Source organism: Burkholderia sp. 22088 (assembly GCF_052045915.1).
Taxonomy (GTDB): domain Bacteria; phylum Pseudomonadota; class Gammaproteobacteria; order Burkholderiales; family Burkholderiaceae; genus Burkholderia; species Burkholderia cepacia.
The window spans coordinates 336,080-393,750 of sequence record NZ_JBQEPY010000001.1 but is presented as its reverse complement, the minus strand read 5'-3'; the positions used below and the strand labels follow the sequence as shown (position 1 = coordinate 393,750).

Annotated in this window: 43 protein-coding genes and 2 riboswitches (2 of these 45 running past the window's edge); of the genes, 11 read left to right on the top strand and 32 right to left on the bottom strand. The window is 70.1% G+C overall.

The window, feature by feature from the left end:
- The 3 genes from ACTJLD_RS01925 to ACTJLD_RS01915 all read right to left on the bottom strand — a co-directional run.
- Positions 1–17, bottom strand: the 5' end (the start) of a protein-coding gene (locus tag ACTJLD_RS01925; RefSeq protein ID WP_021160073.1) for an acyl-CoA dehydrogenase family protein. Its footprint begins 1,150 nt before the window's first position; 17 of the gene's 1,167 nt are visible here — the first part of the coding sequence; its start codon is at positions 15–17; its stop codon lies off the left edge, out of view.
- 142 nt (positions 18–159) lie between these two features.
- Positions 160–1,461: a CitMHS family transporter gene (locus tag ACTJLD_RS01920; protein ID WP_060084866.1), complete on the bottom strand. Its 1,302-nt coding sequence runs from the start codon at positions 1,459–1,461 to the stop codon at positions 160–162.
- A 113-nt stretch (positions 1,462–1,574) separates the two neighbouring features.
- Positions 1,575–2,771 carry a CaiB/BaiF CoA transferase family protein gene (locus tag ACTJLD_RS01915; protein ID WP_440657830.1) on the bottom strand — a complete coding sequence of 399 codons (1,197 nt, stop codon included), beginning with the start codon at positions 2,769–2,771 and terminating at the stop codon, positions 1,575–1,577.
- A gap of 277 nt (positions 2,772–3,048) precedes the next feature.
- Between ACTJLD_RS01915 and ACTJLD_RS01910 the strand changes: the two genes are divergently transcribed.
- Together ACTJLD_RS01910 and ACTJLD_RS01905 are read left to right on the top strand one after the other, a co-directional pair.
- Positions 3,049–3,288 (top strand): hypothetical protein, encoded by a 240-nt coding sequence (locus ACTJLD_RS01910; protein WP_301827246.1) that lies wholly within the window; start codon positions 3,049–3,051, stop codon positions 3,286–3,288.
- Positions 3,289–3,438: 150 nt separating this feature from the next.
- Positions 3,439–3,861 carry an NUDIX hydrolase gene (locus tag ACTJLD_RS01905; RefSeq protein WP_059710208.1) on the top strand — a complete coding sequence of 141 codons (423 nt, stop codon included), beginning with the start codon at positions 3,439–3,441 and terminating at the stop codon, positions 3,859–3,861.
- Between the two features lie 21 nt (positions 3,862–3,882).
- Here the strand turns inward: ACTJLD_RS01905 and ACTJLD_RS01900 are convergent, their stop codons facing one another.
- The 7 genes from ACTJLD_RS01900 to cobW all read right to left on the bottom strand — a co-directional run bounded on the left by ACTJLD_RS01900 (position 3,883) and on the right by cobW (position 12,148).
- The gene (locus ACTJLD_RS01900; protein WP_027787422.1) at positions 3,883–4,209 is read right to left on the bottom strand and encodes a low molecular weight protein tyrosine phosphatase family protein; all 327 of its coding nucleotides are present in this window, start codon (positions 4,207–4,209) and stop codon (positions 3,883–3,885) included.
- 13 nt (positions 4,210–4,222) lie between these two features.
- Positions 4,223–4,795, bottom strand: a complete 573-nt coding sequence (locus ACTJLD_RS01895) for a DUF1993 domain-containing protein (RefSeq protein WP_027787423.1) — start codon at positions 4,793–4,795, stop codon at positions 4,223–4,225.
- A 182-nt stretch (positions 4,796–4,977) separates the two neighbouring features.
- A complete protein-coding gene (locus ACTJLD_RS01890; protein ID WP_091921313.1) occupies positions 4,978–5,430 on the bottom strand; it encodes a YaiI/YqxD family protein in 453 nt (150 codons plus the stop codon).
- A gap of 60 nt (positions 5,431–5,490) precedes the next feature.
- Complete coding sequence (locus ACTJLD_RS01885) at positions 5,491–6,099, bottom strand: vWA domain-containing protein (protein ID WP_440657826.1); 609 nt, start codon at positions 6,097–6,099, stop codon at positions 5,491–5,493.
- 68 nt (positions 6,100–6,167) lie between these two features.
- Positions 6,168–7,244: an ATP-binding protein gene (locus ACTJLD_RS01880; RefSeq protein WP_440657824.1), complete on the bottom strand. Its 1,077-nt coding sequence runs from the start codon at positions 7,242–7,244 to the stop codon at positions 6,168–6,170.
- Positions 7,241–11,053 carry a cobaltochelatase subunit CobN gene (gene cobN, locus ACTJLD_RS01875; RefSeq protein ID WP_440657823.1) on the bottom strand — a complete coding sequence of 1,271 codons (3,813 nt, stop codon included), beginning with the start codon at positions 11,051–11,053 and terminating at the stop codon, positions 7,241–7,243. Before cobN ends, ACTJLD_RS01880 begins: the two co-directional genes overlap by 4 nt.
- A gap of 6 nt (positions 11,054–11,059) precedes the next feature.
- Positions 11,060–12,148 (bottom strand): cobalamin biosynthesis protein CobW, encoded by a 1,089-nt coding sequence (gene cobW, locus ACTJLD_RS01870; protein ID WP_059700214.1) that lies wholly within the window; start codon positions 12,146–12,148, stop codon positions 11,060–11,062.
- Between the two features lie 330 nt (positions 12,149–12,478).
- A riboswitch (cobalamin riboswitch) is annotated at positions 12,479–12,743 on the bottom strand.
- 112 nt (positions 12,744–12,855) lie between these two features.
- Positions 12,856–13,093: riboswitch (cobalamin riboswitch) on the top strand.
- Between the two features lie 167 nt (positions 13,094–13,260).
- Here cobW and cobA point away from each other — a divergent pair.
- Genes cobA through ACTJLD_RS01850 form a run of 4 tightly spaced genes read left to right on the top strand, consistent with a single transcriptional unit; the run spans position 13,261 to position 16,331 of the window.
- Entirely contained in the window at positions 13,261–14,010 is a 750-nt protein-coding gene (gene cobA, locus ACTJLD_RS01865; RefSeq protein ID WP_060172338.1) for a uroporphyrinogen-III C-methyltransferase, read from the top strand.
- Positions 14,007–14,384: a cobalamin biosynthesis protein gene (locus tag ACTJLD_RS01860; RefSeq protein ID WP_027787430.1), complete on the top strand. Its 378-nt coding sequence runs from the start codon at positions 14,007–14,009 to the stop codon at positions 14,382–14,384. Before cobA ends, ACTJLD_RS01860 begins: the two co-directional genes overlap by 4 nt.
- A 37-nt stretch (positions 14,385–14,421) precedes the next feature.
- A complete protein-coding gene (gene cobO / locus ACTJLD_RS01855) occupies positions 14,422–15,024 on the top strand; it encodes a cob(I)yrinic acid a,c-diamide adenosyltransferase (RefSeq protein WP_021160089.1) in 603 nt (200 codons plus the stop codon).
- Positions 15,025–15,026: 2 nt separating this feature from the next.
- A complete protein-coding gene (locus ACTJLD_RS01850) occupies positions 15,027–16,331 on the top strand; it encodes a cobyrinate a,c-diamide synthase (RefSeq protein ID WP_027787431.1) in 1,305 nt (434 codons plus the stop codon).
- A gap of 27 nt (positions 16,332–16,358) precedes the next feature.
- On the opposite strand, the gene bamE is transcribed toward ACTJLD_RS01850, so the two are convergent.
- Complete coding sequence (gene bamE / locus ACTJLD_RS01845) at positions 16,359–16,898, bottom strand: outer membrane protein assembly factor BamE domain-containing protein (protein ID WP_060084855.1); 540 nt, start codon at positions 16,896–16,898, stop codon at positions 16,359–16,361.
- 153 nt (positions 16,899–17,051) lie between these two features.
- Positions 17,052–18,215: a M20 aminoacylase family protein gene (locus tag ACTJLD_RS01840; RefSeq protein ID WP_440657820.1), complete on the bottom strand. Its 1,164-nt coding sequence runs from the start codon at positions 18,213–18,215 to the stop codon at positions 17,052–17,054.
- A 341-nt stretch (positions 18,216–18,556) separates the two neighbouring features.
- On the opposite strand from ACTJLD_RS01840, the gene ACTJLD_RS01835 reads away from it, so the two are divergent.
- Both ACTJLD_RS01835 and ACTJLD_RS01830 read left to right on the top strand, forming a co-directional pair.
- Entirely contained in the window at positions 18,557–19,630 is a 1,074-nt protein-coding gene (locus ACTJLD_RS01835; RefSeq protein ID WP_440657952.1) for a type IV toxin-antitoxin system AbiEi family antitoxin, read from the top strand.
- Complete coding sequence (locus ACTJLD_RS01830; protein ID WP_272545365.1) at positions 19,599–20,504, top strand: nucleotidyl transferase AbiEii/AbiGii toxin family protein; 906 nt, start codon at positions 19,599–19,601, stop codon at positions 20,502–20,504. The genes ACTJLD_RS01835 and ACTJLD_RS01830 overlap by 32 nt, the downstream gene beginning before the upstream one ends.
- Before the next feature lie 54 nt (positions 20,505–20,558).
- On the opposite strand, the gene ACTJLD_RS01825 is transcribed toward ACTJLD_RS01830, so the two are convergent.
- The 9 genes from ACTJLD_RS01825 to ACTJLD_RS01785 all read right to left on the bottom strand — a co-directional run bounded on the left by ACTJLD_RS01825 (position 20,559) and on the right by ACTJLD_RS01785 (position 42,832).
- A complete protein-coding gene (locus tag ACTJLD_RS01825) occupies positions 20,559–20,975 on the bottom strand; it encodes a PIN domain-containing protein (protein ID WP_027787436.1) in 417 nt (138 codons plus the stop codon).
- Positions 20,972–21,232, bottom strand: a complete 261-nt coding sequence (gene vapB / locus ACTJLD_RS01820; protein ID WP_060196597.1) for a type II toxin-antitoxin system VapB family antitoxin — start codon at positions 21,230–21,232, stop codon at positions 20,972–20,974. Before vapB ends, ACTJLD_RS01825 begins: the two co-directional genes overlap by 4 nt.
- A gap of 250 nt (positions 21,233–21,482) precedes the next feature.
- Positions 21,483–22,499 carry a GNAT family N-acetyltransferase gene (locus ACTJLD_RS01815; RefSeq protein WP_440657817.1) on the bottom strand — a complete coding sequence of 339 codons (1,017 nt, stop codon included), beginning with the start codon at positions 22,497–22,499 and terminating at the stop codon, positions 21,483–21,485.
- The gene (locus tag ACTJLD_RS01810) at positions 22,499–23,338 is read right to left on the bottom strand and encodes a formyltransferase family protein (protein WP_042975471.1); all 840 of its coding nucleotides are present in this window, start codon (positions 23,336–23,338) and stop codon (positions 22,499–22,501) included. The genes ACTJLD_RS01815 and ACTJLD_RS01810 overlap by 1 nt, the downstream gene beginning before the upstream one ends.
- 86 nt (positions 23,339–23,424) lie before the next feature.
- Complete coding sequence (locus ACTJLD_RS01805) at positions 23,425–25,677, bottom strand: TonB-dependent siderophore receptor (protein ID WP_440657814.1); 2,253 nt, start codon at positions 25,675–25,677, stop codon at positions 23,425–23,427.
- 22 nt (positions 25,678–25,699) lie between these two features.
- Positions 25,700–27,064, bottom strand: coding sequence for a lysine N(6)-hydroxylase/L-ornithine N(5)-oxygenase family protein (locus ACTJLD_RS01800; RefSeq protein WP_440657812.1), 1,365 nt, complete (start codon positions 27,062–27,064; stop codon positions 25,700–25,702).
- Between the two features lie 32 nt (positions 27,065–27,096).
- A complete protein-coding gene (locus ACTJLD_RS01795) occupies positions 27,097–28,131 on the bottom strand; it encodes a GNAT family N-acetyltransferase (protein ID WP_440657810.1) in 1,035 nt (344 codons plus the stop codon).
- On the bottom strand, positions 28,121–33,115 hold the full coding sequence (locus tag ACTJLD_RS01790; RefSeq protein WP_440657808.1) for an amino acid adenylation domain-containing protein: 4,995 nt from the start codon (positions 33,113–33,115) through the stop codon (positions 28,121–28,123). The genes ACTJLD_RS01795 and ACTJLD_RS01790 overlap by 11 nt, the downstream gene beginning before the upstream one ends.
- Positions 33,116–33,124: 9 nt before the next feature.
- Positions 33,125–42,832 (bottom strand): amino acid adenylation domain-containing protein, encoded by a 9,708-nt coding sequence (locus tag ACTJLD_RS01785; RefSeq protein ID WP_440657807.1) that lies wholly within the window; start codon positions 42,830–42,832, stop codon positions 33,125–33,127.
- 272 nt (positions 42,833–43,104) lie between these two features.
- Between ACTJLD_RS01785 and ACTJLD_RS01780 the strand changes: the two genes are divergently transcribed.
- The gene (locus ACTJLD_RS01780) at positions 43,105–44,850 is read left to right on the top strand and encodes a cyclic peptide export ABC transporter (protein WP_440657805.1); all 1,746 of its coding nucleotides are present in this window, start codon (positions 43,105–43,107) and stop codon (positions 44,848–44,850) included.
- 176 nt (positions 44,851–45,026) lie between these two features.
- On the opposite strand, the gene ACTJLD_RS01775 is transcribed toward ACTJLD_RS01780, so the two are convergent.
- The 7 genes from ACTJLD_RS01775 to ACTJLD_RS01745 all read right to left on the bottom strand — a co-directional run bounded on the left by ACTJLD_RS01775 (position 45,027) and on the right by ACTJLD_RS01745 (position 51,856).
- Positions 45,027–46,067: an ABC transporter substrate-binding protein gene (locus tag ACTJLD_RS01775; RefSeq protein WP_060084847.1), complete on the bottom strand. Its 1,041-nt coding sequence runs from the start codon at positions 46,065–46,067 to the stop codon at positions 45,027–45,029.
- Entirely contained in the window at positions 46,064–46,864 is an 801-nt protein-coding gene (gene fhuF, locus ACTJLD_RS01770; protein ID WP_440657802.1) for a siderophore-iron reductase FhuF, read from the bottom strand. The genes ACTJLD_RS01775 and fhuF overlap by 4 nt, the downstream gene beginning before the upstream one ends.
- Positions 46,861–48,951, bottom strand: coding sequence for a Fe(3+)-hydroxamate ABC transporter permease FhuB (gene fhuB, locus ACTJLD_RS01765; RefSeq protein WP_440657800.1), 2,091 nt, complete (start codon positions 48,949–48,951; stop codon positions 46,861–46,863). Before fhuB ends, fhuF begins: the two co-directional genes overlap by 4 nt.
- Positions 48,948–49,796, bottom strand: coding sequence for an ABC transporter ATP-binding protein (locus tag ACTJLD_RS01760; RefSeq protein ID WP_027787448.1), 849 nt, complete (start codon positions 49,794–49,796; stop codon positions 48,948–48,950). The genes fhuB and ACTJLD_RS01760 overlap by 4 nt, the downstream gene beginning before the upstream one ends.
- Entirely contained in the window at positions 49,796–50,803 is a 1,008-nt protein-coding gene (locus tag ACTJLD_RS01755; protein ID WP_136470525.1) for a TauD/TfdA family dioxygenase, read from the bottom strand. The genes ACTJLD_RS01760 and ACTJLD_RS01755 overlap by 1 nt, the downstream gene beginning before the upstream one ends.
- A 45-nt stretch (positions 50,804–50,848) precedes the next feature.
- Positions 50,849–51,091, bottom strand: coding sequence for an MbtH family protein (locus ACTJLD_RS01750; RefSeq protein ID WP_021163602.1), 243 nt, complete (start codon positions 51,089–51,091; stop codon positions 50,849–50,851).
- A 108-nt stretch (positions 51,092–51,199) separates the two neighbouring features.
- Complete coding sequence (locus ACTJLD_RS01745) at positions 51,200–51,856, bottom strand: RNA polymerase factor sigma-70 (RefSeq protein WP_060172172.1); 657 nt, start codon at positions 51,854–51,856, stop codon at positions 51,200–51,202.
- Positions 51,857–52,181: 325 nt separating this feature from the next.
- Here ACTJLD_RS01745 and ACTJLD_RS01740 point away from each other — a divergent pair, with 325 nt between their 5' ends.
- Both ACTJLD_RS01740 and ACTJLD_RS01735 read left to right on the top strand, forming a co-directional pair.
- Positions 52,182–52,436: a hypothetical protein gene (locus tag ACTJLD_RS01740; protein ID WP_059700185.1), complete on the top strand. Its 255-nt coding sequence runs from the start codon at positions 52,182–52,184 to the stop codon at positions 52,434–52,436.
- A 48-nt stretch (positions 52,437–52,484) separates the two neighbouring features.
- Positions 52,485–52,622: an HHHH-motif protein gene (locus ACTJLD_RS01735; protein ID WP_162923151.1), complete on the top strand. Its 138-nt coding sequence runs from the start codon at positions 52,485–52,487 to the stop codon at positions 52,620–52,622.
- A gap of 65 nt (positions 52,623–52,687) precedes the next feature.
- Here ACTJLD_RS01735 and ACTJLD_RS01730 read toward each other — a convergent pair whose 3' ends face one another.
- The 4 genes from ACTJLD_RS01730 to ACTJLD_RS01715 all read right to left on the bottom strand — a co-directional run.
- Positions 52,688–54,013, bottom strand: coding sequence for a calcium-binding protein (locus ACTJLD_RS01730; RefSeq protein WP_440657799.1), 1,326 nt, complete (start codon positions 54,011–54,013; stop codon positions 52,688–52,690).
- Positions 54,014–54,085: 72 nt separating this feature from the next.
- Positions 54,086–55,117, bottom strand: a complete 1,032-nt coding sequence (locus tag ACTJLD_RS01725; protein WP_027787452.1) for a fimbrial protein — start codon at positions 55,115–55,117, stop codon at positions 54,086–54,088.
- Positions 55,114–55,860, bottom strand: coding sequence for a fimbrial biogenesis chaperone (locus tag ACTJLD_RS01720; RefSeq protein ID WP_440657797.1), 747 nt, complete (start codon positions 55,858–55,860; stop codon positions 55,114–55,116). The genes ACTJLD_RS01725 and ACTJLD_RS01720 overlap by 4 nt, the downstream gene beginning before the upstream one ends.
- Before the next feature lie 16 nt (positions 55,861–55,876).
- Positions 55,877–57,671 carry the 3' portion of a fimbria/pilus outer membrane usher protein gene (locus ACTJLD_RS01715; RefSeq protein ID WP_134257840.1) on the bottom strand. The gene runs 659 nt beyond the window's last position, so the window shows 1,795 of its 2,454 coding nt (coding positions 660–2,454); its start codon lies beyond the right edge, outside the window — the gene reads right to left on this strand; its stop codon occupies positions 55,877–55,879.

Here is a 57,671-nt window from a genome sequence, read left to right as displayed (position 1 = left end):
GTCAGGTCGAACTGCATGGATGGCTCTCCGGGAAAAGGCCGAGCGGCCGCGCCGCTCTGAAGAAAATGCCAGGCGGCGCCAGGGGGTGCGCCCAGCGGAACGTTCCCTCGCGGGATCGCCCCGTCGGAGCGCCGGCACGACGCGGCAGGCCTGGGGCGCTCACAACGGAAACACGCCGACGATCACCGCGGCAAACACCATCAGCACCGTGGCGGCGAACAGGAACGGAATCGTGAATTTCTGATGCTCGGCGAGCTCGACGCCGGTCAGGCCGACGATCAGGAACGTCGCGGGCGTGAGCGGGCTCACCGGGAACCCCGTCGTCATCTGGCCGAGCAGCGCGGCCTGCGCCATCTGGATCGGCGGCACACCGAGCAGCTTCGCGCTTTCCGCGAGCACCGGCAGCACGCCGAAGTAGAACGAATCGGGGTCGAACAGCAGGCTGAGCGGCATCGACAGCAGCCCGAGCACGAACGGCATGTGGCGCGCATGCTCGACCGGCACGTGCGCGACCACCACGTCCGCCATCGCCTTCAGCATCCCGGTGCCGGACATGATGCCGGTGAACGCGCCGGCCGCGAGCAGCACGCTCGCCATCATCAGCGCGGCCTTCGCATGCGCGTCGATCCGCTCGCGCTGGGCCTGCACGTCCGGGTAGTTGATCACGAGCGCGGCGACCGTGCCGAGCATGAACATCACCATCGGGTCGACGATGCCCGACACGAGCGTGACGAGCACCACGAGCGTCAGCGCGAGATTGATCCGGAAGCGTTCCGGCCGGCGTAACGCGCGCTCGGCATCGGTCAGCGCACGCGGTGCGATCTCGAGCGGCGCCGCGCCGGCACGATCGAGCCCGAGGCGTTTCGCCTCGCGCACGCCGAGCACGTACGCGGTGCCGAATACGAACACGAGCCCGACGATCTGCACCGGAATCATCGGCATGAAGATCGCGGAACCGGGAATGTGCAGCGCCGCCGACGCCCGCAGCATCGGCCCGACCCACGGCAGGAAATTGACGCCGGCCGCCATCGACGCGACGCACGCGAGGATGCGCCGATCCATTCCGAGCCGCGTATAGAGCGGCATCATCGCGGGCAGCGTGACGAGAAACGTGACGGCGCCGGAGCCGTCGAGGTGAATCAGCAGCGCGAGCAGCGCCGAGCCCATCACGATGCGCGGCGGATGGCAGCCGATCACGCGCAGCACGCCCGCGATGATCGGGTCGAGCATCCCGGCGTCGGTGAGGATACCGAAAAAAAGAATCGCAAAAACGAACATCCCGGCGATCGGGCCGATGTTCTGTACGCCGTGCACGATGAACTTGCCGGTCGCGAGCCCGAAACCGGCCGCGAGGGACGCGGCCACCGGCACGACGATCAGCGCGACGAGCGGCGACAGCCGCTTCGTGATGATCAGGCCGAACAGCGCGACGATGGCGATCGCGCCGATCCATGCAAGCATGATGCGTCTCCTCTTCAGCCGGTGCGCCCGTGGGTGGCCCGGCGTGGGGTTCGAATGGTCGTGCGGGACAGCGCCGCCGGTCGCGCGGTACGCGCCGGCGGCCGCGATGCCGGTCAGTTCCGGCGCGGGGCGTTATCGCGGTCGTTATCGCGTTCGGTACTGCAGCCGGTCGTGCCGGCGTCGGCGAATACCTGCGCCGCGTGTTCGTTCAGCGCGGGTGGCGGCCGCCGGTACGTGGCCGGCGTACGGCCGAGCTTGATCGGCGACGCGATGCCGCGATGCCGGCCCAGCTCGACCTTCATCTCCCGATGCGCGACATGCGGATGATCGAGCGCCGCATCGAGCCCGAGCACCGGCGCGCACGGCACGCCGCGGCGCATCAGCTGCTCGGCGAGCGCCGCGCCGTCGTGCGCGGCCAGCGCCGTTTCGAGCAGCGTGCGCAGCACGGCGCGGTTCGCGCTGCGCGCGCGGTTGTCCGCGAAACGCGGATCGCCGGGCCAGTCGCGCGTGCCGAGCACGTCGCACAGTGCCGCGAACTGCCCGTTGTTGCCGACCGCGAGAAAGATGTCGACGCTCGCCGTCGGAAAGCTGTCGTACGGCGTGATGTTCGGATGCGCGTTGCCGGTGCGCACGGGCGCGTTGCCCGAATGGAAGAAGTTCGGCGTGTGCGGATGCAGGATCGACAGCGCGCAGTCGAACAGCGTCGCTTCGACGAACTGGCCGCGGCCGCTCGCGTCGCGCTCGCGCAGCGCCATCAGCACGCCGAGCGCCGCGTTCAGCCCGGTGACGAGATCGACGATCGGCACGCCGACCCGCAGCGGCGCGCCGCCCGCTTCGCCGTTGACGCTCATCAGCCCCGCGAGCGCCTGCACGGCCGCGTCGTAGCCAGGCAACCCGCCGAGCGGGCCGTCCGCACCGAAGCCCGACACGCGGCAATGGACGAGGCGCGGAAACCGCGCATGCAGTGCGTCGAAACCGAGCCCCCAGCGCTCCATCGTGCCGATCTTGAAGTTCTCGACGATGGCGTCCGCGTCGTCGAGCAGGTCGAGCAGCCGCTCGCGGTCGGCCGGTTGCGTCAGGTCGAGCGCGATGCCGAGCTTGTTGCGGTTCACGCCGAGGAAGTACGACGCGGTATCGCCGTCGAACGGCGGCCCCCACGTGCGCGTTTCGTCGCCGGACGGCGGTTCGACCTTGATCACCTCCGCGCCGTGGTCGGCAAGGATCTGCGTGGCGTACGGGCCGCCCAGCACCCGCGACAGATCGATGATGCGCAATCCCGCCAGCGCGCCCTGCTGCTCGTGTTCCGCCATGCGTCCCACTCCTGGTTCCGGTTGATCGGACTGCCGGTTCCGGTAGGCCAGGCGCCTGCGGCGCGACCGTCCGGATTCGACGAATAATTCTTGTATGTGAATTTATATTCACACTGGGGAATTATGTTGTCAACCCCGGCGGCACCCTGAGACCGTGCGGAAGACGTCGCCGTGTGCAAGTGGGGACGACACCGACCACGGGCCGGTTGCGATGGCGCCCCGCCTTTCGCTAAGCTGGCGGGAAACCTCTATCTCGAAAAATTCAGGCGGACTATTCATGAAACGGATGCTGCTCGCGGCCTTCGTGCTGGCGTCGACGCTGGGTGTCGGACATGCGCAGACCCAGACGTACCACTTCGGCGAGGGGCAAACGCAGATGCCGGGGGGAGCGCCGCACGCCGCCGCGCCGGCCGCACGGCACGCGAGCCCGCCGCCTCACCATCGGCGTGCCGTTCACAAGCGCCGCCATCCGCGCCACGTGAAGCCGACGCGCAACGGGATCTATACGCACACATGACCCGGCGCCCGTTGCGCGACGCCGTGCACGGAACTGTCATGAACGACCGGTAGGATCGCTGCGGCTGCCTGCAAGCCGTCGCGGCCCGCGGCCGGGCAACGCGCCGCCGACGCGCACTTTCTCCACGATTCAGCACCTGTTTTGCCGAACATGAGTACCGGGCCGGACACCCTCGCCGTCATCAAGGAACGCGCCACGATCGTGTGTCGCCAGCACGGCAGCGTGCTGCTGGTCGCTCGCACTGCGTCGCGCTGGTCGCTGCCGGGCGGCACGATCCGGCGCGGCGAGACGCCGCTCGACGCCGCACTGCGGGAGCTTGCCGAGGAAACACGGCTGGAGGGGCTCGCACTCGACTACGCGGTGCAGTTCGGCGGGCTGACGAAGCTCCACCACGTGTTCGTGGCCGACGTGCCGGCGCACCTGACGCCGCGCGCGAGCAACGAGATCGCCCGCTGCAAGTGGTTCACCGTCGACCGGCTCGACACGCTCCGGGCGAGCGTGCCGACGCGCAAGATCATCGAGTTGCTGCGGCTCGACTGTTTTTCGGCGATCGCGAACGGCCGGCTGCGCTGACGTCGATCCCGCCCGCGCCCGTCACGTGCGCAGGAACGGGCCGGCCTTGCGTTCGAGCAGCATGACGAGTTCGGGCTGCATGTACGTGTAGCGATCGGGAATGTCGAGGCAGACGACCTTCTTGTGCCGCAGATGCGTACCGAATTGCGCGGCCAGCCTGGTCTTGTGCGCGCGCTCCATCACGAACACGACGTCGGCCCAGTCGAGCTGCTCGGCGCACACGTGCGTGTCCGCATCGGGCGCGAGGCCCGCCGAATCGGTTTCGACACCCGGCCACGCGGCGAATACCGCTTCGGCCGTCGGGCTGCGCAGCCGGTTGCGGCTGCAGATGAAGAGTGCCCGTGTCATGTCGCTGCGAGGTTCAACCTTGCGGAATCGTGCCCGGCCGGACGTACGCGAGCATGTGCGACACGTAGTCGGCCTTGCCGAGTTCGACGCCATGGTGGCGCAGGATCGCGTAAGCGGTGATCGCGTGGAAATTGAACTGCGGCAGTGCCCAGTCGCGCGCGTACTGTTCGCCCGTCATGTCGAATGCGACTCCGTTCGGCAGCTCGAGCGCGATCGGCAGCGCGCCGCCGCCGTCGAGCGCGTCCGGCGCGAGTTCGCCGAGAAATGCGAGCGTGCCGGCGATGATCGCCTGCGCATCGGCGAGCGAGCCGGGCTGCGCATCCGCATTCCATCCCGCCTCGCGCAAGGCCAGCAGTGCAGCCGGCAACGGTTCGCCACGCAGCCGGTGGATGGGCTCCATGGCCTGGAAGCACGAGAAGCGCACCTGCGCCGCGAGCGGATACATGTCGGGCGCCAGCTTCAACGTCATCGCCGCGTCGGGCGCGTCGCCCGCAGCCTGCCGGTGCGCAGCGGCCTTGTCGAGCCACGCGGTCTGTGCGCGCAGCATGTGGGTGAAGGTCGGAACGAGAAGTTGGGTCGGTGTCACGCGTGCGCTCCTGGGTTGGGTTGTCGTTTGCGCCACGATAGCAGCGTCGGTGCAAACGTGCATCCCGGCCCGGGTGATGAACGCGATTCGATGCGGATTCAACGGTGCGGCATGGCGACGCATGGCGTGCGGGTGTTCCCCCGCCGCGGGACGATCACGACGCGCGGCCGTTGTCCCCGACCTCAAGGCTTGCCGTGCCGGGCCAGGAACCGGTCGAGCTGCGATGCAAACGTCTTGCCGTCGCGCGCGCTGAACGGCGACGGCCCGCCCGTGTCGATCCCGGCGCTGCGCAACTGGTCCATCATCGCGCGCGTCGACAGGCGTTCCTCGATGTTCTCGCGGCTGAACCAGTTGCCGCGCGGATCGAGTGCATGCGCGCCCTTGTCGAGGACGGCGGCGGCCAGCGGGATGTCGGCGGTGATCACGAGGTCGCCGGCTTCCGCCAGCTCGACGATCCGCGCATCGGCCACGTCGAAGCCGGCCGGCACCTGCACCGCCTTGATGAACGGCGATGGCGGCGTGCGCAGGAACTGGTTCGCGACCAGCGTCACGCGGATTTCGGCACGACGCGCGGCGCGAAACAGCATGTCCTTGATGACGGCGGGACACGCGTCGGCATCGACCAGTACTTGCATGGCGGTTTTTTCCAGTGGGCAGAAGCAGAAGCGGCGATCATAGCGCACCGCGGCCGGCGATCAGCCGGTGCGGCCGGTGCACAGCGCGTCGGCCGTCACCCACTGCGCGCCCCACGCGGCGGCCAGCCGCTCGCCCTGCCCGATCCGCACGGCCGCATCGTCGAAGTCGACGAACACGACGTGATCGGCCGCCGCGGGTTTGGCCGGCATCTCGCGCGTGCGTCCGTCGGACAGCACCCACAGCCAGCGCTGCTTGTCCGGATCGCGCCGCGCCGCGTGCGCGAGCAACTGCGCGGCGGCCGCGATGCCGTCCGCGAGCGGCGTACCGCCGCCACCGTCGACCGGTTCGAGCCAGCGCGCATTCCACCAGCGCGGCACGGCCGGGCCGAAGCGCCGCGCGGCGCCGTCACCGCCGAAACAGATCAGCGCGGTTTCGACCCGATCGCGCGCGGCCTGGTCGAAATACGCGACGATCAGCCCCTTCGCCAGTGCGAGCCGCTCGTGCGACAGCATCGACGCCGAACAGTCGAGCACGAAGCAATGCAGTGCATCCGGTGCGCCCGCCCGCTTCCGGAAGCGCAGATGGCCGCGATGCAATGGATCGCCGCGCTTCGCGGCGAACGTCGCCGGCCATGCGACGGCCGTGCCGGTGCGCGCCGTGCCCGGCACGCGCGCGGCTGCGCCTGGCTGCCATCGAGGACCGCGAACGGCGTTCGCGGCGGCGCCGGCTCGATGGCTCAGTGTTTTTTTAGCGGCAGCGGCACCACGCTTTTCACGTCGCGCAGCCCCGCCGGCTCGGGCCGCAGGTAACCCCAGTCGCCCTGCGCGACGGCGGCGCCGTTTCCGCTTGTGGCCGGTTGATCGTCCGGCTGCTGGCGCGCATCCGGCGGCGAACGGTCGTCGCGTGCATGATCCGGCTGCGACGCGCCGGACGACGGCGGCGTACCGGCATGGCGCCGGTGCCGCAGCACGGCTTCGGCCACGCGCGCCACATGCGACACCGTCACCGCATCGGCCTGCTCCAGTGCGGCGAGCGCGCGCGCCGCGCGCAACATCACGAGATCGGCACGCAGCCCGTCGACGGCCGCGTCGATGCACAGCGCGCTGACGTGCGCATGCACTTCATCGCCGAAATCGAGCGTCGCCAGCCGTGCGCGCGCCGCGTGAATCCGTTCGCCGAGTGCGCGCTGCGCGGATGCGTGGCGCGCGCGGAACGCCTCCGGATCGAGATCGAAGGCAAGCCGCGCCTTCACGATCCGCTCGCGCTGCGCGGCGTCGAAGCAGTTCTCCAGTTCGACCATCAGGCCGAAGCGGTCGAGCAGTTGCGGACGCAGCTCGCCCTCCTCGGGATTCATCGTGCCGACCAGCACGAAGCGCGCGTCGTGCGCATGCGACACGCCATCGCGTTCGACGATGTTCACGCCGCTCGCGGCGACGTCGAGCAGCGTATCGACGAGCCCGTCGGCGAGCAGGTTCACCTCGTCGACATACAGCACGCCGAGATGCGCCCGCGCGAGCAGGCCCGGCCGGAAGCGCACGCCGTTTTCGGCGAGTGCATGCGCGAGGTCGAGCGTCCCCGTCACCTGCTCGTCGCTCGCCGACAGCGGCAGCGTGACGAACTGCCCTTCGGGCAACAGCTCGGCGAGGCCGCGCGCGGCGGTCGATTTCGCGGTGCCGCGCGGGCCGCTCACGAGCACGCCGCCGAGCGACGGGTCGATCGCGGCGAGCAGCAGCGCCTGCTGCAGTGCGTCCTGTGCGACGAGCGCCGCAAACGGAAAAACCGCGCGCGCGCGGTGCGTCGTCGGATCGGTCATCGCCGTCCCCCTTCCTGGAGTTGTTCGCTGTCGAGCCAGACCGTTTCGATTCGCTCGCGATAGTCGCCCGGCTGCTGCCACAGGCCGCGCTGCATCGCCTCGACGAAGCGTTCGCAGATGCCGTGCAGCGCCTTCGGATTGTGCCGTTCGAGGAACGCGCGGGTGGCGTCGTCGAACAGGTACGCGTCGGCGACGAGCGCGTACTGGTGGTCGGACAGCACGCGCGCGGTCGCGTCATAGCCGTACAGGTAGTCGACGGTCGCCGCCAGCTCGGCCGCACCCTTGTAACCATGGCGCTTCACGCCGTCGAGCCATTTCGGGTTGACGACACGCGAACGGATCACGCGCGCGATTTCCTCGCGCAGCGTGCGCATCTTCGGCGCGACCGGGTTCGCGTGGTCGCCATGGTAGATGCTCGGTTGCTGCCCGGACAGGTGCCGCACCGCCGCGGTCATCCCGCCCTGGAACTGGTAGTAGTCGTTCGAATCGAGGATGTCGTGCTCGCGGCTGTCCTGGTTCTGCACGACCACGTCGATCGTCGCGAGCCGCTCGCCGAACACGTCGGCCGCGGCGTCGCCCGCGCTGTTCTGCGCATACGCATGGCCGCCCCACTGGCGGTACGCCTCCGCGAGATCGGCGTCGGTCTGCCAGCGGCGCTGGTCGATCAGGTCCTGCAGGCCCGCGCCGTAGCTGCCCGGCCGCGCGCCGAACACGCGCCAGCCGGCGCGGCGCCGCGCTTCGTCCGGCGCCACGCCCTGTGCGACCCACTTCGCGCGTTCGCGCTCGATGCGCGCGCGGATCGGGTTCAGTTCCTCCGGCTCGTCGAGCGCGGCCACCGCCTGCACCGCTGCGTCGAACAGATGCATCAGGTTCGGGAACGCGTCGCGGAAGAAACCCGATACGCGCAGCGTCACGTCGATGCGCGGCCGGTCGAAGATCTCGATCGGCAGGATCTCGAAGTCGGTCACGCGGTGGCTGCCGTGCGCCCATTTCGGCCGCACGCCAAGCAGCGCGAACGCCTGCGCGATGTCGTCGCCGCCCGTGCGCATCGTCGCCGTGCCCCACACCGACAGCCCGATCGCGCGCGGATAGTCGCCGTGATCCTGCAGATGGCGCTCGATCAGCTGCTGCGCGGATTTCAGGCCGAGCGTCCACGCAGCCTGCGTCGGCACCGCGCGCGTGTCGACCGAGTAGAAATTGCGGCCGGTCGGCAGCACGTCGGGGCGGCCGCGCGACGGCGAGCCGCTCGGCCCCGGCGGCACGAAGCGGCCGTCGAGTCCGCGCAGCAGCTGCCGCATTTCCTCGCCGCCGCACGCGTCGAGCGCCGGCAGCAGCGTCGCGCGGACGCGCTCGATCACGGCGAGCGTGTGCGGCCAGTCGCCGGGGGGCGTCGCGTCTTCCGCACCCGTATGGCTGCCGTCGGCTGCACACAGCCTGTCCAGCCATTGCTGCGCGAGCCGTTCGAGCCGCTCGCGCGTATCGCCCGCGTGGCGCCACGGCGATGCATCGAGCGCCTGCAGGATCGCCGGTCGCGGGCCGACCCACGGCGCGGCCCAGTCGGCCGCGAGCGGATCGAAATCGTCGCCGAGCGCGAGATCGCGCGCGAGCGCGCCGATCAGTCCTGCGCGTGCGCCCTTGCCGTCGCCGACCGGAAAGCGCGCGAGCGCCAGCAGCGTGTCGCGCCGCTGGCGCCCGGCCGGCGACACGCCGAACACGTGCAGCCCGTCGCGAATCTGCGCTTCCTTCAGTTCGCACAGCCACGCGTCGACGCGCGTCAGCAGCGCGTCCTCGTCGCCCGCATCGCGCGGCGGCGACACGCTCAGTTCGTCGTGCAGCCGGTGTTCGGCGATCGTCGCGAGGATCGTCTTGCGCAGCAGCTTCGCACGCCGCGCATCGACCATCAGCGCTTCGTAGTATTCGTCGACCTGCCGCTCGAGATCCTGCAGCGGGCCGTAGTTTTCCGCGCGCGTGAGCGGCGGCATCAGGTGATCGACGATCACGGCCTGCGCGCGGCGCTTCGCCTGGCTGCCCTCGCCCGGATCGTTGACGATGAACGGATAAAGATGCGGCAGCGGCCCGAGGGTCAGGTCGGGCCAGCACGCGTCGGACAGCGCGACGCTCTTGCCCGGCAGCCATTCGAGGTTGCCGTGCTTGCCGAGGTGGATGACCGCGTCGATGCGATACGCATCGCGCAGCCAGAAATAGAACGCGAGATACGCATGCGGCGGCACGAGATCCGCATCGTGGTAGCTCGCGTAGTCGTTCTCGCCGCGCGAGCGCGACGGCTGGATGCCGACGAACACGTTGCCCGCGCGCCAGCCGGCGATCGTGAAGCGCCCTTGCCGCAGCGTCGGATCGGCTTCGGGCGGGCCCCAGCGTGCGTTCAGCGCGTCGCGCACGGCCGCCGGCAGCCGTGCGAAGTGCGCGACGTAGTCGGCCAGCGGGAAGCTCTGGAAGGCCGGGCGCAGCGCATGCACGGCCGCGTCGTTGGTCACGCCTTCGGTGAGCCGCGCGATCAGCGCGTCGCCGTCGGGCGGCAGGTCGGCCACCGCATAGCCCGCGTCGCGCAGCGCCGCGAGCACGCGCAGCGCGGACGCCGGCGTATCGAGCCCGACACCGTTGCCGATCCGCCCTTCGCTTTGCGGATAGTTCGCGAGAATCAGCGCGACGCGCTTGGTCGCGTTGTCGAGCGTGCGCAGCCGGCACCAGCCGCGCGCGAGCGCCGCGACGAACGCGATCCGCTCGGCGTCCGGCTGGTAGCGCACGACGTCGACCTCGGTGTGCGGGCAGCGGTACGCGAGCCCCTTGAAGCTCACCGCGCGCGTGACGATCCGGCCGTCGACCTCGGGCAGCGCGATGTGCATCGCGATGTCGCGCGCATGCAGGCCCTGGTTGTCGGCCACCCACGCGTCGCGATTGCCGCCGGACAGGATCACCTGCAATACCGGCGCGTCGCCGGCGAGCACGTCGTGTTCCGGGCTGTCGATCGCGCCGGCCGCGAACGCGGTCGTGTTCAGCACGAGTGCGACGTCGTGCGTGTCGCAGAGCTGCGTGATGACTTCGCGGCTCACCGCATCCTTCAGCGACGTGACCGCGACCGGCAGCGGATTCAGCCCCTCCTGAACGAGCGCATCGGCCAGCGCATCGAACACGGCCGTGTTCGCGGCCTGCCAGTGCGCGCGATAGAACAGGATCGCGACGACGGGCGCGCCCGGCGTCCAGCGCGGCCGCCAGTCGTCGACGCTCGCGCGGTCGCGCGCCGGGTGATACAGCGCGGCGGCCGGCAACGGGCGCGGCGGTTCGGGTTCGTCGCCGAACCCGAGTGTGTGGAATGCGATGCTGCGCAGCAGCGCCTCGGCGTTGTGCACGCCGCCTTCTCGCAGGTAGCGCCACCACAGCCGGCACAGGCCGGGCGCGACGGTGCTCTTCGCGACGAGGTTCGGGTCTTCCTGCAGGTCGCCCGAGAACATCGCGAGCTGCTGCGCGCGCTTCGACGCGAGCGACACGGCCTGCTCGATCCCGTACGGCCAGTACGCCTCGCCGCCGAGATGGTCGATCACGACCGCCTTCGCGTGCTGCAACACGTCGTCGACGTAGAAATCGACCGACGCCGGCTGCCGCAGGAACGTGACGTTCGCGAGCCGCACGCTCGGGAAGCCGGCCGGCAGGTGCGGCACGACGCTGGCAAGCAGCGACAGCGTCGTGTCGGCCGAACTCAGGATCACGATGTCGGCCGGCTGCTGGTCGATCCGGACGACACCCTGCGTATCGTCGACGAAGCCGCCCGGCGTGGTGCGCAGCAGATGCATCGTGCGTTACGCCTGTTGCGGCTCGGCCGCGCACGCGGCGTCGAACGCGCGTTGCAGCGCCGCCGCGTCGAGATCCTCGCCGATCAGCACGAAACGGCTCGCGCGGGTTTCGCCGTCCTGCCAGCGACGGTCGAAATAGCTGTCGAAACGGCGGCCGACACCCTGGATCACGAGCCGCATCGGCGCGCCGGGCAGCGCGGCGAAGCCTTTCGCGCGGTAGATCGTATGCGCTTCGACGACGCGCTGCAGCGCGGCGATCGTCGCCTCGCGCGTGCCGGCATCGCCGGACACGACCACCGAATCGAAATCGTCGTGATGGTGATCGTGATCGCCGTCGTCGGCCGAGCCGTGATGGTCGTGGCGCAGGTGGATCGTTTCTTCCGATGCCGATTCGAGGCCGAGCAGCATCGCGAGATCGAGCTCGCCGCGCGTCGCGCGCACGATCTTCACCTGCGGCGGGATCTCGTCGCGGATCGCGGTTTCGATCTGCGCAAATTCCGCGTCGCCGACGAGATCGGCCTTGTTCACGATCACGAGATCGGCGGACGACAGTTGATCGGCGAACAGCTCGTGCAGCGGCGATTCGTGGTCGAGGTTCGGATCGGCGCGGCGCTGCGCGTCGACGGCCTGCGGGTTCTCCGCGAACTGGCCACTTGCGGCGGCCGGCCCGTCGACGACGGTCACGACCGCGTCGACCGTGAAGCTGTTGCGGATCGTCGGCCAGTTGAACGCCTGCACGAGCGGCTTCGGCAGCGCGAGCCCGGACGTCTCGATCAGCACGTGGTCGATGTCCGCGCGACGCTCGACGAGCGCTTCCATCACCGGATAGAACTCCTCCTGCACGGTGCAGCACAGGCAGCCGTTCGCGAGTTCGTACAACTGGCCCGATGCTTCGCCCTGCGCACCGTCGGCCTCCTCGCAGCCGATGCCGCAGCCCTTGAGGATTTCGCCGTCGATGCCGAGTTCGCCGAATTCGTTGACGATCACCGCGATGCGGCGGCCTTCGGCGTGCTGCAGGATGTGGCGCATCAGCGTCGTCTTGCCGCTGCCGAGAAAGCCCGTGACGATCGTGACGGGAAGCTTGCGTAGGGTCATGGTAGGTCCTGTGTCGAAAAAGGAATCAGCCCGGGATCGTCGCGTCGATGGCGGCGTGGCAGTTCATCTGGCGGATCGCGGGCATGCCGCCGCGCGATCCGGACGGACAGTCGCGGGACGGGCGGAACGACGAATCGGACATGGTGCTTCCTTGCGAACGGTCGACATCGTGAATGCCAACACGGCTGCCGCCGGCCCGGCTCGCGCCGCCTGCCGTTCACCGCGCCGGCCGGCGCGGGTTCGCGCAGCGGCAGATCGGCGGTGGAAACGAGCAACACGCGGGCGTCGGGCCTGCTGCGGCCGTGGACGATGCGCCGCCTCCCCGCGGCGCTGAACCCCAACGTTTGGGCCGGTATCCGGGCTGGCGAACACGCCGCTTCGCCTTCCCGGATGCACAGCAATCCAGTGGCGGTCGTCCGCATGCGCGGGGCATGCGGCGAAGCGGCGCTGCGTGGCGCTTGCGCGCGACGCGTTCGCTTACCGTTGCGGGGGCAGCACAGGTTGGCTCGACTGCGGCGCAGGCAGGCTCCCTGTTTCCCGTTTAACTGCGCGCACCGGAGCGGCGCGCGCGAGCACCAAAACGCGTGCGAGTGTAGGCGGCGGTGCGGGGAGCGTCAAGGCAAAACGGGCCGCCGGGCCCGGTTCCGGAGGGCCGCCGCGCGCGGCCGGACGCCGCGCACGGCGGTTCGCGCGGGTGGACCGCTGTGCTATCGTAGCGCCGCGTTCGGTGCTCGCATGCGCATTCCGTGCATGCAGTTAAACGGGAAACAGGAGGCGGATCGCCGCCCTGCCTGTGCTGTCCCCGCAACGGTACGCCGCCCGCGCGACGCGCTTCCCCGCGCACGCGCCCAGGCCGCCCACGATGCCACTGCCCGTCCACCGGGCGGGAAGGCTGCGGCCTGGCAAGCGGCCAGCCCGGATACCGGCCGACGCAAGGGGCGAGCCCGATGCTCGCCGAACGCCCGATCCGCGGGGGACGGATCGAGTGCGCATTCCGCCCGCGTCCGCGCGGGCTTCGTCCGATCCGTCATGCTTCACCTGTCTGCTGGCCGCCGCCCCGCCCGCCTTCCCGTTTCCACTGTTTCGACACGGTGCGCGCCGTGCCGCGCCCGATGAGCCGCGCCTGGCTCATCGGCGCCGGCCCCGGCGACGCCGACCTGCTGACGCTCAAGGCCGTCCACGCGATCGGCTCGGCCGACGTGCTGCTCGTCGACGATCTCGTGAACCCCGACGTGCTGCGCCATGCGCGCGCCGATGCGCACATCGAGCACGTCGGCAAGCGCGGCGGTCATGCATCGACGCCGCAGGAGGCGATCGTCGCGGCGATGCTTGCGCATCTGCGCGCGGGCCGCAGCGTCGCACGGCTCAAGGGCGGCGACCCGTTCGTGTTCGGCCGCGGCGGCGAGGAGCTGGCCGCGCTCGGCGCCGCGGGATTTCAAGTCGAGGTCGTGAGCGGCGTCACGGCGGGCATCGCCGCGCCGGCCGCGCTCGGCATTCCGGTCACGCAGCGCGGCGACGCGCAGGGCGTGATCTTCGTCACGGGCCACGGCGCGGGCGCCGACGAACCCGACTGGCGCGCGCTCGCGGCCACACGCATGACGATCGTCGTCTACATGGGCATCCGCCGGCTCGACACGATTGCAGCCGCGCTGCGCGAAGGCGGCCTGCCCGGCGACACGCCGTGCGCGGCGATCGAGAACGCGACGCGCCCCGAACAGCGGCACGTGCTCGCGACGCTCGACACGCTCGTCGAGCGTGTCGGCGCGACCGGCATCGGTTCGCCGGCGATCGTCGTGATCGGCCGCGTCGCGGCGTTCGCCAACGATCCCGCGGTACGCGCCGCACTCGGCGGCCGCGCATGATGCGCGTCGCGATCGGTGTCGGTTTCCGCGCGGGCGTGACGGCCGCGCAACTCGATGCCGCGATCCGCATCGCGCTGATGCGGTACCCGGCTGCCGAACCGGCGCTCGTCGCCACGCTCGCCGACAAGGCGCGCGCACGCGCGCTGCGCACGCTGTGCGCGAGACGCGGCTGGCCGCTCGTCGCGTTCGACGCGGCACAGCTCGCGAGCCGCCCCGAACTGGCCGTGAGCGGCCCGTCGGATGCCGCGCTCGCCCGCTTCGGCGTCGCGGGCGTGGCCGAGCCGTGCGCGCAGCTCGCGGCGCCGCACGGCCGGCTGCTGGGCCCCAAATCCATCCGGGACGGCGTGACGGTCGCACTCGCCGGCCCGCTCTGAACACTTTGTTTCGCTTTCTTTCGACAGGACGAATCCGATGAAAACCGACGCCGAATCCCATCAACGGATGACCGAACGCCGCCGCGCGGGCCACGAGAAGAAGCAGGCCGCCGCCGTCAACGAAAAGGGCCTGCTGATCGTCAACACCGGCAACGGCAAGGGCAAGAGCACGGCCGCGTTCGGCATGGCCGTGCGCGTGCTCGGCCACGGCATGCGGCTCGGTGTCGTGCAGTTCATCAAGGGCGCGCTGCACACGTCCGAGCGCGACTTCCTCGGCGCGGTTGCCGAGTGCGATTTCGTGACGATGGGCGACGGCTACACGTGGAACACGCAGAACCGCGACGCCGACATCGCGACCGCGCGCAAGGGCTGGGACGAGGCGCGCCGGATGATCGAAAGCGGTGATTACCGGATGGTGATCCTCGACGAGTTGAACACGGTGCTGAAGTACGAATACCTGCCGCTCGACGAAGTGCTCGCGACGCTTGCCGCGCGTCCCGATTCGGTCCACGTCGTCGTGACCGGGCGGCATGCGCCCGATGCGCTGATCGACGCGGCCGACCTCGTCACCGAGATGCGGCTCGTCAAGCATCCGTACAAGGAGCAAGGCGTGAAGGCGCAGCGCGGCGTGGAGTTCTGAGCATGCCCGCCTGCCCCGCGCTGTTCGTCAGTGCGCCCGCGTCGGGCCAGGGCAAGACGTCGGTGACGGCCGGCCTCGCGCGGCTGCACCGCCGGCTCGGCCGCCGCGTGCGCGTGTTCAAGACCGGGCCCGACTTTCTCGATCCGATGCTGCTCGAACGTGCGAGCGGCGCCCCCGTGCATGCGCTCGATCTCGGAATGGTCGGCGAGGCCGGCTGCCGCGCGTTGCTTGCCGATGCCGCACGCGATGCCGACCTGATCCTGATCGAAGGCGTGATGGGGCTGTTCGACGGTACGCCGAGCAGTGCCGACCTCGCGGCTGCGTTCGGCGTGCCGGTCGTCGCGGTGATTTCAGCGAAGGCGATGGCGCAGACGTTCGCGGCGATCGCGTTCGGGCTCGCCCGGTTCCGGCCGGGGCTGCCGTTTCACGGCGTGCTCGCGAACCGCGTCGGCTCGGCCCGGCACGCGGAACTGCTGCAGCAGGCGCTGCCCGACGACCTGCACTGGCTCGGGCACGTGCCGGCCGATGCGGGCATCGCGCTGCCGGAGCGGCATCTCGGCCTGCACCAGCCGGCCGACATCGACGATCTCGACGCACGGCTCGACCGCGCGGCCGACGTGCTCGCGCAGACGGCGCTCGCCGAATTGCCGCCCGCCGTCGCGTTCGCCGAACCGGACGCCGCGGCGCCGCTGCCGCGTGCGCTCGCCGGCAAGCGGATCGCGATTGCGCGCGACGCGGCGTTTTCGTTCATCTATCCGGCGAATCTCGCGCTGCTCGAGGCGCTCGGCGCGCGGTTGCGGTTCTTCTCGCCGCTCGCCGACGAACCCGTGCCGGACGATTGCGACGCGCTGTTCCTGCCGGGCGGCTATCCGGAGCTGCATGCGGCGACGCTCGCGGCGAATGACGCCACCGCACGGACCCTTCGCGCGCATGCGGCGGCTCGCCGGCCAATCGTCGCGGAATGCGGGGGGATGGTGTATCTGTGTGAATCGCTGACCGACGTCGACGGTGTCACGACGTCGATGCTCGGGCTGTTGCCGGGTCGGGCGACGATGCAGCGCCGGTTCGCGGCGCTCGGCATGCAGCAGCTCGATACGCGTACCGGGCCGATGCGCGGCCATACGTTTCATTATTCGACGCTCGCGACGCCGCTGGAACCGGTCGCGAACGCGGCGCGCCCCGACGGCAAGCCGGGCAGCGGCGAAGCCGTCTATCGCCACGGCGCGATCGTCGCGACGTACATGCACCTGTACTGGCCGTCGAATCCGGAGGCGGTCGTGGCGCTGTTCGGCGGCACGGCGTTCTGACCGAAAAAACGGCGAGGCGCCGCGCTGTCAGGGTTTTTCGCGGCCCGGCGCTTCCGAGCGCGAAGTGCGGATCACGGTGCCGTCGGGCGAGAAATGCGCGTTGAACATCGCGTCGCCCGATACGCCGCCCTCGGCCCAGTGCCAGCTCCACACCTCTTCGTGGCTCAGCGCGTATTGCGCGATCTCGGTCGGCTTGCCGAGCAGTTGGCGCACGTCGTCCTTCGACATCCCGGGCACGACCTTCGCGATGTTCGCCGCCGTCAGCGCCTGCGTGATCGACACGAGCCGGCCGTCGGGCCCGAAATCGAGCATGTAGGTGCTCGTGCCGTACGGGCCGCGCGGATATTCGAACCGCTGCGAGCCGTCGTCGCCCTGCCTGACCATTTCCGGCTTGCCCGCCTGGCGGAGCACGTCCTCGGTCGTCGACACGCCCGGCTGCAGATTGCCGAACGCCATCGGATCGGGCTTGATCGCATTCACCGCGTCAGCCACTTTCTGGTCGTCGCACCCGGCTGCCAGCATGGCGACCGCACAGGCGGTCAGCACGGTCAGAAGCTGTTTTCGCATTTCATCCACACCTGTATTCATCGCGCCGGTCCGGCGTCGCGCGCAGCGTAGCACGCGACCTGTTCCGTCGATGTCAAGGAGCGTCAAATGCGGTCACGGCCGCCGCGACCGGTTTTGCAGGCGCGGCAGCTCGCACGCCGCCGCGCCGCCGCATCACACCAGGAACGCCTCGGCCAGCTTGACCCAGTACGACGCGCCGGTAGGCAGTGCCGCGTCGTTGAAGTCGTAGCCGGGGTTGTGCACCATGCAGCCGCCCTCTCCGTCGCCGTTGCCGATGATCAGGTAGCAGCCCGGCCGCTTCTCGAGCAGGAACGCGAAATCCTCGCTGCCGGTGAGCGGCACCATCCCGTCGATCAGGTTCGCTTCGCCCACCCACTCGCGCGCGACGCCGCGCGCGAACGCGGTCATATCCGTGTCGTTGACGAGCACCGGGTAGCGGCGCTGGTAGTCGATCGTCGCGGTCGCGCCGAACACGGCGGCCTGCGCATGCACGACTTCCTTGATGCGCGTCTCGAGCAGGTCGCGCACCTCCGGCTTCAGCGCGCGCACCGACAGGCGCATCTGCGCGCGATCGGGAATCACGTTCGGCGCCTCGCCCGCGTGGATCGCGCCGACCGTGACGATCGCCATGTCGAGCGGCGACACGTTGCGCGACACGATCGTCTGCAGCGCAATCACGATCTGCGCGCACACGACCACCGAATCGACCGCCTTGTGCGGCACCGCGCCGTGGCCGCCGCGGCCCTGCACGTCGATGACGACGGTATCGGACGACGCCATGAACGGCCCCGGCAGGAAGCCGAATTTGCCCGTGGGGAACCCCGGCATGTTGTGCATCGCGAAGATCGCGTCGCACGGGAACAGCTCGAACAGCCCTTCGTCGAGCATCTTCTTTGCGCCGCCGAGCCCTTCTTCCGCCGGCTGGAAAATCAGGTTCAGCGTGCCCGAGAAGCGGCGCTCGCGCGCAAGATGCTTCGCGGCGGCGAGCAGCATCGCCGTGTGGCCGTCGTGACCGCATGCGTGCATCTTGCCGGCGATCTTGCTCTCGTACGGCAGGCCCGTGGCCTCGTGGATCGGCAACGCATCCATGTCGGCGCGCAGGCCGAGGCGCTGCGTGCCGTTGCCGACCTTCAGCTGCGCGACGACGCCCGTGCCGCCCAGCCCGCGATGCACCGTGTAGCCCCACGACTGCAGTTGCTCGGCGACGAGGTCGCTCGTCGCGAATTCCTCGAAGCCGAGCTCGGGGTGGGCATGGATGCGGTGCCGGATCTCGATCATTTCATCGACGAGGCCTGCGGGAATCACGCTGTGCGTCACGGTGTCGTCTCCTGTTTCTGCGGGGAATGTGCAGGCAAGGATAGTCGGTTCGCCGGCAACCGGGCAGACGAAAAGTCGTCGCGGTAGCAACCAACGGTTGCCGTTTCTGGTACCGCGCACGATATGAGTTAACCGGCCATCCGGGTGACTGCCGCACACGGTTCGGGTGCGTGAGACTGTGGGCTTGACAGCGATTTGACGAGCGCCAGGATTCGACGATGACCGTTCAAGCATCCGGAATAATGCCGACACATCAATGTGTTACAGGCAATTGTTCATTTTTTGACGCCTGTACATTTTTTGTGTACGCTGATGAGCAAGTGAACAAGCAATCGCCTCCGATGCCCGAGAACGCCCCCCTTCCGATGTCGGAACAGCACGTGCTCGACGAAGCCTGCGCCGCGTTCGAACGCGCGACCCGGCGCTTCGGCGCGCGGCCCATGCGCGTGCCGGCCGCGTATGCCGGGCAAGCCGACGCGATGATCCGCTTCGACGTTGCCGGGCACGTATTCGAGATGCCGGCCGCCGTGAGCCTGCGCGTCGAATCGCTGCCGGGCGCACTCGCGGCACTGCGCCGCCGCGGCATTGCGACTGCGACACCCGGCGAGCGGCCGCTGATGCTGATCGCCCCCTATCTTTCGGCCGAACTGGCCGCCGGCCTGACCGACCAGGGCATCCCGTTTCTCGACACCGCGGGCAACGCATGCCTGATTCAGCCGGAAGCGACCGTGATGATCGCGGGCCGGCCGAAACCCGCACGCACGCCGCGCCGGCAGGCATCGCGCGCGACGACGCCGAAGGGGCTGGCCGTGATGTTCGCGGTCGCGACACAGCCGGGCCTCGTCGCGCAGCCGTATCGGGCGATTGCGGCCGCATCGGGTGTCGCGCTCGGCACGGTCAACCTCGCGATGGACGACCTGATCGCGCGCGGCCTCGTCGGGCAGCGCCGCAATGGCGAGCGCCTGATACCCGACTGGCCGCGCTTCGTGCACGAATGGGTTGCGCTGTACCCGAGCCGCCTGCGCGCGAAACTGCCGAGCCGTCGTTATGCCAGCCTCGCGCCCGACTGGTGGCGCGATTTCGATTTCGCGTCGTTCGATGCGCGGCTCGGCGGCGAACCGGCGGCCGACCTGCTGACGCACGATCTGAAGCCGGCCGAGATCACCGTCTATACGCACGGCGCGGCATCGAACCGCCTGCTGCTCCAGGCCCGCCTGCGCCCGGACGACCACGGCGACGTCGAAATCGTCGAAGCATTCTGGCCGCACTCGCCCGCGCTCGATTGGCACGAGCCGCGCATGCCGCTCGTACCGCCGCTCCTGATCTATGCGGATCTCGTCTCGTCCGGGGACAGCCGCAACCTTGCCGCCGCCGAACGGATCCATGACCGATACCTCGCCCATCCGCCCGCTTGAAGTCGACGCGCGCCGGCCGCTCGACCCGGCGGCGGTCGCGCTCTTGCAAGCGGTGAGCCGTGCCTGCGCGCGCGTCGATGCGGCCTTCGTCGTCGCCGGCGCAACCGCGCGCGACATCCTGATGTGGCACGTCCATGGCATCCGGCCGGTGCGTGCGACACGGGACGTCGACGTTGCGGTGTGCGCGGTGAGCTGGCCGTTTCACGCGCAGCTCGTCGATACGCTCGTTGCGACCGGGCAATTCACGCGCGCACCGAAACAACATCAAAAACTGCTGTTCGACAGCGGCACGCATGGTTTTCGCACCGAACTCGATCTCGTGCCGTTCGGGCCGCTCGAAACGCCGCCGGGTGCGATCGCGTGGCCACCGGGCGGCGAATTCGTGCTGAACGTGCTCGGTTTCCAGGAAGCGGTGGACACCGCGCAGCCGGTGTCGATCGACGCGCGCACCGTCGTGCCGGTGGCCAGCCTGCCGGCGCTCGCGCTGCTGAAGCTGCTCGCCTGGAAAGACCGGCGGGCACGCCAGAACAGCGATGCGTACGACTTGCTGTTCCTGCTGCGGAATTTTCACGATGCAGGCAATCGCGAGCGCATCTGGGACGCCGCCCCCGACCTGCTGGAGCTGCATGCGTTCCAGCCCGGCCTTGCCGCCGCCGCGCTGCTCGCGCGAGACGCGAAACGGATTGCCTCGCCGCACACGCGCGACGCGATCCGCGTGCTGTTGTCCGACGAAGCGACCTATGCCACGCTCGGCCAGGATCTGCTGGCACGTGCGTTCGCGCTGTTGCCGGGTGAATTCAGCGATGACGCCAACCGGTATCTCGACGCATTCCGCGACGCCTTTCTCGCGGATTCACCCGCACCGCACGCATGACACGACGCTGTGGATGTGAAGCCGCGACGTCATCCCGCTTTCGCACTGCCGCGCTCAGGCCGCCCAGTCTTCGAGCGACAACCCGGCCACCCGGCCGAATTCCCGGCCGTTGTTCGTGACGAGCACCGCACCGGCCGCGATCGCATGCCCGGCGATCGACGCATCGTTCGCACCGATCGGCGTGCCGCGCGCGGCGAGATCGGCACGAATCGCGGCCGTCGCATCGACGGCCGCCGTATCCCACGACAGCACGCCATCGAGCCGCGAGACAAAGGCCGTCACGAGTTCCGCATGCTTCGGCGACGCCTTCCTGCCGACTGCGCCGAACCGCATTTCGGCATAAGTGATGGCCGACACGACGATCCGGTGCTGCGCATTGACGCACGATTGCAGCCGCGACAGCACTACCGGCGGCCGCTCGCGCATGATGAACGAACAGATGTTCGTATCGAGCATGTAGAGCGTGGTCACTGGCCGGACTCCGTCGGCGCGGCGCCGCCGGAAAGGTCGAAGCGGCCGGACTCGATCACGGCCGGGCGTTCGACGAGGAAATCGGCGTCGGCCAGCGGTTCGCTCGCGAACGAGAGCCACGTGGGCCGCACCGGTCGCAGCATCAGTGTGTCGCCCTCGCGGCGGATCTCGAGTTCCGTCACCCCCTCGAACTCCATGTCCTTCGGGATGCGGATTGCCTGGTTACGGGCGTTCTTGAAAATGGAAACGGTGCGCATGAGCCACTCCATGGGAGTACGATGCGCCCATTCTAGACATATGCCAGCATATGTCAAATTGAGAGGACGCAAATCGGACGTCGCGCCCCACGCTGCCACGGGTGTTTTTGTCATGTTGCCGGCCTGTCGTCGATGAGGAGAGCGATCCATTCTTCACGACGCAGGCCACGCAGTCCATATCCCGAACGGCCGATGCCGGTGCGGCACCGCACCGCGCGCAACGCCGCACCGACGCTGCGCACCCGCGCCGTCACGGCAACCGGAAAGTGTCGAAGAATGTGTCTCGCTCGATCACGGTGAGCGCCGCGCGCTTGTGCGGGAAATCGAACTCCTTCAGCGTGTAGAACCCGAGCCGGTGCATGTACGCGATGTGCCGCACGTGATCGACGCGCGGCTCGCCAACGAGCCGCTGCGTGCGCGGTTCGTCGACGAACATGTAGTGCAGCACCCCGCTCCACCATGCATGCAGCTTGCCGGCGCTCTGGAACCGCGAGTCGCCGATCAGCAGGTGCAGCCCGCGATCGTAGTCGTGCGCATCGTAGAACGGCGCGAGACGATCCTCCTTCGCCCAGTAGAACTCGAAATAGCCGAACGGCGTGTCGTCGAAATAGCCGATCATCGGGTGCATGTGCGGATCGGCGAGCCGCTCGGCAAGATACGCCGCGTGCTCGTCGCGCGTGCCGCGCTGATCCCAGAAATGCGCGACGCGATCGAGGTTCATCCAGCCGCTGAACAGGTCCGCATGCGCGTCGATGTCGACGGTGCGCAGGCTGAACGTCATCCCGACCTGCGGCATATGGCGTGCATAGATCTCGCCGGCCGGCGACGGCGGCCGCACCGGGTGCCGGTGGCCGTTCGTGATCGCATGGCGCAGCGGCATCCCGCCCGACGCGGGCGCCTTCAGCCACGGTCGCGGGTTCTGCCAGAAGGTCGTGCGCGATACGGTGAACCGCAGCGTGTCGCCCTCGGCCTGCGCACCGTCGATCACGCCCTCGCGCACCGCGCGCGCCACGTACGACGCAACGGCCGCCGCATCGGCGCCGCCGAGCGGCACCGTGATCGTCGCCGCGTCGTATCGCGTGTCGGTGTTGAAGAGCGCGACGAACGCCGGGAGCAGTGCCTCCGGCGAATCGTCGGGCCGCCACGCGTCGAGCGAGCGCTCGGCGACCGTCAGCGCCGGCCCGTGCGCGGCGCCGTCGAGCGCCGCGGCCACTTCACCTTCGACGGCGTCGGCGGCGCCGGCCGGTTTCGTCAACGTGTCTTGCATCACAGTGCTCCCGCGTCGTGGCGATCGGCGAGAACGTGCAGCCCCCGCTCGAGCGCCGGAAACAGGCTGCGCTGGAAGTTGTTCCAGCGCAGTTCGAGAATCGTGTCGTCCGGTGCGATCGGCGTGTCGAGCACGTCGCAGATCACCTCGCCGGAATCGATGCCGTTGTCGACGTAGTGGAACGACGCGCCCGTCATCATCACGGGCTCGACGGACGACGTCGCGCCGCTCGCCCAGTCGACCCGTTCGCCGCGCGCGCCGTGCAGCGCGTCGAGCGTCGCCCATGCGCCGCGCCGCTGGTACGGCGAACCGTCGGCAGTGATGCCCGGGTGGATGTTGGCGATGCGCCGGTGAAAGCGCGCGCCGGGCCGCACGAGCTCGTCGAGGATCACGAGCAGCCCGTCGAGCACGACGACATCGGCTTCGAGTTCGAGCAGACGCTCGAGCAGGCGGCGCTCGAACGCCTGTTTGCCGGCTGCACGCTCGCGTGCGTCGCGCGGCAGCCGCCGGTATGTCGACGCAATCGTGCAGAACAGTTCGTCGACCGGCCGGCCCTGCACCGTCAACCCTTCCGGCAGGATCCACGGGCGGCCCGGCGTACGGGCGAAGCCGTAGTCGGCCACCTTCGCGCGGTCGGCCGGCGAACCGTCGTCGTCGTCGACGATCACGCCCTTGAGCGTGTAGCGCTCGCCGAGCGGCGAGTCGTTCAGGCGCTCGACGAGGAATTCGAGCGGCGCCTTCATGTAGCGCGTGCCGCCCTGATAAGCGACCGGCTGGCCGGCGCGATCGGCTGCGCCGTTGCGCAGCGACTGGATGTAGACGAGATTTTTCTTCGGCATGGATGCGTCGTGGAAAAGCGGACGAAGGCGCCGCGGCCGGCCCGCGCCGGCCACGAAGGCCGGCCGGCGGGCCGCGGCGCGCATCGTCACCAGTTGTATTTCGCGGTCGCGATCACCGTGCGGTCGGTGCCGAACACGCAGACGTTCACCGACTGGCAGCCGCTGATGTAGTGGCGGTTGGCCAGGTTCGTCGCATTCACGGCGAAGCGCCAGTTGCGCGTGTCGTAGTGCACGCCCGCGTCGAACAGCGTGACGCTCGACACCGTCAGCGCGTTGTCGGACCCACCGGCCGACGCGCTCTGGTAGCGAACGCCGCCGCCGAAGCCCAGCCCCGCGAGCGCCCCCGTATGCCACGTCCAGTCGGCCCACAGCGACGCCATCTGGCGCGGACGCGGAATGTCGACCGGCCAGTTGTTCAGCGAGTTGTCGTTCGCCTTGATGACCTTCACGTCCTGGTAGACGTACGAGGCGATCAGCGACAGGTTCGGCGTGACCTTGCCGGTCGCACTCAGCTCGATCCCGCGCGAACGCACCTCGCCGGACTGTACCGACTTGGTGCCGCTGTCGTCCTGGCTCGGCAGCGCCGGCGTGATGCCGTTGGTCTGGTTGATCTGGTAGATCGCCGCGTTCAGCATCAGGTTCTTGCCGGGCGGCTGCCAGCGCAGGCCGGCCTCGATCTGCTTGCCGCGCGTCGGCTGGGGCAGCCCGCCGCCGAGCAGGTTCACGCCGATCAGCGGGTTGAACGACGTCGCGTAGCTGACGTACGGCGACAGCCCGTAGTCGCCCTGGTACGTGAGGCCGACACGGCCGGTGAACGCCGTCACGTCCGCCTTCGTCGACGTGCCGCCCGCGCGGTCGTCCATCCGCATGTTGACCCAGTCCTCGCGGCCGCCGAGCGTCAGCGTCCAGCGGTTCGACTTGATCTGATCCTGCGCGTACAGGCCGAACGTGTTCATCGTCGTGTACGTGTTCGTACGGATCGTGGTGTCCGGATTCGAGAACACCGACAGCGTGACCGGCGTGTAGACCGGGTTGTAGATGTTCAGCGGCGACGCTGCGGCGAGCCATTCGCTGTCGGTCGCGGTCTGGCGGTTGTACTGGAAGCCGAGCAGCAGCGTGTGCTGGAGCGGGCCCGTTGCAAACCGGCCTTCCAGGTTGTTGTCGATGTCGAAGCGGCTGTAGTTCATCTGGAACACACCGGCCCAGCGCGACACGTCGGTCGTGCTGCCGTCGACGAAGCCGTTGCCGAACACCGAGCCGTTGTCGAGCGACAGGTGCATCAGGCGGACGTTCTGCCGGAACTTCCACGCCGAAGTCAGGTTCTGCTCGAACTGGTAGCCGACCGACCACTGCTTCTTGCGGTAGTAGTTGAAGTTCGGGTCGCCTTCGTAGACGTCCTTGTTGATTTGCCCGCTCGGGTTCGGCAGCACCGTGCCCACCGCCGGGACGAAGTTCGACGAGATGTCGCCCCAGTCCTGCAGGTACGTCGCGGACAGCGTCAGCGACGTATCCGCGTTCGGGCGCCAGCGGAACGACGGCGCGAGCGCGACGCGCTGGTCGTTGTTCGGGCCGGTCAGCGCATTGCCGTCGCGCGCGACGCCGACGAACCGGTACGCGTACTTGCCGTCCGGGTCGAGCTTGTCGCCCACGTCGATCATGAACTGCTTGCGCGCGTAGTTGCCGATCTGCACGCCGGCCTCGCGCACGCGCTCGCCGTCGGCGAGCTTGGTCTGCACGTCGACGATCGCGCCGGGGTCGCCCGCGCCGTACAGCACCGAGGTCGGCCCGCGCAGCACGGTGATGCTGTCGATCATGTACGGATCGACGCGCCAGCTCGCGAGGTTGATCGTGTTCGGCACCTGCAGCCCGTTCACGTAGGCGGTCGGCGTGAAGCCGCGCAGTGCCGCGTACCAGTCGGAACGGTTGTCCGAACCGTACGACGAGAAACCCGGCACGTAGCGCAGCGCCGCGTTCACGTCGGTCGCGCCGGTCATCTCGATCTGCTGCGCGGTGACGACGTTGATCGTCTGCGGGATCTCGTTGATCGGTGTATCGGTCTTCGTGCCGGTCCGGCTGCGCTTCGCGACGAGCCCGACCGTGCCGTCCCCTTCCGAGGCCGCGTTGACGTTGATCGTCGGCAGCGTACCGGTCGACGCACTGGCCGCCGCACCGCCCTGCGCACTGCTGGCCGACGCCGCGGCGCCTGCGTTCACGGCCGGCGCCGTCTGGGCATATGCCTGCCCCGCCGCCGCACCGAACGCCACGCTTGCCGCGGCTGCGATCGCACGCAAACGCGTGCCTGTTGCCCACTCCATCTTTCTCTGCTCCACTTTTTTCATGCGGTCTCCGACCGCGCCTTTGTCAAAGAGCGAAAGCCATCCGGCCCGCGCTCACCCCGTTTTCTTGTCTTGCCTTGGCCGCGCCTTCGTCATGGGCGGGCGCGATCCCGTCTTCGAGCGACGCGCAGATTTCGTCCGCGCGGCGTGCCAGCACCGACAGCAGCGTGTCGGACAAACCATGGCTGTCTTCGCAGCAGCCTTGCAGGTAGATGCGCGGCGCGAAGTGCGCGGGCGTCGCGAGCTGGTAGTCGCGCGTCACGTCGCCACGCTCGAGCGCATCGCCCAGGTGCGGCGCGAGCCCTTCGAGCAGCGCCGAATGGGTGTCGCGGCGGTAGCCGGTCGCGAGCACGAGCGCGTCGAAGCGCTCGACGCGCGTCGCACCGCTCATCCGGTCGCGCAACGTCAGCTCGATGCGGCCGTCGGCGGTGCGCGCCGCGCCCTCGATCGCGCTGTTCGCGAGCAGCGCATGACGCGGCGTGCCGTCGATGCGCTGCAGGTACAGCATTTCGTAGATTTGTTCGATCAGCGGCCGGTCGACCACCGCGTAGTTCGTGTCGCGATAGCGCTCGAGCAGCGCGCGGCGCGCGTCATGCGGCTGCGCATAGACGACATCGGTGAATTCGGGGCTGAAGATCTCGTTGACGAACGGGCTGTCGTCGGCCGGCTTCAGCGCGCCCGCGCGCATCACGAGGCTCGCGTCGACATGCGGGAAGCGGCGCGCGAGATCGATGAACACCTCGGCCGCGCTCTGCCCCGCGCCGATCACCGCGACGCGGCGGCGCTCGCCGTCCGGCGACGCGACGAGCCGGTCGATGTCGGTCAGGTAGGACGACGAGTGGATCACGCGGTCGCGGCCGAGCGCGGCAAACGCGTCCGGGATCGCCGGCGTACCGCCGACGCCGACCGACAGCGCGCGCGTGACGCGCTGGCGCTCGTGGCCGGCGGTGTCGCGCGACAGCACGCGCAGCGCGTCGATCCGCGCGCCGTCGCCGCGCACGGGCTCGATGCCCAGCACGGTCTCGCTGTAATGGACGCGATCATCGAACGCGTCGGCCACCCAGCTCAGGTAGTCGTGGAACTCGACGCGGGTCGGGTAGAAGTTCTTCAGGTTGACGAATTCGTTCAGCCGGCCGCGTTCGAACAGGTAGTTGATGAACGTGTAGCGGCTTTTCGGATCGCGCATCGTGACGAGATCCTTCAGAAACGAGATCTGCATCCGGCAGTCGTCGAGCAGCATCCCGCGATGCCAGCCGAATTCAGGCTGGCGCTCGACGAAGCAATGGGCGAGCGTACGTGCGCCACCGCGCTCCGCGAGGCGCACGGCCAGCGCCAGATTCGACGGCCCGAAGCCGACGCCGATCAGGTCGAATACGGTTTCTCTCTGCATGTCTCAGCTCCCTTGTCGGTGAATCCGGCCCGTCAGACGTGACGGCCGGAGAAGAACGTCTCGCGCAGCGTGCGCATCCACAGCGGCTGCGCGTCGGCCAGCGCGAGACGGCGCTGCCGCGCGAAGCCATGCCGCGCGAGATGGTCGGCAACCCGCGCGTGGCCGGCCGGAACGGCACAGCCGACCGCTTCGGTACGCGAGTCGTCGAGAAACAGGTAATGAACGACGGACGGCAGCCAGCCCGCCACGCAATGCGGGCCGCGCCAGCGCGATTCGCCGACCAGCATCCGCAGCCCGCGGTCGTAGTCGCGCGCCGCGACGTGCGGCGCGAGCGCGTCTTCCTTCAGCCAGAACGCCTCGAAATACGCGAACGGTTCGCCGTCGAAGCAGCCGACGAGCGGCGTGACGTGCGGATCGGCATCCGGCGCCGCACCTTGCCCGCCGTCCACGCCAGGCTGCGCGCCCGGCCAGCCGTCGCGCACGCGCGGCTCGTCGAACCAGCGCGCGACGCGTTGGGCATCCTCGGCCGGCTGCCAGCCGCGCAGCGTGAAGCGCACGCCGAGCGCCGGCAGGTCGCGCGCATAGACTTCGCCGCGCGGCGCCGGCGGCCGGCGCGGGTGGCGGCGGCCGTCGGTCAATACCGGCAGCGTCGCGCACGGCAGATGCGGGCCGACGAGCCACAGGTCGGCCTGCTGTGCCCAGCCTTCGCGCATGCAACGGCCGGCGTCGGCGAGCACGCCGCTCGCGCGCAGCGCATCGAGCGCGACCGCCGGCCACGCGGCCGGGTCGAGCCGGATCGACGCGTGGCGCGCGCTGTCGGAAAACGCCGCGGCCAATGCGGCCAGCAGCGCACGCCGCTGGTCGGCCGGCGACGCGCGATGGTTGTATGCGACGAGGCGCAGTGTGCCGTCGTCGCCGAGTTGCGCGCGCAACAGCTGCGCGCCGATGCCGTCGCCCTGCGCGACGCGGATCTCCGCGCCGTCGCGCACGGCGAACAGGCCGTCCGCGAACGCGAGGCGATAGGTATCGAGCATCGTGAATCCGTCCGGACGCACTTCAGCCAGCATGGCGTTCCTCCTGTCCCGTTTCCGTGCATGCGTCGAGCCGCGCGCCGAGTGCCGCGAACGTCGGCGACGCGAACAGGTCGGCGACCGTCAGCGCGTGACCGGCCCGGCTGGCCGCGTCGACGAAGCGCACGACGTCGAACGACGTCGCGCCCGCTTCGAACAGGTCGGCATCGGGCTCGGGCGCGGCCGTCGCGAACGTGTCGGACCACAGCGCCGCGAGCGCGGCAGCCGCATGCGGTGCGCGCGACGACGTTGCGGCGCGTGCGTCGCCTGCCGCGGGCGCGCGCGGCGACGCTTGCGCAGCGGCATGCGTGTCGGGCGCGCCGAGCGCGGCTTCCGACGCGCCGGCGAAGCGCGCGACTTCGTCGTGGTAAACGTCGACGAGCGCATCGACGAAGCGGCGGTCGAGCAGTTCGTCCGCATACGAGAACGCGGCGCTCACACGCCCGTCCGGATGCTCGACGACGTCCAGCTCCAGCGTGAACACGACGCGATGGCGCACCTCGTCGAACCCGGCCAGCGACAGGCCGGCCCAGTCGCGCGCGGCGGCACCGGTCGGGCGCAGGTAGTTGAACATCACCTGGAACAGCGGATTGGCCTGCGCGGCTCGCGGCGCGCGCAGCGCCGCGACGACGTCCGCGAACGGCACGTCGGCGTGCGCATAGGCCGCGAGTGCCGTGTCGCGCACCTGGGCCAGCACGTCCGCGCGACGCGCGGCCGGGTCGATCCGCGTACGCACGACGACCGAATTGATGAAGAGGCCGAGCGCCTCGCGGGCCGCGTCGCCCGTCAGCTCGCGCGTCGACGCGAGCACGCCGACCGGCTGGTCGGCCGCACCCGTCGCGCGGAACAAGGCGGTGTTGAGCGCCGCGTGCAGCAGCATCGGCAGCGTCGCGTGCGCGGCCGACGCCGTATCGCGTGCGGCGCGGATCAACGCGCCGTCGAATTCGAACGCGATGCGCGCCGCGCGCCATTGCGGCACGGCCGGCGCGTTGGCGCGCTGCGGCAGCAGGCGTGCCGGCAGGTCGGCCAGCGCATCGCGCCAGTAAGCGACGCGGGCCGGATGGCACGGCGCGGGCAGCACGAGCGGCCGGGCGACCGGCTGGGCGATCTCCCCGGCCGCCACGGCACCGCCCTGCACGCGGGCGACATAGCGCGCGCGAACCGCATCGAGCCACAGCTCGATCGATTCGCCATCCGACACGATGTGATGAATCGTCAGCGACAGCACGTGATCGTCCGCGCCGAGCCGCAGCACCCGCGCGCGCCACAGCGGCGCATCGGCCGCGAGGTCGAACGGTGCGAGCGCATCCTCGTCGGTCAGCGCCGCCGCGCGGGCAAGCACATCGGCTTGCGCCGACAGGTCGATCACCGGCAGTTCGACGGAAACGTCCGCGTCGATCCGCTGGCCCGGCAGCGCGCCGTCACGCGCCACGAGCCGTGCGCGCAGCGCCGGATGTACGGCCGCGACATCCGAGAAGGCCGCACGCAGCGCATCGACGTCGAGCGGGCCGCGCACCCGCAGCGCGACCGGAATGTTGTACGCGGCGCTGTCCGGCTGCGCGCGCCACAGGAACCACAGGCCGAGCTGCGCCGGCGACAGCGGCCACACGCCGTGGGCGTCCGGTTGCGCCACCGCAACGCCCGGCGCCGCGGCACCGGCATGCGCGGCGCGCGGCGCATCGGCCACCTGACGCGCGTACTGCGCGAGCACCGGCGCTTCGAACAGCGCGCGCACCGGCACGTCGCGGCCGAGCCGTTCGGCCACGCGCGTCGCGACGCGCACGGCGGCAAGCGAATGGCCGCCGAGATCGAAGAAGTGATCGCCCCGGCCCACACGCTCGAGATTCAGCACGTCGCACCAGATCGCCGCGAGCGCGGCTTCGTCGCCGTCCTGCGGCGCTTCGTACGCGCGTTCGACACGCACGGGCGCCGGCAGCCGTGCGCGGTCGACCTTGCTGTTCGCGTTGCGCGGCAGCGCGTCGAGCACGATCAGCTGCGCGGGCACCATGTAATCGGGCAGCGTGCGGCGCAGGTGTGCGTCGAGCGTCGCGGCTTCGACCGGCTGCGCGGCCGCCCGGGCGTCGGCGGTCAGCTCGACGTACGCGACGAGCTGCGCGAGTGCGCCCTGCCCGTGCACGACCGCGCATGCTTCACGCACCGCGTCGTGCGCGGCAAGCTGCGCCTCGATCTCGCCGAGTTCGATGCGCAGCCCGCGCAGCTTCACCTGGTGGTCGACGCGGCCGATGAAGTCGAACACGCCGTCCGCGCGGCGCCGCACGAGGTCGCCCGTGCGGTACAGCCGCGCGCCCGGCGCGCCGTACGGATCGGGCACGAAACGCTCGGCCGTCAGCGCCGGGCGGTCGAGATAGCCGCGCGCGACGCCGATCCCCTCGCCGCCCAGGTACAGTTCGCCGATCACGCCGACCGGCAGCGGATGCAGCCGCTCGTCGAGCACGTGCGCGGTGCGTGCGCCGACCAGCGTACCGATCGGCAGGTACGCGGCGTCGCCGAGCTTCGCGAGATCGTCGCCGGGCCGGAACATCCACAGCGTCGGCGTGATGACCGTCTCGGTCGGCCCGTAGCCGTTGACCACGCGCACGTTCGGCAGCGCGCGGCGCAGCATCGCGAATGCCTCGCGCGACGTCGCTTCGCCGCCGACGGTCAGCGACCGCAGTGTCGGCGGCGCGCCGTGCGCGAGCGCCCATTCGGCGAGCTGGGCGGCGCAGCCGGGCGGCACGTAGGTCATCGTCACGCCGTCGCGGACCATCATCGCGCAGGTCTGCGCGGGCGGCCACAGCACGTCGGCCGTCACCGACACGGCGGCGCCCGACATGTATTGCGAGAACCAGCCTTCATGCGCGCCGTCGAAGTTGACCGACTGGAACAGCAGGAACACGTCCTGCTCGCCGGCGCCGTAGCGTTCGGCGATCGCCGCGCAATGCAGCGCGAACGATGCATGGTCGACGATCACGCCCTTCGGCTTGCCGGTCGAGCCCGACGTGTAGATCGCATAAGCCGCATGCCCCGGCAGCACGTCCGGCAGCACGACGTGCGCCGCTTCGTCGAGTGCAGCGACTTCATCGGCGCGCCACACGCGCAGCGCCGGCAGCTCGGGCAGCGACGCGGCGCTCGCGCCGTCGGTCAGCACGTGCGCGATGTTCGCGTCGCCGACGATCTGCGCGAGCCGTTCGCGCGGATGAGCCGGATCGAGCGGCACGAACGCGGCGCCCGACTTCAAGACCGCGATCAGCGCGACGAGCAGGTCCACCGAGCGCTGCAGCGCGACGCCGACCCGCATTTCCGGCCGTACGCCGGCCGCCACCAGATGGCGCGCCAGGCGGGCCGCGCGCGCATCGACTTCGCCGCGCGTGAACGCACGATCGATATCGGCGACGCCGCGCGCATCGGGCCGTGCCTGCGCATGCGCGGCGATACGTGCATGCACGGGCACGAACGGCTCGGCATCGGTCGCGCCGGCCGGCGCGTTCCATGCAAGGAGCTGCGCGCGCTCGGCGGCGGGCAGCCAGTCGAGATCGCCGACCGGCATGTCGGGGCGCGCGAGCGCATCGGCGAGCAGCGTGACGAAGCGCGCGGCCAGCCGTTCGATCGCATCCGCATCGAACAGGTCGAGCGCGTAGATGAACGCGGCGTCGAAGGTGCCGTCCGGCGTCGCTTCCACCGACAGCGTCAGGTCGAATTTCGCGGAGGGCGTACCGGACGGCAGCAACGCGGCCGACGCCGCGCCGAGCGCCGGCAACGCGCGACGCTCGCCGTACGCGGCCATCACCTGGAACAGCGGATGGTGGCTCGCGCTGCGCGGCACGCCGAGCGCATCGACCACCTGCTCGAACGGCACGTCCTGATGCATCTGCGCGTCGACGAGCGCACGCTGCGTGCGCGCGACCAGCGACGAGAAATCGCCGTGCGCGGGCACGTCGACGTCGATCGCCAGCGTGTTGACGAAGAAGCCGATCAGGCCGGCGACTTCCGCGCGTTCGCGGTTCGCGGCCGGCACGCCGACGCAGATCCGCGCATCGCCCGTCGCGCGCGCGAGCAGCGCATCGAGCGCGGCGAGCAGCACCGCGAACGGCGTGGCGCCCGATGCGGCCGCGAATGCGCGCAGTTGCGCACCAATGCGCGCGTCGAGCGTAAACACGTGGCGGGCGCCGCGCGCACTGCGGCGCGCGGGTCGTGCGGCCGTGCCCGGCAGCGTCAGCACGCCGCGCTGCGGATCGAGCCGTTCGCGCCAGAACGCGAGCTGGCGTTCGCGCTCGCCGGCGTCGAGCCAGCGGCGCTGCCACAGTGCGTAGTCGGCGTACTGGATCGGCAGCGGCGCGAGCGGTACCGGCCGGTCGGACGCATACGTGCGATAGAACGCCGCGAGTTCCTCGAGCATCACGCCCGACGACCAGCCGTCCGACACGATGTGGTGCACGGTGAGCGCGAGCCAGTGATGCGTCGCGTCGAAGCGCACCAGGTGGGCGCGCACGAGCGGCGCCACGCCGAGATCGAACGGCTCGGCTTCCTCGGCCGTCGCGACGGCTTGCGCGCGCGCCGTGCGCTGCGCGTCCGGCAGCGCTTCAAGATCGGTTTCGCGCCACGGGCAGCGCATCGGCGCGTGGATCGTTTGCGCGACGCCGTCCGGCGCTTCGTCGAACGTCGTGCGCAGCGCCTCGTGGCGCGCGATCAGCGCATCGCATGCCAGGCGCAACGCGTGCGCGTCGAGCGGGCCCGTCAGCGCCAGGCGCTCGGTGATGTGGTACGCGTCGGGCGCATCGATCAGCCGCGCATGCAGCCACAGCCGCGTCTGTGCGAACGACGCCGGCACGCGGTCGCTGCGCGGCGTGCGCGGCGGGATCGGCAGCACGCGAAAATCGATGCCGGCCGCGCCGAGCTTGTCGATGAACACCGCGCGCTGCGCGTCGGGCAGTTGCGCGAAACGCGTCGCGAGCGCCAGCCAGTCGGGTTGAACCTTCGTCATCCGCCGTCCTTATTGGGTTTCCAGTTCGCCGAGCAGCGCGTCGATCGCGCTCGCCGCATCGGTCGCGCCGCGTGCCGCGCAGGCCGCGTCGATCGCCTCCGCGCAACGCGCCAGCGTGCGCGTGTCGAACAGCGTGCGCAGCGGCAACGCGAGCCCCCAGTGCAGGTTCGCCTGCGCATGGGCCTGCGTCGCGAGCAGCGAATGGCCGCCGAGCAGGAAGAAGTCGTCGTCGCGGCCGATCGCGTCCACGTGCAGCACGCGTTGCCAGATCCCGGCGAGCGCGCGCTCCGTGTCGGTCGCGAGCGCCGTTTCGGCTGCCGTCTCGCGTACCGGCGCGGGCAGCGCATGGCGGTCGCACTTGCCGTTCGGCGTGACGGGCAACGCGTCGAGTTCGACCAGCTGCGACGGCACCATGTAGGCCGGCAGTTGCGCGCGCAGCGAGTCGAGCAGCGCCGCCCGGTCGAGCGGGGCCGTATCGCCGCGTGCGACATAACCGACCAGTTGCTCGTCGCGCACGATCACGACCGCATCGTTGACGCCGGGCGCCGCGCGCAGCAGCGCCTCGATCTCGCCCGGCTCGATCCGCTGGCCGCGCAGCTTGACCTGCGTATCGACGCGGCCGAGGTAGTCGAGCGCACCGTCCGCCCGCCGTCGCGCGAGGTCGCCCGTGCGGTACATGCGCGCGCCCGGTACGAACGGATCGGGCACGAAGCGCTCGGCGGTCAGCGCCGGACGGCCGAGATAGCCGCGCGCGAGGCCCGCGCCCGCGAGATACAGTTCGCCGGTCGCGCCGGCCGGCACCGGCTGCCATGCGGCATCGAGCACATGCAGTTGCAGGTTCGCGATCGGATGGCCGATCGGCACCGCGACCGCCTGCGCGTCGTCGGGGCCGCACGTCCAGTGCGACACGTCGATCGCGGCCTCGGTCGGCCCGTACAGGTTGACGAGCGTCGCGTGCGGCAGCAGCCGCGCCATTTTCTCGACGAGTTCGGGCGCGAGCGCTTCGCCGCTCGCGACGATCAGGCGCACGCTGTCGCATTGCGCGGCGGCCGCGAAATCGTCGAGATGCGCGGCGAACGCGGCGAGCATCGACGGCACGAAGTGCAGCACCGTCACGCCGTGCGCATGGATCGCGGCCGCGAGACGCGCCGGATCGCGATGGTCGCCAGGCGCGGCGATCGCGAGCTTCGCGCCGATCGCCAGCGGCCACACGAATTCCCACACCGACACGTCGAAGCCGAACGGCGTCTTGTGCAGCACGACGTCGTCGCGCGTCAGCCGGTACGCGTGCTGCATCCACGCGATCCGGTTCGCGAGCGCGCCGTGCGTGTTGCCGGCGCCCTTCGGCTTGCCGGTCGAGCCGGACGTGTAGATCAGGTAGGCAAGCTGTGCGTCGTCGACCTCGGCGGTCACGCCGGCGTTGTCGTCGACCGTTTCGTCGACCGTTTCGTCGACGGTTTCATCGGCCAGCAGGTCCGCGACCGTCAGCAACTGCGTCGTTGCACCGTCGCCCAGCGCCGCCTCGACCTGCTCGCGCAGATGGGCCTGGGTGATCGCGACGGCCGGCCGCGCGTCGCGCAGCAGATACGCGATGCGTTCGGCCGGATAGTCGGGATCGACCGGCAGGTAGGCCGCGCCGGCCTTCAGCACGCCGACCAGCGTCATCACCATGTCGAACGAACGCTCGACGCACAGCGCGACCGGCGTATCGGGCCGCACGCCGCGCCGGCGCAGCGCGGCCGCGATGCGCGACGTACCGACGTCGAGCTCGCGATAGGTCGCGCGATGCACGCCGCCGTGAACGTCCGCGTATTCGAGCGCGATCGCGTCGGGCGTCGCCCGCGCCGCATCGGCGAATTGCAGGTGCAGCGGCTGCCGTTGCGAAGCCGGCCATGTGCGCGCGGTGTCCTGCGCCCGAGCCAGTGCGTCGCGGGTGGCGTCGTCGGCGATCGACAGCGTGCCGAGCAGCGCATCCGGCGTGCGGGCCAGCGCATCGAGTGCGCAGGCGAACGCGCGGTGCCAGGTTTCGACCTGCCGCGCATCGACGCGCGCGGTGTCGTAGCCGTAGTCGATCGTCAGCTCGGCGCCGCTCTCGATCACGAGCGTCAGCGCGAAATCGGTGGCTTCGATGCTGCGCACGCCGCTCAAAACCAGCGCGCGCGGATCGGCGTCGCGCGCCGTGTCGTCGACCGGATAGTTCTCGAACACGACCAGCGTGTCGAACAGTGCGCCGCCCGCGCCGCGCGCCCAGCGCTGGATGTCGGCAAGCGGCGTGTGCGCGTGCTCGGCGGCCGCCGCGTTGTCGCGTTGCAGGGCCTGCAGCCAGTCGGCCGCGCGTTGCTGCGGCGCCGGCGCGGTGATCACCGGCACCGTGTTGATGAAGAGGCCGAGCACCGAATCGACGTCCGCGAGTGCGTCGGGACGGCCCGCGACGGTCGCGCCGAACGCGACGGCCGTCTGGTGCGTCATCCGTTGCAGCGCGAGCGCCCACGCGCCCTGCACCAGCGTGTTGACCGTCAGCTTCAGCGCCCGCGCCGTCTGCGCGACACGCGTCATCGCGTCGGCATCGAGCGTCGCGCGCCACGTGACCATGTCGGCATCCGCACGGTCGGCCGTGCGGTCCGCGATCAGCGTCGGGGCGTCGAGCCGTGCGAGGCGTTCGGTCCAGAAGCGTTCGTCGGCGTCGCGGTCGCGTGTGCCGAGCCAGGCGATGAAGTCGCGATACCGGAGTGCCGGGCGGCTCGCGAACGGCGATACGGCGTCCGGGTCGCGATAGTCGCGCAGCACGTCCGCCAGCAGGCGCGCGGTGCTCCAGCCGTCGAGCAGCACGTGGTGACGCGTCCACACAATGCGCCATGCGTCGTCAGTCACGCGGATCAGCGTGACGCGCATCAACGGCGGCTCGCGCCAGTCGAAGCCGCGTGCGCGATCGGCCGCGAGCCATGCGTCGAAATCGGCGTCGAGCGTGTCGCCGCGCGTGCGCCAGTCGAGCTGTTCGACCGGCATCCGGGCGTGGCGATGCACGCACTGCAGCGGCGCGGCTTCGTCCGGCATCACGCTCGTGCGCAGGATGTCGTGGCGCGCGACGGACGCCTCGAACGCGGCGACGAGCCGGTCGGCATCGAGCGCGGCCGCGGTCGCGACGAGCTGGTTCACGTAGCTGGCGTGACCGGGTGCGAACAGCGCATGGAACAGGATGCCCTGCTGCATCGGCGACAGCGGATAGACATCGTCGATCGTGCGCCAGTCGAGCGGCGTGCGTTCGATCGCGGCCTGCGTGAGACCGGCGGCCTGCGCGAGCGGGAAATCGCCCGGCGTCGCGCCGGCGCCGCGATGCGCGACGCGTGACGCACACGCGTCGACGAGCTCGCGCAGCGCCGCCGCGAAGCGTTCGGCGCATGCGTCGATCGTCGTGCGCTCGAATTGCGGCGCACCGTAGACCCAGTGCACTTTCAGCGTGCGTGCGCCGTCGCGATCCGTATCGAGGTACGCGTGGATCGCGAGCGCATTGCCGAGCGGACCTTGCGGATCGCGCTCGACGCCGGTGCCGCCGAAGCGCGGCACGAGCGTGGCGTCGCGCGGTGCGTCGAACTGGCCGAGATAGTTGAACGTGACGCGCGGACGCGGCACGGCGGCGAGCACCGCGCGCGTCGCCGCATCGCCGTAGTGCGCGAGCACGCCGAAGCCGAGCCCCTTGTGCGGCACGGCGCGCAACGTGTCCTTGACCGCGCACAGCGTGTCGCGCGCGGTGGCCGCGACCGGCAGCGTCACCGGGTAATGGCTCGTCAGCCAGCCGATCGTGCGGCTCGCATCGGCATCGTCGAACAGCGCCTCGCGGCCATGCCCTTCCAGTTCGATACGGCACGAGGCGGCGCCGCTCGCGCCGGCCAGTGCCATTGCGAGCGCGGCACCGAGCAATTCGATCGTCTGCGTGCGATAGGCGGCATGCGCATCGGTCAGCGCCGCGCGGGTCAATGCCGCGTCGATCGTCTGCACGACGACGGCTGCATCGGCGTTCGTCGCCGTCGTGTCGGGATGGTCGGGCACGACGTCGTCACCCTGCGCCATGCCGGCCCAGTACGTCGCCTCGGCCGCGAACGGCGAAGCCGGTTCCGTCGCCGCACGGGCCAGCCGCGACGCCCAGGCATCCGCGCGCAGGCCCGGCTGCGACAGCCGGATGGGCGTGCGTTCGCATGCCGCGCGGTAGGCCGAGTCCAGGTCGTCGAGCAGGATGCGCCACGACACGCCGTCGACGATCGCATGGTGAATCGCCAGATAGAGCTGCGTCGAGCCGTCCGGCAAGCGAGCCGCGCATGCGCAGGCCAGCGGCCCGCGACCGAGGTCGAGGCGGCGCTGCAACGCGTCGAAGCGCGCGAGCGCGTCGGCTTCGTCGCGGGCGGCGACTTCGACGAACGGCAGCGCGTCGTACGGTTTCGCGGCATCGCTGGCGTGCCACGTGCCGTCCGCGCCGCGTGCGAAACGCTGGCGGAATGCGTCGTGATGCGTCAGCAATGCGTCGAAGGCGCGCGCGAACGCATCGGCGTCGAACGGCCCGCGCACGTCGAATGCGACCGACTGGTTCCAGTGGCCCGGGCGCGGGATGTCGAGCGCGAAGAAGCGCTGCTGCGCGGGCGTCAGGACTTGCGCCGTCACCGGTGCGCCGGCAGCAGATCCGGCCGCAGGCTGCGCGGCGGAGGCGGAGGCGGCAGCCACGTCCTCGGTCTTCGCGATGCGTGCGAGTTCGGCGACCGTCGGGCCGTCGAACAGCTGCTTCGGCGTGAAGCGCACGCCGCGCTTGCGCGCACGGGCGATCACCTGCAGCACGAGGATCGAATCGCCGCCGAGTTCGAAGAAGTTGTCGTCGCGGCCGACCTGCGGCGCCTTCAGCACGGCCTGCCAGACTTCGGCGAGCACCGTTTCGACCGCGCCCTGCGGCGCATTCCCGGACGCCGTCGCGACCGGCGCGGCCGCCTGTTCACGCAACGCGGCACGATCGATCTTGCCGTTCGCGGTCACGGGAAAGCGTGCGAGCGCGACGAACTGCGCGGGCACCATGTAGTCGGGCAGCTTCGCGGCAAGCGCCGCGCGCACGGCGGCCTCGTCGAAGGTCGCGCCGTCGCGCATCACGACGAACGTCGCGAGCCGCAGGCGGCCATCGTGTTCGATCGCGAGCGTTTCGGCCTGCGCGACCGGCCCGGCCGCACGCACGGCCGCACTCACCTCGCCCGGTTCGACACGGTAACCCCGAATCTTCACCTGGTCGTCGATGCGGCCGAGGAACGCGAGACGGCCGTCGGCGCGCAACCGGACACGGTCGCCCGTGCGATACAGCCGCGCGCCGGGCGTAAACGGATCGGGCACGAAGCGCTCGGCGGTCTGCGCCGGGCGCCCCAGGTAGCCGCGCGCGACGCCCGGCCCGCCCAGATACAGCTCGCCCGTCGCGCCGGCCGGCACGCACGCGCCGAACGCGTCGAGCACCAGCGCGCGCGCATTCGGCAGCGGCAGGCCGAGCGGCACGCCGCTCGCGGGATCGCGCGCATCGGCGGCGATCGACGCCGTATCGCACGCGATCGCACCGACCGTCGCTTCCGTCGGCCCGTAGTGGTTGATCACGCGACAGGCCGGCGCAAGCGCGGCCAGGCGCGCGACGAGCGCCCACGTCAGCGTTTCGCCGCCGGTCACGAGCGCGTAGCGCGGCAGCACGTCGGCCGGCACGCGCGCGTCGAGCAGCGCCTGCAGGTGGCTCGGCACGATCTTCAGCACGCCGACGTCGCGGCGGCGCATCTCGTCGGCGAACAGGTCCGGATCGAACGCGCACGCGGCCGGCAGCAGGTGCAGCGTGCGGCCCGCGCACAGCGCGCCGAACAGTGTCGTGTGACCGAGGTCAGCCGCGACGGTCGATACCATCGCGAACGATGCGTCCGGTGCGAACGCGAGTTCGTCGAGCATCCCCTGCACGTAGTCGGCCAGCGCGCCGTGCGACACGACGACGCCCTTCGGCGTGCCGGTCGAGCCCGACGTATAGATCAGGTAAGCGCCCTGTTCCGGGTGCGGCGCGACGCGCACGCCGGCCGCGAGCGTTGCGTCCTGCGCGAGCGTGTCGACGTCGAGCGGCTGCGCGTCGATGCCGGCCGGCCACGCCGCGGCATCCGCGACGAGCGCCCAGCGCGCGCCGCAGTCGGCTGCCGCCGCGGCCAGCCGGGCGGCCGGCTGCGCGGGATCGAGCAGCACGGCGAGCGCGCCGGCCTTCAGCGCGCCGAGCAGGCCGACGACGAAGCGCGCGGAGCGTTCGATGCAGACGATCACCGGCGCTTCGGCGCCCACGCCTCGCCCGGACAGCGCGCGTGCGAGGCGGTTCGATGCGTCGTCGAGTTCGCCGAACGTCAGCGACGCCGACGCGTCGGCAAGCGCGACGCGATGCGGATACGCGGCCGCCTGCCGCGCGAACGCGGCGACGATGTCGGCATGTTCGATGCGCAGCGCACGGCCGTCGCGCGGCTGGCGCGCAGCGGCCGACGCGTCGCACGGCAGGACGGCCGTCGTCTGGTGCGGATCGCGCGCGGCGGCACCGACGAGCGCCGCGTAGCTGTGGAGCCACGCGCGCGCGGTGTCCGCATCGATGCAGTCGGTCGCATAGGCCGCGACCAGTTCGATGCCGTTCGCATCGTCGGTGAAATCCACCGCGTAGTCGAAGCGTGCGGCGAGATCGGGGCCCGGCGTCGCAACGGCCGTCGCGCCCGGCAGCACGCTGTCGTGCCGCGCGTCGAACTGCTGCGCGAATTTCACGCGCAGCCATTCGTCGCCGCGCTTGACCGGCGGCTTCACCGCATCGACGACACGCTCGAACGGCACGTCCTGGTGGGCGACCGCGTCGAGCGCCGCCGTGCGCGCCGCGTCGACGAGCGCGCGGAACGGCAGCGTCGGCGCCACCCGCACGCGCAGCGCGACCGTATTCAGGAACAGGCCCAGCAGCGCACGCGTTTCGGGGCGCTGACGATGCGCGACCGGTACCGCGACCACGACATCCGTTGCGCCGGTCAGGCGCGACAGCCATGCGTCGAGCGCGGCCAGCAGCACCGTGAAGACGGTCGCCTGCGCGTCGCGCGCGAGTTGCCGCACGTCGGCCGCGACCGCGTCGGGCAGCCGCACCGACACGCGCGCGCCTTGCAGCGTGCGCGCCGCGCCCGGCTGGCGGTCGACCGGCAGCGCGAGCGGGCCCGGCACGTCGCGCAATGCGCCGCGCCAGTAATCGAGCTGACGTTCACCCTCGCCGCCGGCCAGCATGTCGCGTTGCCAGTCCGCATAGTCGGCGTACTGGATCGGCAGATCGGGCAGCGACGGCGCGCGGCCTTCGGCATACGCGCGATAGGCGGCCGACAATTCGTCGAACGCGCAGCGCGAGCTCCAGCCGTCGGTGATGGCGTGATGGGCGGTCAGCAGCAGGCGGTGACGGTCGCCCGCGAGCGCGACCAGCGTCGCGCGCAGCAGCGGGCCGCGCGCGAGGTCGAACGGTTCGGCCGCCTCGCGCTCGGCAAGGCGCGCGGCTTGGGCGTCGCGGGCGGCGGGCGGCTGGTCGCGCAGGTCGACGTCGGCGATCGACACCGGCAGATGCGCATGAATCCGCTGCATCACCACGCCGTCGTCGTTGTCGACGAGCGTCGTGCGCCATGCCTCGTGCCGGCCGATCACGTGATCGAGCGCGCGTTGCAGCGCGTCGCGATCGAGCGTGCCGTCGATCGTCCAGTGCGCGGCGATGTGATATGCGGCGCTCGCGTCACGCGTTTGCGCGAGCACCCAGAAACGTTGCTGCGCGAGCGAGGCGGCGCGATTAACGTACGGCGCGCATGCCGCGGCGGCATCGGCCGCATCCGTCGTCAAACGGCGCGCGGCGATCGTGGCCAGCGGTTCGCCGGTTTCGCGTTCCGCACGATCGACCGCTTCGGCCAGTTCCGCGAGCGCCGGATCGGCGAACAGCGTATCGAGCCGCAGGTTCACGCGTACCGCGGCACGGATCGCGGCCTGCAACTGCATCGCGGCGAGCGAATCGGCGCCCAGCGCGAAAAAGCGATCGTCGCGCGACGGTGCGGCATCGAGGCCGAGCAGCGTCTGCCAGAGGCCGGCGAGCTGCTGTTCGGTCGGCGTGCGCGGTGCGTCGCCGCCACCCTGCGTCGTGTCGCGCGCGGCGGCAATCTTCTCGCGCAGCGCGGCACGGTCGATCTTGCCGTTCAACGTATACGGCAGCGCATCGCAACGCACGAACCGGTGCGGCTGCCATGCCGCCGGCAGTTGCTCGGCCACGTGCGCCTTGAGCGCCGCATCGTCGGCCGCCGCGCGCAGTGCGACGCACGCGATCAGGCGCGTCGGCCCGTTGCCGGTTTCGGCGACCACGGCAGCGTCGGCCACGGCCGGATGCGAGCGCAGGCACGCGGCGATTTCGGCCGGCTCCACGCGCACGCCGCGTACCTGGACCTGGTCGTCGAGGCGGCCGAGATAGTCGAATGCGCCGTCGTCGCGCAGCCGTGCGAGGTCGCCGGTACGGTACACGCGCGCACCGGGTTCGCCGTCGGCATCCGGAATGAAACGTTCGGCCGTCAGCGCCGGGCGGCCGTGATAGCCGCGCGCGACGCAGACGCCGCCCAGCAGCAATTCGCCCACACCGTCGCCCTCGCCACCCTCGCCGCCGTCAACGCGCGCGACGCGCGGGCCGATCACGCGACCGATCGGCAACGACGCATACGCATCGTCGGCGGCCAGCGCGGGCGTCTCGCCCGGTTCGACCGGCCACAGCATCGGCGAAATCACGGCCTCGGTCGGCCCGTAACCGTTGATCAGGCGCACCGACGGGAAGGTGCGGCGCACGAATTCGAATGCCTGCTGCGGCAGCGCTTCGCCGCCGAACGCGAGCACGCGTAGCGCCGGCGGCACGCCGTCGCGCGCGGCCACCGCGGCGAATTCGCGCAGGTACGCAGGCGGGAACGCCGCCACGTTGACCGCTTCGCTCACCATCAGCGCATGCGCGGCATCCGGCGCGAACGGCTGCGGCGGTGCGACGACGATGCTCGCGCCGGTCGCGAGCGGCGCGAGCCAGCACTCGTGCGCGGCATCGAAATTGACCGACGCGAAATGCAGCAGGCGGTCGCCGGCCTCGATCGGCAGCGCGGCCGCGAGCGCGTCGCAGTGCGCGGCGAGCGGCCCGTGCTCGACGACGACCGCCTTCGGCGTGCCGGTCGAACCCGACGTGTAGATCATGTAGGCGGCCGCACGCGGGTGGACGGGCGCCGCTTCGTCGTCCTCGGCGACCTCCCGGCCGTCCGCCGCATCGGCTGCCGCGTCGAACGCGTGCTCGAACGGCGCGCCGAGCGCCGCGCGGCCGGCCGCGTCGACGATGCCGTGCCGCAACTGGGCATCCCGGACGATCCAGTCGAGGCGCGCGGCCGGATGGCGCGGGTCGAGCGGCACGAACACGCCGCCCGCCTTCAGCACGGCCAGCAGCGCGACGAACAGTTCGCACGAACGCTCGACGCACACGCCCACCCGCACTTCCGCGCCGACACCGGCCGCGCGCAGTTGCCGGGCCAGCCGCGACGCCCGCGCGTCGAGCGCGCCGCGCGACAGGCGCAAGCCGTTCTGGAAAGGTGCCGCGATTGCAGGCGCGTCGGGCGCGATGCGCGCCAGTTCGCGGATTCGGTGATGCAGCGCAGTCGGGAAACTCGTCATGTGCGTGAAGTCCTTCGGTCCGGCCGCTTCGGCCAAGTCTCGGGGCCGCTTGGGGCGGCTTCACTGGTGTGACGAACGGCGCGGCCGATTTTTTACCGTTTTGTGCGCAAAGTGCGGGCGGACGCTTTTTTTGAACGCGCGGCTAAATATTTGCGCGGCCCGTTCGTCTATCAGGGAGGAAAGCCGCAACGGGGCCCCGCCTCGCCCGCCGCTTTCGCGCCAGTTTTGCCGTTCTGGCGTTTTCGCCTGCCTTCCCTTTACCGACGTTGCCGATGACCGCTGCCCACGAGCCTTCTTCCCCGCCGTCCCTCGACGCCTCCCCCGCCCGCCCCGCGGCGCGGCTGATCCTCGCGCTGCTGCGCGAAAGCCGCGCGTCGCTCGCGCTGGCGCTCACCGCGTGCGTGTTGAACGGCGTCGCGAGCGTGCTGCTCGTCGCGACGCTGAACCGCGCGCTGTCGCAGCCGGGCGCGGCCGACGCGTCGCTCGCATGGCGCTTCGCGCTGTGCGCGGTGATCGCGCTCGTCACCCGGATCGTGTCGGGCACGCTGTTCGCGCGCCTGTCGCAGGACACGATGGCGCGGCTGCGCGTGCATCTCGCGCGGCGCGTCGGCGCGGCCGAGCTGCGCGACATCGAGCGGATCGGCGCGGCGCCCGTGCAATCGGTACTGACCGACGACGCAACCAACGTGTCGATGCTGTTCTTCGCGCTGCCGAACCTCGTCATGCACGGCTCGATCGTGTTCGGCTGCCTCGGTTATCTCGCGTGGCTGTCGTGGCCGGTGTGCCTGCTGGCGCTGGCCGCGATCGTCGCCGGCTCGCTCGGCTATCACACCGGCGACCGCCGCGCGATCGCGTCGCTCGAAGCGGCCGGCCAGGCGCAGGACCGCCTGTTCGGCTATCTCGGCTCGCTGTTTTCCGGCGCGAAGGAGCTGAAGCTGCACGATGAACGCGCACGCCAGTTCGTCGACGGCCAGCTCGGCGCCGCGATCGGCGAAGTGCGCGACCACCGCCGCCGCGCGTTCAGCGCGTACGCGGTCGGCGTCGGCTGGATCATCTTCCTGTTCTATGCGTTCCTCGGCGTCGCGTCGTTCTGGCCGCAGCTCGGCGTGCATGCCGATCCGGCCGCGGCCGCCGGCTACGTCGTCGTGTTCCTGTTCATGCTCGTGCCGCTCGACGGGCTGCTGAACAACCTGCCGACCGTCAACGCGGCACGCGTGTCGCTCACGCGGATCGAAGGCGTGATGGCCGAATTCGGCGCGCTGCGCACGGTGCCGCCCGCGGCCGACGCACCCGACGTGCCGCCGGCCGGCGCCGTCACGCTGCGCGGCGTCACGCATGCGTACTTCCACGAACGCGACGAACGGATGTTCAGCATCGGGCCGATCGACCTGACGATCGGGCCGGGCGAGCTCGTGTTCATCGTCGGCGGCAACGGCAGCGGCAAGACGACGCTCGCGAAGGTGCTGACGGGGCTTTACGAACCGGAGGAAGGCACGATCGAGGTCGACGGCCGCCCGATCGGCTGGCGCGAGCGCGCCGCCTATCGGCAGCGCTTCAGCGCGGTGTTCAACGATTTCCACCTGTTCGACGCGCTGCTCGGCATCGTCGATCCCGACGATCCGTCCCGCGCGCAGGCCGATGCGCGCGCGAACGCGCTCGTCGCGAAGCTCGCGCTCGATCACAAGGTGAAGGTGGTCGACGGCGCGTTCTCGACCCGCGCGCTGTCGACCGGGCAGCGCAAGCGGCTCGCGCTCGTCGTCGCGTACCTGGAGGACCGGCCGTTCTACCTGTTCGACGAATGGGCGGCCGACCAGGATCCGTCGTTCAAGGCCGTGTTCTACGAACAACTGCTGCCCGAGCTGCGCGCGCGCGGCAAGGCCGTGATCGTGATCACGCACGACGACCGCTACTTCGATCTCGCCGACCGCTTGCTGAAGCTCGACAACGGACGTATCGTCAGCGACACGATGCCCGCGCGGTCACGCGCACAGGATGGCGTCGACGCGCTGAGCGCGTAATCCGGCAGTCGATAAAAAATCGCCGGTGGGCTGCAATGGCAGCGCACCGGCGAAATTCGTTTCGGAAGGAAATGTGGGTGGCGCGCGGCGCGATCGTCGCAACGCCCCGGCCGTTCAGCGCGAGTCGGGTCTAGCGCAACACCCTGCCCGCCCGGGCGGCATCGCCCGCCGCACACTCAACGCACGGCCGGCAGCTTCAGCATCGTGTCGGTCATCACGTCGGCCAGTTTCAGCGCCGACATCGGCCCGCCGAACCCCCAGATATTGCGTTCGATCAGCGCGATCCGGCGTTCCTTCATCGCGGGGACGAAACGCCACACCGGCGAATCGAGTTTCGCGGACAGCGGCACGTCCATGCCCGATGCGGTCACGAACAGCACGGCCAGCTCGCGCTGCCTGAGCAGATCGGCCGACGTCACGTACAGCGTGCCTTCCCGCGTCGGTTTCTTCGGCCACGGATCGAGCCCGAGCGCCCGCGCGAGGCCCGCCGACGTGCTGTTGCCCGTATAGGCCCAGTAGCGGTCGGGCAAGCCGAGATCCTGCAGCAGCGCGATGCGCTCGCCTTTCCTGCCCGCGGCCGCGAGCCGCGCCGCATTGCGCGCGATGCCCGCATCGAGCTGCGCATCGACCGCCTGCGCGCGCGCGTCGCGCCCCGTGACCGCACCGATCGTCCGGAAGATCTGCCGCATCCAGTCGAGCTGCGTCACCGGCACGCCGCCGTCCGACACGTTCGGGCTGAACTGGAACAGGATCGTCGGCGCGATCCGGTCGAGCGCATCGAAAATCGGCGCATGACGGAAGCCGACGCCGATGATCAGGTCGGGCTTGACCGCCGCAATCGCCTCGAGGCCCGGCTCCTGGCGCGAACCGATGTCGGTCACGTTGGCGAGCCGGTCGCTTTGATAACCGAGCCAGCCCGGATAGAACGCCGTATCGGCCATCCCGACCGGCACGATGTCGAGCGCGATCACGCTTTCCGCGAACATGAAGTCGAGCGCGACCACGCGCTGCGGCCGCACCGGCATCGTCGCGCTCGCCTGCGACACGACGGGATTGCCGGCCAGCGATACCGCACCCGGCGCACCCTGCGCGCGATGTGCATCGAGGGCCGCGGCAACGGCGCCGGACGAGGCCGACAGCGCGCCGCAACACGCGGCGCCGAGCGCTGCGAGTGCGCCGATTGCGCCAAGTGCGTGCCGGCGGCCGGCATTCGTCACCGGATCGCGTCCTGCTCGGCCAGCGCCGCGTCGTCCATCGTCAGTAGCAGGGGGCAGCTTCCACACAGTTGCGTTTCTCCAGGAATTTCATAGCGCAGGCAGCACACGCGTCGCGCGCGGAACGGCGTGGGCAGCAGCGCCGAACGCGGCACCGCATCGCGCACGGGCATGCGCAACGGATTCGGTTCGCACGCAAAGCACGTCGCACCGAACAGCCAGCCCGCGTCGCGCACCGGATCGGCCGCGCATGGCAGCGCACGATACGTATCGAGCAGATAGTCGAGCAGGTTGCCCGCGTTGCTCCACAGCACGCGCGGCGTGACGCGCCCCATCGCCGCGAGCAGGTCGATCACCGCGCCGAGATGCGCGACGAGCCCCGCGTAGCGTGGCGCCGGGTCGTCGCAGGGTTCGCCGAGCGCATCGTGCGTGAAGTACAGCGCGGCGGGCATCCCGTCGTCGAGCGCGACGAACGTGCGCTCGGGTGTCATGTCGAGCGGCCGGCCGAGCGTCAGCGCGGCGACGACGCCGGCCGGCGCCGCGCGGCCGAAATAGTATTTGCTCCATTGCGACATCAGCGCGCGCGCGTGCTGCGCCGGATCGCCGCCGTAGTGGCGGACCATCGCGTCGAGCACGATGTCGCGGTACGCGGGCAACGCGCTGACCGGCACGACGAGACGGCCCGGCGCGTGCGCATCGTCGGGCAAACCGAGCCAGACGACGTCGAGATGATCGGCGAACGGTTCGGGCGCGAACGCCGAGAAACGCGTGGCGCGCGCGCCGTCGAGCGGCAGCGTCATCGCCCCGCGCGCCGGGCGCGGCGCCCCTCGAGGATCAGGAGCCCGAGCAGGTACGGCGCGCCGATCAGCGCGGTCAGCACGCCGGCCGGCACTTCGCGCGGCGCGACGACCGTGCGCGCCGCGAGATCCGCCACACCGAGGATCAGCGCGCCGCACGCGGCCGCGAGCCACAGCCGCGTACGGTGCCGGCGCGCGCCGAGCATCGTCGCGACGTGCGGCGCCATCAACCCGATGAAGCCGACCGGCCCGACCGCCGCGACGGCCGCACAGGCGGCGAGCGTCGCGATCGTCAGCGCGAGCGGCCGCAGCACGGCCACCGGCAGGCCGAGCGCGGCCGCCTGGTCGTCGCCGAGCGCGAGCATGTCGAGCGGTTTCGCGAGCCACGCGAACACGGGCACCGCGAGCACGCACCACGGCAGCAGCATCGACACCTCGCCCCAGCTGCGGCCGTAAGTCCCGCCGACGAGCCACACGACGAAGCGCGCGGGCTGCACGCTTTCCTGCGTGATCAGCCATTGCGCGAGCGTGGTCCACAACGCGCCGATCACGATCCCCGTCAGCGCCACCGCGAGCGGCGCATAGCGATGCCGGTGATTCAGCGCGAGCGTGATCGCGAGCGACAGCCCGCCGCCGATCAGCGCGGCCGCTGCGAGCGTCACGTGGCCCATCAGCGGCCACGTCGACAACGCGAACAGCGTGACGAGCCCCGCACCCTGCGTGACGCCGAGCACTTCGGGGCCCGCGAGCGGATTGCGCACGACGCTTTGCATCGCGACCCCGCTCACCGCGAGCAGCGCGCCCGCGAGGAGCGCGCACAGCAGCCGCGGCATGCGCAGGTCGACCAGCATCCGCGCGAGCGCATCGTGGCCGGACAGCGCAGCGGACCAGCGCGCGATCGACAGCCACTCGGGGCCGGCCGACACGCCGACGAACACGGCCAGCACGCCCGCCACGACGAACAGCGCCGTGCGCAGCGGCCAGCCGAGCCGTTCGAGCCAGCCGACGAGCCGCGTCGAGCCGCCGCCCGCCGCGCGTTCGGCATCCGCATGCAGCACGCCCGACCACGCGGCGCCGCGCCGGATCATCGCCAGCATCAGCGGCGTGCCGACCAGCGCGATCGCGACGCCGGTCGACAGCGTGGCGTCGAGCCCCGACGCGAGCACCGCGCTGTCGGTGACGAGCACGAGCGCACCGCCCGCGAGCGCCGACAGCGGCACGAGCACGCCGAGCCGCGCGGCGCGCGCGCCGCGCACCTGGCGCAGCAGGTTCGGGGCGACGAGGCCGACATACGACAGCGGGCCCGCGATACTGACGGCCACGCTCGTGAACGCGACCGCGACGATCGTCGCGGCGAGCCGCGTCGCGTCGACGCGCACGCCGGCCGCGGCCGCCGCGTCGTCGCCGAGCGTGAGCGGATTCAGCGGCCGGATCACGAACGGCAATGCGATCAGCGGCACGACGAGCCAGCGCGCGGCGAGCGCGAGGCCCGTCGCGCCCGGCTGGTACAGGCTGCCGTTGGTCCACAGCGCGGCGCCCGCGATGTTCTGCTCGAAGAAGGCGAGCACGAGCGTCGACAGCGCGGCGAACAGCAGCATGCACACGCTGCCCGCGAGCACGAGACGCAACGGCGTCGCGCGCCAGCCGCCGGCCGCGACGATCGCGCAGGCGGCCGCGGCCAGCCCGCACACGAACAGCAGCGGCACCGATGCGACGCCGGCCAGAGCCGGCACGAGCATCGCCGCGAGCAGGCCGAGCTGGGCGCCGCCCGTCACGCCGAGCAAATCAGGCGACGCGAGCGGATTGCGCGTGAGCGACTGGAACAGCGCGCCCGCGATGCCGAGGCACCCGCCCGCGACGAGCGCGGCCGCGACGCGCGGCAGGTTGAGGTCGAACAGGAACACGTGCGCAAGCGCAGCGGCATCGCTGCCGGGCACCGCGCTCCACCACACGCGCAGATCGGGGGCGACGCGCAGCGCCGCCAGCGCCGCGATCAGCGCGACGAGGCCGATCGCGATCGCACCGGCCCGGCCCGATGTCGTGCCCCTCCCCGCCGCCGCGAGGCGCTTGCGCATCGCGAACGTGGTCATACGGCGAGATCCCGGTCGAAGACACCGGCCGCCTGCGGCGCGCCGTCGGTTGTCGGCCCGTAGGCCGGCACGCACATCGGTGCGCCCGTCTGCGGATGCGCGAGCTTCAGCATTTCGACGCCGAACGCCGCGCGCAGCCGCGCCGGATCGAGCATCGCGTCGGGCGTGCCCTGCGCGACGAGGCGACCCGCGCGCATCAGCACGATTTCGTCGCTGTATGCGGCCGCCTGGTTCAGGTCGTGCAGGACCCAGACGATCGTCAGCCCGCGCGTGCGGTTCAGCGTGCGCAGCGCATCGAGGATGTCGAGCTGGTGATGGATGTCGAGATAGGTCGTCGGTTCGTCCAGCAGCACGATCGGCGCCTGCTGGGCGAGCGCCATCGCGATCCACGCGCGCTGGCGCTCGCCGCCCGACAGTGCACCGACGTCGCGCTCCGCATCGCCGGCGAGGCCGCTCGTGTCGAGCGCCTCGTCGATCGCCGCATGGTCGGCCCGCGACAGGCCGCGCAGGAAGCCGCCGTACGCATAGCGCCCGTACGCGACGAGTTCGCGCACCGTCAGGCCCGACGGGATCTGGTTGAACTGCGCGAGCATCGTCAGTTCGCGCGCGAGCGCGCGACGGCGAAACGACGCGAGCGGCTGCCCGTTCACTTCGACATGGCCGGCACGCGCGGGCTGCAGGCCCGCGAGCGTGCGCAGCAGCGTGCTCTTGCCGCAGCCGTTCGGTCCGCACAGCGCGGTTACGCGGCCGGCCGCGATCGACAGGTCCAGCCCGTCGATCACGACATGGTCGCGATATCCCACCGACAGCCCGCGCGCGGCAAGCGCGGCGGTACTACGCGTCATCAATCCTCCGTTCGGTCGCGCGGGACCGTATAACTCTGCGCCATCGCGACGACGACCTTGCGCGACCCCTCGAACGGGTCGCGCGCATGCGCGGTCAGCATGTTGTCGAGCATCAGCACGTCACCCGTGCGCCACGGGAACACGATGCGCTGCTGGTCGAGCACGCCGCGGATCTCCGCGAGCGCGTCGGCTTCGAGCGGTTCGCCGTCGCCGTAATACACATTGCGCGGCACGTTCTCGAGCCCGACCGCGTCGACAAGCGCTTCCTGCATGTCGTCGTCGAGCGCCGACAGGTGAAACAGGTTCGCCTGGTTGAACCACACGCGGTCGCCGGTGCGCGGATGGCGCGCGACGGCCTGGCAGCGTTCACGCGTGCGCAGCAGCAGCTCGCCGTCATCATCGGTGCGCCACGCGCATTCGATGCCGCGCGCCGCGCACATCCGTTCGACCTCGGCCGGTTCGTCGGTGCCGAACGACTGCTGCCACGGCAGGTCGAGCCCCTGCCCGAAATTGCGCACGTACAGCAGCTCGCGCTTCTCGAAACGCGCGACGAGCGCCGGATCGAGCGCGCGGTAGACGGCACGGCTGTCCGCGATCGGCGTCGCCCCGCCCTTCGGCGCGGCGAGTGCGCAGTGGAACCAGATCCGCAGCGGCCATTCGCGCGTATACGACTGCTCGTTGTGCAGCGGAATCGCGCGGTGCGGCGGGTACTCGGTCGACGTGTAGACGGCGCCCTCGACCTGGCTGCGCGGTGTCGATGCGTATTCATAGCCGATCAGCGGATCGCCGAACGACGCCGCGAACTGCTGGAACGCGTCGATCGACGGCACGTGAAAACCCGTGAACAGCACACCGCCCGCCCGTTCGAGCGTGTCGGCCGCGATCTCGCGCGCCAGCGGCGCGACGTCGTCGATCGACATCCCGTCGCTGCCGCGCGGCGACACGACGGTGGGCAGCCCCGGCTCGATACGCAGGTCGTCGAGCGTCGGCAACGAAAGCAGGGTCATGCAACGTCCTCTTCAGGTGGCGCGCCGCCCACGCGGCGCGGCGGGTCACGACGCGCGCGATGCGCGCTCGCCGTCCATCGCGCGGCGCAGGCTCGCGGGGCGCATGTCGGTCCAGACGGTCTCGATGTGCGCGAGACAGTCGGCTTTCGGGCCGCTCACGCCCACTTCGCGCCAGCCGGCCGGCACGGGCCGGAACGTCGGCCAGATCGAATACTGTTCTTCGTCATTGATGACGACCGTATAGACGAGATCGTCGGTGTCGGCGGAAGGCGTCGTGGCTTGCGTCATGATCGGAAATCGCTGAGGCGGTTGAAAGTGGCAAAGCGGATGGCAAAGCGGCGGTTTCGGCCGCTCCTGTCTGATAGACGATTGGCCGGCGCGTTTTTTTACCCGCGCTTACCGGCGCCGCGTGCGGCCGCCCAGGAACACCGGGCACGCGACACCGCGATGGCATGCGTCGAGGCATTCCGCGCAGTGGCGCTCCGCGTCGCGCACCATGAAATGCACGAGCGTCTGCGACACGTTCAGCGCGCGCGCCGCGGTCTGCAGCGTCTCCTCGCGCAGCCGCACCATCTCGAAGGCCGCGCGGCTGCGCGCCGGCAGGTCGTCGAGCGCGGCCCACACGCGCCGCAGCGTATCGCGCGTCAGCAGTGCGGCTTCCGGCGTCGGCTCGGGCGACGGCACGTCGAAGCCGTCGTCCTCTTCCGTGTGATAGACGTTCTCGAGGTTTTGCCGGCGGCACGCGTCGATCGACGCATTGCGCACCATCCGCGTCACGTACGCGACCGGCTGGCGCACCGCATCCTGGTTCGGGAATTCGACGAGCTTCACGAACACGTCGTGCACGACGTCCTCGGCACGGCTCGCACAGCCGACGAAGCCGCGCGCGACGTTCACGAGCATCGCGCGATGCGAGATCAGCACGTCGAGCAACGCGCCTTGCGCACGGGGCTCCGCGGTGCGGCCCGCACGCAGCGGCCGGTCGGGATGACTGCCGAGGAACGGGTTCGCCGCTGCCGCCGCCGGTCGGTCGAGCACTTCCGCCATCGCCATCGATCTGCTCCGTCAAATTCCGAGATAGCGCAATTTAACGTAAACGCAAATCATTCTCAATCTGATTACTGAATGCCCCTTTCAGTCGACAGGATTTGTCTGAACAATTGACGGAATCGTTGCCCGGGTGGAGGGGACGCACGGTGGCTGGTTCGGTACGTGGTCATCGGCTAATCCGAACGGCACGTCCGGCCTGCGCCCCACCGACACGATCTTTCACGCGTCTGACAAAACGCCTGCACGTGTCATGTGCGGTAGCAACTTCTTACTACGTGAAATTTTGGGGGCTCGTACGATCGGGGTGCCGTTTCCAAGGGAGAAAACCATGAAATCCATCGTGTTGTCCGCTGTCATGGCTGGCGCGCTGTCGAGCGTGATGCTGACCGGGTGCGTCGCCTATCCTGCCGGCCCGGCTCAGGTCACGATCGGCTGGCATGGCGATCGTTACTGGGACGGCAATCGCTACTGGGAGCGCCGCGACTGGGAAGCGCAGCATCCCCGCGGATATGACGACCGCCGGGACGACCGACGCGATGACCATCGGGACGACCGACGCGACGATCAGCGGCCGCAGTGGTAAGGCGTTCCCTCTTCCCGTGATTCACTTTTCAACGATCAGGACTGCAACATGAAAACGCTACTGAAATCGCTCGCCGTCACGGCGCTCGCCGCCGCCGTGCTCGTGCCGGCCATCGCCGAAGCGCATCCGCACCGCGTGTGTCACTTCGACCATCACCATCACAGGATGTGTCGCTGGGTGCGGTAAACGAAACAAGGCGCCGGAAAACCGGCGCCTTGTTTCATCGCTTCACCTGCGTGCGACCACGCTCGTTAGCGCGTGGCCGGCAACCGCGGCAGGCATCGCGCGAGCTGCGCCGGGCTGACGGGCATGCGGCACGCGCTTCGCTGCATCGCTGCGTTCGGCTTCGCCGCCAGCATGCGTGACGCCGCCTTGAGCGGCGAAGCCCGCACCCGCAATGCGTCGGCGCCCGGGCTCGCCGGCTGCAACGCGCGCAGGGTCGCCGCATCGATGTGCACTTGCCAGAACTGCGGCCGATAGTCGGGATCGCCGTCGCGATAGCCCTGCCCCGTGATGGTCTGCCCGTCGGGGCTCACACCGATCACGTTGGTCAGGTTCAGCGTGCCGACCGACAGGCCGGCCGCTTCGAGCAACGCAACGAGGCTGCGCATGCCGCTTTGCGGCGTCCACACGAAGACGCGCTCGGCACCGGTCTGCCGGTTGCTCGATGTGCCGATGACAACCCGCCCGTCCGTGCTGATCGCTTGCGCGTAGCTGCTGTCGTCACCGTCGAGAAAACCGAGCCGCTGGATGCTGTCGCCGCCGTTCGTCCACAGCACGGCCTCCGAGTCGACCCGTTGTCCATCCGGCGTGACCACCAGGGTGCCAAGCGCGCCGGCGATCGTCCGTTCGTCTTCGGTCACACCACGGGCCTGATCCATTCTCGCCACGCCCGCGTTGATCGTCGGCAATAGTCGTTCACCGATTCGTTCTGTCCAAAGGAGCGCACGCGAGCCATACACGCCGTCGACATTGCCGGCGAACCCCGCTGCTGCATTCCCGGACGAGGTCATCGACAGGAGCTGCACGACATAGTCGCCGCCGGGTGGCAGCTGGCGGAAACCCCTCGGCTGGTCCCACATGAACCGTGCATTCGAGACGCCTATCGTCGAAAAGCGGCCCGCCATCCTCGTGCCGCCGAGGTTCGCGACTTCGACCGATGCGCCCCAGCCCGCCGTATCCGGAACGAGTTTTTGTGTGCGACCGTCGCCAGGCCATCGCACCGCCCATCGATCGAGGTTGCTGCTTTCCGCCTGGCGCGCACTGATCGAGCCGCCGATCACCTGCCCGTCGCCCGACACCGTCTGTGCCATCGAGTCATAGGCGTTCGCCGGCGCCGCCAGCCGCTGCCAGCCCGTCGCAGCCGACCACGAGAAGGCCATCGAGTTACCGGGCCGCGCTTCGCTCCAGTAGGAACCGATGATCGTCTTGCCGTCCGCGCTGACGGCATTCCCGTTGTACCGCATGTCGCGCGGACCACCCAGGTCACCGATCACGGTCAGCGAATACCCCCCCGCCGATACCGTCTGTGCGTGAGCCGCGCCCACCGTCGAAGCAACGAACAGTGTCGCTGCCATGGTGCCCTTCAGATGCATTTTCATCTCCCCCAATAAGCGCTCGATCGTCGCCCTGCCAGGGCCTCGCGCGCGTCAGTAAATAAACAGGCGGATCGTCGCCGTTGCGTCGAACCTTCCGATCTTCGGTGGTCCGAACGACTTCAGCACCGCGTCCATCAATACGCTCTGGTTCATGACGTTCGACGGGAATTGCGCGAGCGTGAACTGTTCGTTGAATGGAATCGCCTTACCCTGGCTGTCTTCGATGCCGATACCGAAATTGCTGTCCGACGCGGGCACCAGCAAACCGTTCCGAACCGGAAAGCTCGTTTCGAAGTACCCATCGACCTTCACCGCGACATTGCATTTCTTGGTCAGCGACAACGAGAAGCGTTTGCGCGGCACCGCCGGTAGAAAGCCATTGCCGACCGACTGTACCTGCCCGAAATTGACGATGCCCGGTTCGGGCGTCACCAGCACGTCGACGAAGCACGGTGTCGGCTTGAGATTGCGCATGCCGCTCAGGCGGTACTGGAAGCTCGGGTGGATCGCATTCAGCCCCTTCGCTCCGTCGAACTGGAATACCGTGTAGATGTCGCTCGGCGGTTGCGTCCACGAGCCGCGCTTGCGGACGACCACCTGATAGGAAATGTCGATAGGCACCTTCGGGCATTGGCCCCATGCCAGTTTTTCGTCACTGCACGCCGGTACCGTCTTGCCCGTCGCCACGCCGGTGCCAGGCTGACTCCCCGCGCCAAAGTGGTCCTGTCCCAGGTACCGGATGCCGATTTCGAGCCCCCAGGCAGCCGGGTTCTGCTTGTTCGGATTCGCGTAGAAGGAGATCGGATCGTCGATGTCGATGTTGCCCTTGCCGCCCAGATCCTTGAAGCAATACCCCGTCGTCGTGCGAACCGGCGACACCCAGATCACGTAGCCGTCAGGTGCGTCGGTCGGATAGGAGGCGACACCGCCGATCGATTCCGTCATCGACGTCGCACCGCTGCTGGTCACGCAGCGTACGGCAAACGCCGGCTGCATGGCGGCGACCAGCACCGCGAAGATCGCCAGGCGCAGCCACGACGCCATCGTCAACATGCGGGGGGCCTGTCGTCCGCCCCCGCTCATTTCTTCACGCTCTTGCAAGCACCGGCCTCGCACGCATACTCGACCGCCACCTGGCCGCCGTAATCGTCGATGTGCGTGACGAACAGCGTCGCGGGCGTCGCGGCCTTGAACGGCACGTCGGCCGTGCTCATCGGGCTGACCATCACCGGCTCCAGCGGCACGTGCGTCTTCTGCACACCCGCCGCCACGTCGACGATCGTGATGTGATACGGCGTCGGATTGTCGAACACGAGCTTGTGCGCGGCCGCATCGACGCGCAACGTCATCGGCAGCGTCCAGTCCTCGTCGCGCGCGGGCTGCACGGCCTTCGGCCGGTAGAACAGCTTCATCTGCGTATGCAGCGCGATCTGCAGCGTGTTCGGCGTATCGGTCTTCGGCGGCACTTCGCGGATGTTCAGGTAGAACACCGATTCGCGATCGGCCGGCAGCTCGGTGCCCGGCAGCTTCGCGATCCGCAGCACGTTGCGCTCGTTCGCCTCGACGCGCTGCAGCGGCGGCACGACCATCAGCGGCGACGTGATCTTGTTGCCCTTCGCGTCCTCGAGCCACGACTGCACGAGATACGGGTACGTCGTGCTCTTGTTGGTGATCGTGACGACCGCCGCCTGTTCGCCTTCGTTGAAGATCACGCGCGTGCGATCGGGCACGATCGCCGCCTGCGCGGCGCCCGCGAGGAGCGCACCGGCGGTCGCGAGCACGCACCATGCGCGCAGCGAAAAGGAAAGGGAGAAGGAGTTTTTCATCGCTGGATCCGTGAATTCATCGTTCGACCCGTGCGGCCGCTGCATGCGACTCGCCGGGCGTCTGGCACGTCACCGGAATCGGCGTGCCTTCGAGTTGGAGCTGGTTCGGCAGCGTGTCGATCGTGCAGAGCGTGCGTTCGCCCGCGCGCACCGCCAGCGTGGATTTCGGTTGAACCTGGGTCAGGAACGCCGCGCCGCCCTCGCCGACGATGCCGAGTTCCTTGCCGTTCGCCATGTCCTGCACCGATGCGCCGAACGGCAGCGGCTTGCCGACCGGGTCGGTCAGTGTCAGGTACAGGTTGCTGCCGCGCGCGGCTGAGAACTTCACGAAGCCGATCGCGCCGTCGGTCAGCACCATGCGCTGGATCGGGTTCGACACCTGCACCTCGAGCGGCAGCTTCTCGACGTTGACCGTCGCGTCGTAGACGTTGTACGGCGAGATGCCGTCGAGCACCGTATAACCGCGCGAATCGGTGTGCGAGAGCGTGCCGGACAGCGGCACGTCGGGCACGCCGTCGGTCGACACCAGCAACCGCGTGTCGCCCGCGTTGCCGTTCGCGTGCGCCGCGACGCCGTATTGCGTCGCGACAAACGAGCCGTCGACTTCGAGCGACGCGGCCGCATACGCATTGGCGAGCGTCGACGCCTGCGCGGTCAGCTGATACGCCGACGAGCGCTGGCGGTAGCTCGCGTTCGCCGACGCCCGTCCGTCGGTCGCGCCCGCGTTGACCTGGTAGGTGCGGCCATCCGGATCGTCGTAGATATAGCCGGCGTTCACGCTCGTGCTGCCGCTGCCCGTCGTCAGGTTCGACGTGACGGTGTGGCGGCCGCCGATCGGCAGCGTCGCGGTGACCGAGACCTGGTTGCCGCTCGCACCGGCGCTCTGCGTGCGGAAGGCCGATACGCTCACGTTCAGGTTGCGCAGCGTGCCGATCGAGAACGCGCGCGTCAGCGTGAGGCCGACGCGCTGCTCGTTCGCACGTTCCCAGTAGGTCGTCTGGTCGTACGAGAAATAAGTCGACGTGTCGCCGAAACGCTTCGACAGCGTCGCCGAGTAGCGCTGCTTGCTGTTGGCGAGGCCGTACGCGGTCGGGTCGCCCGAGAACTGCGCGAAGTTCGTGTATTCGCGCTCGGAGAAGCGATAACCGAAGAAACGCACGTCGGCATCGAGCCCGTCGAAGTGCTTCGAATAGTTGATGCGGTACGAGTTGCCGTTGCGCGTCGCGCCGCTCCACCACAGGCGTGCCCGCGCGTGCGTGACGTCGGCCGACAGCGCGCCGAACGCGCCGAAGTCGCGGCCCACGCCGAGCGCGATCGACGTGTAGCCCGACGCGGCGATGAAACCGCCATACGCGGTGACGTCGAACGGCAGGCCGTAGGCGATTTCACCGAAGCCGAAGAACGGCGTGATGCCGGCGCCGCCAAAGAGCCGCGGCTTGCCGACGGCGGCCTTGTAGCGCAGTTGCCCGGCGCGCGCGAGGAACGGCACGGCGGCCGTCGTCACCTGGAAGCGCTGCACGCTGCCGTCCTCTTCCTCGACTGCAACGTCGAGCGTGCCCTGCACGCTCGTATTGATGTTCTGCAGCGCGAAGGCGCCCGGCGACACGCGCGTCACGTACAACACGCGGCCCGCCTGGGACACGGTCACGGTCGCGTTGGTGCGCGCGACGCCCGAGATCAGCGGCGCATAGCCGCGCAGCGAAGGCGGCAGCATGCGGTCGTCGCTGCGGATCGACGCGCCCGTCAGCGCGAACGTGTCGAAAATGTCGGACGTCAGGTAGTCGTCGCCGAACGTCACCGTCGACTGGATC

What these genes read in the sequence shown, in the direction of transcription:
- ACTJLD_RS01920 (WP_060084866.1), bottom strand. Translation starts at nt 1,461, where the DNA reads ATGCTTGCATGGATCGGCGCGATCGCCATCGTCGCGCTGTTCGGCCTG.
- ACTJLD_RS01915 (WP_440657830.1), bottom strand. Translation starts at nt 2,771, where the DNA reads ATGGCGGAACACGAGCAGCAGGGCGCGCTGGCGGGATTGCGCATCATC.
- ACTJLD_RS01910 (WP_301827246.1), top strand. Translation starts at nt 3,049, where the DNA reads ATGAAACGGATGCTGCTCGCGGCCTTCGTGCTGGCGTCGACGCTGGGT.
- ACTJLD_RS01905 (WP_059710208.1), top strand. Translation starts at nt 3,439, where the DNA reads ATGAGTACCGGGCCGGACACCCTCGCCGTCATCAAGGAACGCGCCACG.
- ACTJLD_RS01900 (WP_027787422.1), bottom strand. Translation starts at nt 4,209, where the DNA reads ATGACACGGGCACTCTTCATCTGCAGCCGCAACCGGCTGCGCAGCCCG.
- ACTJLD_RS01890 (WP_091921313.1), bottom strand. Translation starts at nt 5,430, where the DNA reads ATGCAAGTACTGGTCGATGCCGACGCGTGTCCCGCCGTCATCAAGGAC.
- ACTJLD_RS01880 (WP_440657824.1), bottom strand. Translation starts at nt 7,244, where the DNA reads ATGACCGATCCGACGACGCACCGCGCGCGCGCGGTTTTTCCGTTTGCG.
- cobN (WP_440657823.1), bottom strand. Translation starts at nt 11,053, where the DNA reads ATGCATCTGCTGCGCACCACGCCGGGCGGCTTCGTCGACGATACGCAG.
- cobW (WP_059700214.1), bottom strand. Translation starts at nt 12,148, where the DNA reads ATGACCCTACGCAAGCTTCCCGTCACGATCGTCACGGGCTTTCTCGGC.
- cobA (WP_060172338.1), top strand. Translation starts at nt 13,261, where the DNA reads ATGAGCCGCGCCTGGCTCATCGGCGCCGGCCCCGGCGACGCCGACCTG.
- ACTJLD_RS01860 (WP_027787430.1), top strand. Translation starts at nt 14,007, where the DNA reads ATGATGCGCGTCGCGATCGGTGTCGGTTTCCGCGCGGGCGTGACGGCC.
- cobO (WP_021160089.1), top strand. Translation starts at nt 14,422, where the DNA reads ATGAAAACCGACGCCGAATCCCATCAACGGATGACCGAACGCCGCCGC.
- ACTJLD_RS01850 (WP_027787431.1), top strand. Translation starts at nt 15,027, where the DNA reads ATGCCCGCCTGCCCCGCGCTGTTCGTCAGTGCGCCCGCGTCGGGCCAG.
- bamE (WP_060084855.1), bottom strand. Translation starts at nt 16,898, where the DNA reads ATGCGAAAACAGCTTCTGACCGTGCTGACCGCCTGTGCGGTCGCCATG.
- ACTJLD_RS01835 (WP_440657952.1), top strand. Translation starts at nt 18,557, where the DNA reads ATGCCCGAGAACGCCCCCCTTCCGATGTCGGAACAGCACGTGCTCGAC.
- ACTJLD_RS01830 (WP_272545365.1), top strand. Translation starts at nt 19,599, where the DNA reads ATGACCGATACCTCGCCCATCCGCCCGCTTGAAGTCGACGCGCGCCGG.
- vapB (WP_060196597.1), bottom strand. Translation starts at nt 21,232, where the DNA reads ATGCGCACCGTTTCCATTTTCAAGAACGCCCGTAACCAGGCAATCCGC.
- ACTJLD_RS01815 (WP_440657817.1), bottom strand. Translation starts at nt 22,499, where the DNA reads ATGCAAGACACGTTGACGAAACCGGCCGGCGCCGCCGACGCCGTCGAA.
- ACTJLD_RS01810 (WP_042975471.1), bottom strand. Translation starts at nt 23,338, where the DNA reads ATGCCGAAGAAAAATCTCGTCTACATCCAGTCGCTGCGCAACGGCGCA.
- ACTJLD_RS01805 (WP_440657814.1), bottom strand. Translation starts at nt 25,677, where the DNA reads ATGAAAAAAGTGGAGCAGAGAAAGATGGAGTGGGCAACAGGCACGCGT.
- ACTJLD_RS01800 (WP_440657812.1), bottom strand. Translation starts at nt 27,064, where the DNA reads ATGCAGAGAGAAACCGTATTCGACCTGATCGGCGTCGGCTTCGGGCCG.
- ACTJLD_RS01795 (WP_440657810.1), bottom strand. Translation starts at nt 28,131, where the DNA reads ATGCTGGCTGAAGTGCGTCCGGACGGATTCACGATGCTCGATACCTAT.
- ACTJLD_RS01790 (WP_440657808.1), bottom strand. Translation starts at nt 33,115, where the DNA reads ATGACGAAGGTTCAACCCGACTGGCTGGCGCTCGCGACGCGTTTCGCG.
- ACTJLD_RS01785 (WP_440657807.1), bottom strand. Translation starts at nt 42,832, where the DNA reads ATGACGAGTTTCCCGACTGCGCTGCATCACCGAATCCGCGAACTGGCG.
- ACTJLD_RS01780 (WP_440657805.1), top strand. Translation starts at nt 43,105, where the DNA reads ATGACCGCTGCCCACGAGCCTTCTTCCCCGCCGTCCCTCGACGCCTCC.
- fhuF (WP_440657802.1), bottom strand. Translation starts at nt 46,864, where the DNA reads ATGACGCTGCCGCTCGACGGCGCGCGCGCCACGCGTTTCTCGGCGTTC.
- fhuB (WP_440657800.1), bottom strand. Translation starts at nt 48,951, where the DNA reads ATGACCACGTTCGCGATGCGCAAGCGCCTCGCGGCGGCGGGGAGGGGC.
- ACTJLD_RS01760 (WP_027787448.1), bottom strand. Translation starts at nt 49,796, where the DNA reads ATGACGCGTAGTACCGCCGCGCTTGCCGCGCGCGGGCTGTCGGTGGGA.
- ACTJLD_RS01755 (WP_136470525.1), bottom strand. Translation starts at nt 50,803, where the DNA reads ATGACCCTGCTTTCGTTGCCGACGCTCGACGACCTGCGTATCGAGCCG.
- ACTJLD_RS01750 (WP_021163602.1), bottom strand. Translation starts at nt 51,091, where the DNA reads ATGACGCAAGCCACGACGCCTTCCGCCGACACCGACGATCTCGTCTAT.
- ACTJLD_RS01745 (WP_060172172.1), bottom strand. Translation starts at nt 51,856, where the DNA reads ATGGCGATGGCGGAAGTGCTCGACCGACCGGCGGCGGCAGCGGCGAAC.
- ACTJLD_RS01740 (WP_059700185.1), top strand. Translation starts at nt 52,182, where the DNA reads ATGAAATCCATCGTGTTGTCCGCTGTCATGGCTGGCGCGCTGTCGAGC.
- ACTJLD_RS01735 (WP_162923151.1), top strand. Translation starts at nt 52,485, where the DNA reads ATGAAAACGCTACTGAAATCGCTCGCCGTCACGGCGCTCGCCGCCGCC.
- ACTJLD_RS01730 (WP_440657799.1), bottom strand. Translation starts at nt 54,013, where the DNA reads ATGGCAGCGACACTGTTCGTTGCTTCGACGGTGGGCGCGGCTCACGCA.
- ACTJLD_RS01725 (WP_027787452.1), bottom strand. Translation starts at nt 55,117, where the DNA reads ATGAGCGGGGGCGGACGACAGGCCCCCCGCATGTTGACGATGGCGTCG.
- ACTJLD_RS01720 (WP_440657797.1), bottom strand. Translation starts at nt 55,860, where the DNA reads ATGAAAAACTCCTTCTCCCTTTCCTTTTCGCTGCGCGCATGGTGCGTG.